This window comes from Bradyrhizobium sp. ORS 285 (assembly GCF_900176205.1).
Classification (GTDB): Bacteria; Pseudomonadota; Alphaproteobacteria; order Rhizobiales; family Xanthobacteraceae; genus Bradyrhizobium.
On sequence record NZ_LT859959.1, the window covers coordinates 5,387,410 to 5,444,682 of the forward strand.

At 66.1% G+C, this 57,273-nt stretch carries 49 protein-coding genes (1 of these 49 only partly in view); 21 read left to right on the plus strand and 28 right to left on the minus strand.

Annotated features, from left to right (window positions below):
• Nucleotides 1–103: 103 nt before the first annotated feature.
• The 6 genes from BRAD285_RS24205 to BRAD285_RS24230 form a co-directional block, all read right to left on the minus strand.
• Nucleotides 104–727 carry a flavin reductase family protein gene (locus BRAD285_RS24205; protein WP_006612517.1) on the minus strand — a complete coding sequence of 208 codons (624 nt, stop codon included), beginning with the start codon at nt 725–727 and terminating at the stop codon, nt 104–106.
• Between the two features lie 40 nt (nt 728–767).
• Nucleotides 768–1,376: a TetR/AcrR family transcriptional regulator gene (locus tag BRAD285_RS24210; RefSeq protein WP_035646793.1), complete on the minus strand. Its 609-nt coding sequence runs from the start codon at nt 1,374–1,376 to the stop codon at nt 768–770.
• A 23-nt stretch (nt 1,377–1,399) separates the two neighbouring features.
• Entirely contained in the window at nt 1,400–4,540 is a 3,141-nt protein-coding gene (locus BRAD285_RS24215; protein ID WP_006612515.1) for an efflux RND transporter permease subunit, read from the minus strand.
• 218 nt (nt 4,541–4,758) lie between these two features.
• Nucleotides 4,759–5,865, minus strand: coding sequence for an efflux RND transporter periplasmic adaptor subunit (locus BRAD285_RS24220; protein ID WP_006612514.1), 1,107 nt, complete (start codon nt 5,863–5,865; stop codon nt 4,759–4,761).
• 243 nt (nt 5,866–6,108) lie between these two features.
• Entirely contained in the window at nt 6,109–10,707 is a 4,599-nt protein-coding gene (locus tag BRAD285_RS24225; protein WP_050886877.1) for an autotransporter domain-containing protein, read from the minus strand.
• Between the two features lie 205 nt (nt 10,708–10,912).
• Nucleotides 10,913–12,244 (minus strand): MFS transporter, encoded by a 1,332-nt coding sequence (locus BRAD285_RS24230; RefSeq protein ID WP_006612512.1) that lies wholly within the window; start codon nt 12,242–12,244, stop codon nt 10,913–10,915.
• A gap of 129 nt (nt 12,245–12,373) precedes the next feature.
• Here BRAD285_RS24230 and BRAD285_RS24235 point away from each other — a divergent pair, with 129 nt between their 5' ends.
• Nucleotides 12,374–12,808 (plus strand): DUF2809 domain-containing protein, encoded by a 435-nt coding sequence (locus tag BRAD285_RS24235; RefSeq protein WP_006612511.1) that lies wholly within the window; start codon nt 12,374–12,376, stop codon nt 12,806–12,808.
• A 281-nt stretch (nt 12,809–13,089) separates the two neighbouring features.
• Here the strand turns inward: BRAD285_RS24235 and BRAD285_RS24240 are convergent, their stop codons facing one another.
• From BRAD285_RS24240 to BRAD285_RS24255, 4 genes are all read right to left on the minus strand, one after another.
• Nucleotides 13,090–14,052 (minus strand): alpha/beta fold hydrolase, encoded by a 963-nt coding sequence (locus BRAD285_RS24240; RefSeq protein WP_006612510.1) that lies wholly within the window; start codon nt 14,050–14,052, stop codon nt 13,090–13,092.
• Nucleotides 14,053–14,102: 50 nt separating this feature from the next.
• Nucleotides 14,103–14,660 carry a TetR/AcrR family transcriptional regulator gene (locus BRAD285_RS24245; protein WP_006612509.1) on the minus strand — a complete coding sequence of 186 codons (558 nt, stop codon included), beginning with the start codon at nt 14,658–14,660 and terminating at the stop codon, nt 14,103–14,105.
• Between the two features lie 125 nt (nt 14,661–14,785).
• Nucleotides 14,786–15,952, minus strand: a complete 1,167-nt coding sequence (locus BRAD285_RS24250) for a winged helix-turn-helix domain-containing protein (protein WP_050886875.1) — start codon at nt 15,950–15,952, stop codon at nt 14,786–14,788.
• 74 nt (nt 15,953–16,026) lie between these two features.
• Complete coding sequence (locus tag BRAD285_RS24255) at nt 16,027–16,257, minus strand: hypothetical protein (RefSeq protein WP_006612507.1); 231 nt, start codon at nt 16,255–16,257, stop codon at nt 16,027–16,029.
• 379 nt (nt 16,258–16,636) lie between these two features.
• Between BRAD285_RS24255 and BRAD285_RS24260 the strand changes: the two genes are divergently transcribed.
• Nucleotides 16,637–17,293: an OmpA family protein gene (locus BRAD285_RS24260; protein ID WP_006612506.1), complete on the plus strand. Its 657-nt coding sequence runs from the start codon at nt 16,637–16,639 to the stop codon at nt 17,291–17,293.
• 3 nt (nt 17,294–17,296) lie between these two features.
• On the opposite strand, the gene BRAD285_RS24265 is transcribed toward BRAD285_RS24260, so the two are convergent.
• On the minus strand, nt 17,297–18,895 hold the full coding sequence (locus tag BRAD285_RS24265; RefSeq protein WP_006612505.1) for a response regulator: 1,599 nt from the start codon (nt 18,893–18,895) through the stop codon (nt 17,297–17,299).
• Between the two features lie 108 nt (nt 18,896–19,003).
• Nucleotides 19,004–20,338: a phospholipid carrier-dependent glycosyltransferase gene (locus tag BRAD285_RS24270; RefSeq protein WP_006612504.1), complete on the minus strand. Its 1,335-nt coding sequence runs from the start codon at nt 20,336–20,338 to the stop codon at nt 19,004–19,006.
• A 332-nt stretch (nt 20,339–20,670) separates the two neighbouring features.
• On the opposite strand from BRAD285_RS24270, the gene BRAD285_RS24275 reads away from it, so the two are divergent.
• The 3 genes from BRAD285_RS24275 to zigA all read left to right on the plus strand — a co-directional run bounded on the left by BRAD285_RS24275 (nt 20,671) and on the right by zigA (nt 25,305).
• Entirely contained in the window at nt 20,671–22,107 is a 1,437-nt protein-coding gene (locus BRAD285_RS24275; protein WP_006612503.1) for an MATE family efflux transporter, read from the plus strand.
• A gap of 250 nt (nt 22,108–22,357) precedes the next feature.
• Entirely contained in the window at nt 22,358–23,584 is a 1,227-nt protein-coding gene (locus BRAD285_RS24280) for a pilus assembly protein TadG-related protein (protein WP_006612502.1), read from the plus strand.
• 515 nt (nt 23,585–24,099) lie between these two features.
• Complete coding sequence (gene zigA / locus BRAD285_RS24285; RefSeq protein ID WP_006614898.1) at nt 24,100–25,305, plus strand: zinc metallochaperone GTPase ZigA; 1,206 nt, start codon at nt 24,100–24,102, stop codon at nt 25,303–25,305.
• A gap of 244 nt (nt 25,306–25,549) precedes the next feature.
• Here the strand turns inward: zigA and BRAD285_RS24290 are convergent, their stop codons facing one another.
• Entirely contained in the window at nt 25,550–26,086 is a 537-nt protein-coding gene (locus BRAD285_RS24290) for a cupin domain-containing protein (RefSeq protein WP_006614897.1), read from the minus strand.
• A 145-nt stretch (nt 26,087–26,231) separates the two neighbouring features.
• On the opposite strand from BRAD285_RS24290, the gene BRAD285_RS24295 reads away from it, so the two are divergent.
• Nucleotides 26,232–26,447 carry a CsbD family protein gene (locus BRAD285_RS24295; protein ID WP_006614896.1) on the plus strand — a complete coding sequence of 72 codons (216 nt, stop codon included), beginning with the start codon at nt 26,232–26,234 and terminating at the stop codon, nt 26,445–26,447.
• Nucleotides 26,448–26,894: 447 nt separating this feature from the next.
• On the opposite strand, the gene BRAD285_RS24300 is transcribed toward BRAD285_RS24295, so the two are convergent.
• Together BRAD285_RS24300 and ggt are read right to left on the minus strand one after the other, a co-directional pair.
• Complete coding sequence (locus tag BRAD285_RS24300) at nt 26,895–27,362, minus strand: FKBP-type peptidyl-prolyl cis-trans isomerase (protein ID WP_244422372.1); 468 nt, start codon at nt 27,360–27,362, stop codon at nt 26,895–26,897.
• Between the two features lie 1,055 nt (nt 27,363–28,417).
• A complete protein-coding gene (gene ggt, locus BRAD285_RS24310; protein WP_035647267.1) occupies nt 28,418–30,004 on the minus strand; it encodes a gamma-glutamyltransferase in 1,587 nt (528 codons plus the stop codon).
• Between the two features lie 132 nt (nt 30,005–30,136).
• Here ggt and BRAD285_RS24315 point away from each other — a divergent pair, with 132 nt between their 5' ends.
• The gene (locus BRAD285_RS24315; protein ID WP_006613186.1) at nt 30,137–30,916 is read left to right on the plus strand and encodes a rhodanese-related sulfurtransferase; all 780 of its coding nucleotides are present in this window, start codon (nt 30,137–30,139) and stop codon (nt 30,914–30,916) included.
• Nucleotides 30,903–31,130 carry a SlyX family protein gene (locus BRAD285_RS24320; RefSeq protein WP_006613187.1) on the plus strand — a complete coding sequence of 76 codons (228 nt, stop codon included), beginning with the start codon at nt 30,903–30,905 and terminating at the stop codon, nt 31,128–31,130. Before BRAD285_RS24315 ends, BRAD285_RS24320 begins: the two co-directional genes overlap by 14 nt.
• Before the next feature lie 13 nt (nt 31,131–31,143).
• On the opposite strand, the gene BRAD285_RS24325 is transcribed toward BRAD285_RS24320, so the two are convergent.
• Together BRAD285_RS24325 and BRAD285_RS24330 are read right to left on the minus strand one after the other, a co-directional pair.
• Nucleotides 31,144–33,054, minus strand: coding sequence for a diguanylate cyclase (locus tag BRAD285_RS24325; RefSeq protein WP_006613188.1), 1,911 nt, complete (start codon nt 33,052–33,054; stop codon nt 31,144–31,146).
• Between the two features lie 170 nt (nt 33,055–33,224).
• Nucleotides 33,225–33,461: a hypothetical protein gene (locus tag BRAD285_RS24330; RefSeq protein ID WP_035647270.1), complete on the minus strand. Its 237-nt coding sequence runs from the start codon at nt 33,459–33,461 to the stop codon at nt 33,225–33,227.
• Between the two features lie 199 nt (nt 33,462–33,660).
• Here BRAD285_RS24330 and hemE point away from each other — a divergent pair, with 199 nt between their 5' ends.
• Nucleotides 33,661–34,692, plus strand: a complete 1,032-nt coding sequence (gene hemE / locus BRAD285_RS24335) for a uroporphyrinogen decarboxylase (RefSeq protein ID WP_035647273.1) — start codon at nt 33,661–33,663, stop codon at nt 34,690–34,692.
• A gap of 4 nt (nt 34,693–34,696) precedes the next feature.
• Here hemE and hemC read toward each other — a convergent pair whose 3' ends face one another.
• From hemC to BRAD285_RS24350, 3 genes are all read right to left on the minus strand, one after another.
• Nucleotides 34,697–35,638, minus strand: coding sequence for a hydroxymethylbilane synthase (gene hemC, locus BRAD285_RS24340; RefSeq protein ID WP_050886918.1), 942 nt, complete (start codon nt 35,636–35,638; stop codon nt 34,697–34,699).
• A 51-nt stretch (nt 35,639–35,689) separates the two neighbouring features.
• The gene (locus BRAD285_RS24345) at nt 35,690–37,315 is read right to left on the minus strand and encodes a GMC family oxidoreductase (protein ID WP_006613191.1); all 1,626 of its coding nucleotides are present in this window, start codon (nt 37,313–37,315) and stop codon (nt 35,690–35,692) included.
• Nucleotides 37,316–37,408: 93 nt separating this feature from the next.
• Nucleotides 37,409–38,602: an acetate/propionate family kinase gene (locus BRAD285_RS24350; RefSeq protein ID WP_006613192.1), complete on the minus strand. Its 1,194-nt coding sequence runs from the start codon at nt 38,600–38,602 to the stop codon at nt 37,409–37,411.
• Between the two features lie 178 nt (nt 38,603–38,780).
• Between BRAD285_RS24350 and BRAD285_RS24355 the strand changes: the two genes are divergently transcribed.
• Nucleotides 38,781–39,815 (plus strand): uroporphyrinogen decarboxylase family protein, encoded by a 1,035-nt coding sequence (locus BRAD285_RS24355; protein ID WP_006613193.1) that lies wholly within the window; start codon nt 38,781–38,783, stop codon nt 39,813–39,815.
• A gap of 138 nt (nt 39,816–39,953) precedes the next feature.
• A complete protein-coding gene (locus tag BRAD285_RS24360) occupies nt 39,954–40,598 on the plus strand; it encodes a hypothetical protein (protein WP_006613194.1) in 645 nt (214 codons plus the stop codon).
• 5 nt (nt 40,599–40,603) lie between these two features.
• On the opposite strand, the gene BRAD285_RS24365 is transcribed toward BRAD285_RS24360, so the two are convergent.
• The 4 genes from BRAD285_RS24365 to BRAD285_RS24380 form a co-directional block, all read right to left on the minus strand.
• Nucleotides 40,604–41,584 carry a PDR/VanB family oxidoreductase gene (locus tag BRAD285_RS24365; protein ID WP_006613195.1) on the minus strand — a complete coding sequence of 327 codons (981 nt, stop codon included), beginning with the start codon at nt 41,582–41,584 and terminating at the stop codon, nt 40,604–40,606.
• An 11-nt stretch (nt 41,585–41,595) separates the two neighbouring features.
• A complete protein-coding gene (locus tag BRAD285_RS24370) occupies nt 41,596–42,351 on the minus strand; it encodes a GntR family transcriptional regulator (protein WP_006613196.1) in 756 nt (251 codons plus the stop codon).
• A 5-nt stretch (nt 42,352–42,356) separates the two neighbouring features.
• Nucleotides 42,357–43,400: an aromatic ring-hydroxylating dioxygenase subunit alpha gene (locus tag BRAD285_RS24375; protein WP_006613197.1), complete on the minus strand. Its 1,044-nt coding sequence runs from the start codon at nt 43,398–43,400 to the stop codon at nt 42,357–42,359.
• A 394-nt stretch (nt 43,401–43,794) separates the two neighbouring features.
• Entirely contained in the window at nt 43,795–44,403 is a 609-nt protein-coding gene (locus tag BRAD285_RS24380; protein WP_006613198.1) for a nuclear transport factor 2 family protein, read from the minus strand.
• A gap of 864 nt (nt 44,404–45,267) precedes the next feature.
• Here BRAD285_RS24380 and BRAD285_RS24390 point away from each other — a divergent pair.
• Nucleotides 45,268–45,675 carry a DUF1992 domain-containing protein gene (locus tag BRAD285_RS24390; protein ID WP_006613199.1) on the plus strand — a complete coding sequence of 136 codons (408 nt, stop codon included), beginning with the start codon at nt 45,268–45,270 and terminating at the stop codon, nt 45,673–45,675.
• Nucleotides 45,676–45,733: 58 nt separating this feature from the next.
• On the opposite strand, the gene BRAD285_RS24395 is transcribed toward BRAD285_RS24390, so the two are convergent.
• Nucleotides 45,734–46,414: a hypothetical protein gene (locus BRAD285_RS24395; protein ID WP_244563560.1), complete on the minus strand. Its 681-nt coding sequence runs from the start codon at nt 46,412–46,414 to the stop codon at nt 45,734–45,736.
• A 304-nt stretch (nt 46,415–46,718) separates the two neighbouring features.
• Between BRAD285_RS24395 and BRAD285_RS24400 the strand changes: the two genes are divergently transcribed.
• Nucleotides 46,719–47,198 carry a VOC family protein gene (locus tag BRAD285_RS24400; RefSeq protein WP_006610835.1) on the plus strand — a complete coding sequence of 160 codons (480 nt, stop codon included), beginning with the start codon at nt 46,719–46,721 and terminating at the stop codon, nt 47,196–47,198.
• A 31-nt stretch (nt 47,199–47,229) separates the two neighbouring features.
• On the opposite strand, the gene BRAD285_RS24405 is transcribed toward BRAD285_RS24400, so the two are convergent.
• A complete protein-coding gene (locus tag BRAD285_RS24405) occupies nt 47,230–47,949 on the minus strand; it encodes a class I SAM-dependent methyltransferase (RefSeq protein ID WP_006610834.1) in 720 nt (239 codons plus the stop codon).
• A gap of 575 nt (nt 47,950–48,524) precedes the next feature.
• On the opposite strand from BRAD285_RS24405, the gene BRAD285_RS24410 reads away from it, so the two are divergent.
• The 7 genes from BRAD285_RS24410 (at nt 48,525) to BRAD285_RS24440 (ending at nt 54,855) form a co-directional block, all read left to right on the plus strand.
• A complete protein-coding gene (locus BRAD285_RS24410; protein WP_006610833.1) occupies nt 48,525–50,273 on the plus strand; it encodes a hypothetical protein in 1,749 nt (582 codons plus the stop codon).
• Between the two features lie 109 nt (nt 50,274–50,382).
• Nucleotides 50,383–51,345 carry a PDR/VanB family oxidoreductase gene (locus BRAD285_RS24415; RefSeq protein ID WP_006610832.1) on the plus strand — a complete coding sequence of 321 codons (963 nt, stop codon included), beginning with the start codon at nt 50,383–50,385 and terminating at the stop codon, nt 51,343–51,345.
• A gap of 5 nt (nt 51,346–51,350) precedes the next feature.
• The gene (locus tag BRAD285_RS24420; RefSeq protein ID WP_006610831.1) at nt 51,351–51,554 is read left to right on the plus strand and encodes a hypothetical protein; all 204 of its coding nucleotides are present in this window, start codon (nt 51,351–51,353) and stop codon (nt 51,552–51,554) included.
• A 267-nt stretch (nt 51,555–51,821) separates the two neighbouring features.
• Nucleotides 51,822–53,462, plus strand: a complete 1,641-nt coding sequence (locus BRAD285_RS24425; RefSeq protein WP_006610830.1) for a nitroreductase family protein — start codon at nt 51,822–51,824, stop codon at nt 53,460–53,462.
• Nucleotides 53,463–53,541: 79 nt separating this feature from the next.
• Complete coding sequence (locus BRAD285_RS24430) at nt 53,542–54,279, plus strand: ankyrin repeat domain-containing protein (RefSeq protein WP_006610829.1); 738 nt, start codon at nt 53,542–53,544, stop codon at nt 54,277–54,279.
• A complete protein-coding gene (locus BRAD285_RS24435; protein ID WP_006610828.1) occupies nt 54,276–54,593 on the plus strand; it encodes a hypothetical protein in 318 nt (105 codons plus the stop codon). The genes BRAD285_RS24430 and BRAD285_RS24435 overlap by 4 nt, the downstream gene beginning before the upstream one ends.
• A gap of 22 nt (nt 54,594–54,615) precedes the next feature.
• The gene (locus tag BRAD285_RS24440) at nt 54,616–54,855 is read left to right on the plus strand and encodes a hypothetical protein (RefSeq protein ID WP_006610827.1); all 240 of its coding nucleotides are present in this window, start codon (nt 54,616–54,618) and stop codon (nt 54,853–54,855) included.
• 212 nt (nt 54,856–55,067) lie between these two features.
• On the opposite strand, the gene BRAD285_RS24445 is transcribed toward BRAD285_RS24440, so the two are convergent.
• Nucleotides 55,068–55,517, minus strand: coding sequence for a Rieske 2Fe-2S domain-containing protein (locus BRAD285_RS24445; protein WP_006610826.1), 450 nt, complete (start codon nt 55,515–55,517; stop codon nt 55,068–55,070).
• 192 nt (nt 55,518–55,709) lie between these two features.
• Here BRAD285_RS24445 and BRAD285_RS24450 point away from each other — a divergent pair, with 192 nt between their 5' ends.
• Nucleotides 55,710–56,351 (plus strand): glutathione S-transferase family protein, encoded by a 642-nt coding sequence (locus BRAD285_RS24450; protein ID WP_035645501.1) that lies wholly within the window; start codon nt 55,710–55,712, stop codon nt 56,349–56,351.
• A 19-nt stretch (nt 56,352–56,370) separates the two neighbouring features.
• Here BRAD285_RS24450 and BRAD285_RS24455 read toward each other — a convergent pair whose 3' ends face one another.
• Nucleotides 56,371–57,273, minus strand: the 3' portion of a protein-coding gene (locus BRAD285_RS24455; protein WP_035645498.1) for an ATP-binding protein. The gene runs 816 nt beyond the window's last position; only the last 903 of its 1,719 coding nucleotides appear in the window; the start codon falls outside the window, past its right edge — the gene reads right to left on this strand; it ends in the stop codon at nt 56,371–56,373.

The window sequence follows — 57,273 nt, forward strand, 5'->3', positions numbered from 1 at the left end:
CGTACGGATGCAGAGATCACCGCGCGGTTCGGTCGGCGGGGCATGGGCGGCAGATTCGGTCACGTCAGTCGGTCTCCAGTTTGCGGCACTCGGCGAGAAGCGATCAGTCCGGCCTGATCATCTCGAACATGTCTTCGGCCTTGATCTCGAAATAGTCGCCGCGGCGGCCGGCGCGCACGATCGGATGCGCCAGCGCGGTCTGGTAGACGCCGTCCTTGATCAGCGTCTTGTCGATATGCACGGCGACGACCTCGCCGAGCGTGAGCCAGGCCTGCGCCTTGGTGCCGTCGGCGCCCTGCAGTTGGATGATCTGCGTCACCTTGCACTCGAACGCCACGGGGCTTTCGCCGACGCGCGGCACGTTGACGTGCTTGCACGGCACCGGCGTGACGCCGGCCAGTGCGAACTCGTCGACCTCGCGCGCAACATGCGCGGCCGAGGCGTTCATGTGTTTAGCCAGATCCCGTGTCACCAGATTCCAGACGAACTCGCCGGTGTCCTGGATGTTGGCGACCGAGTCCTTCCATTGCGTCGAGGAGAAGCCGATGATCGGCGGGGTGTAGTTGAACGCGTTGAAGAAACTATATGGGGCAAGATTGGCGTTGCCCTTGCCGTCCCGCGAGGAGATCCAGCCGATCGGGCGCGGCGCAATGATGGCGTTGAAGGGGTCGTGCTTGAGGCCGTGGCCGTTCTTCGGTTCGTAGAAATGCAGATCCCGTTCGGTCACGCCGTCGTCCCTTCCGTCATTGCTCACAATGACGGAGAACTTAGCTTGCGGCGCCCTTCGAACCAAGCCCCGCCAGGACGAAATCGATCATCTCGTCCACCGTCGGGCCCGGCTTGGTCGCGCATTGCGCGATCATCTGCGGATGGAAGAAGCGCATCATCGCCGTCGTTGCACATTTCGTCGCCAACACGATGTCGCTGACGGCAAATTCGCCGGAGGCAGCGCCCTGCCCGATCACGCGGCCGATGATCTCGGTGACCAGCATAATGTGCGCTTCGCAGACCTCCCAGCTCTCCTCCATCGCGATCGCGACCATCTCGTGCAGCTTGTTGTCGCCAACATAGCGCTCGGTGTTCATGCGATGAATGGTGCCGAGCAGCTCGCGCAGCCGCGGCACGGCGGGGCCCTCTCGTTCGGCGATCGCGATCGCAGCCACCTCGACCTGGCCCATCAAGGTGCGCGCGACGCCCTGATGGATTGCCTTCTTCGAATCGAAGAAGCGATACACATTCGCCGGGCTCATGCGTAGCTCCTTGGCGATGTCGGCGACGGTCGTCTTCTGGTAACCGATCTGTCGAAACAGGCGCTCGGCAACAACCAGGATGCGTTCGCGCGTATCGGGTTCGATGTGTTCGGAAACCAGCGTCATCATGCCTGCGATCTGTTGATCCCCTACTCGGCCGCCTCGGCCAACGGCAGCGCGGGGGCCGCCCCTTCAACGTGCTGCGCTGCAGAATGATCCTGCGCGGCAGCCCCGCGCTCATCAAGGCTCTTGCGGAACCATAAGGCATACAATCCCGGCAAGTACAGCAGCGTCAGGAAGGTTGCAACGAACAAACCGCCCATGATGGTGATCGCCATCGGCCCCCAGAACGCCGATCGCGACAGCGGGATCATGGCCAGGATCGCGGCCAGCGCGGTCAGCACCACGGGGCGGGCGCGGCGCACGGTGGCTTCGATGATGGCCTCGCGCCGGGTCAGGCCCGAGTTGACGTCGTGCTCGATCTGATCGACCAGGATCACGGTGTTGCGCATGATCATGCCGGCGAGCGCGATCAGGCCGAGCAGCGCGACGAAGCCGAACGGCGCATTGGCGACGTTGAGGCCGAGCGAAGCGCCGACGATGCCGAGCGGCGCGGTGAGGAACACCAGCAGCAGCCGCGAGAAGCTCTGCAACTGGATCATCAGCAAGGTCAGCATCACGATCGCCATGACTGGAAACAGCGCGGCCAGCGACGCATTGCCCTTGGCCGATTCCTCGATCGCGCCGCCCATCTCGATGCGATAGGCCGGATCGAGATGGCTGCGGATATCGGCGAGCTTCGGCCAGATCTGGTTGGTCACGTCGGGCGCCTGCACGCCGTCGGCGACGTCGGCGCGCACCGTGATAGCCATGTCGCGGTTGCGCCGCCACAGGATCGGCTCCTCGTGGGAATATTCGATCTTGGCGATCTGCTGCAGCGGCACGGCGACGCCGTTGCGCGACGTGATGGTGAGGTCGCCGACCCCCGCGAGATCGAGCCGCTCGGACGGCACCGCGCGGGCGATGACGCCGACCTTCTCGATGCCGTCGCGGATCGTCGTGACCTGGACGCCGGAGATCAACATGGCCAGCGACTGCGAGACGTCCTGCGGCGTGAGGCCGAGCGCGCGGGCGCGGTCCTGGTCGACGACGAGCTTCAGGTACGGCGACTGCTCGTTCCAGTCGAGCTGCGCATCGCGCGTGTTCGGATTCTGCCGGACGACGTCGCGCACCTGGCGCGCGATGTCGCGCACTTGGGCGGTGTCGGGGCCGATGACGCGGAACTGCACGGGGAAGCCGACGGGTGGGCCGAAATTGAAGCGGTCGACGCGCACGCGCGCCTCGTTGATCTGGCCATCGGCGGCCGCCGACTCGATTCGCGCCTTGATGCGCTCGCGCGCGGCGACATCCTTGGCGACGATGACGATCTCGGCGAACGCTTCGTTCGGCAGCTGCGGCGAGAGGCCGAGCCAGAAGCGCGGCGAGCCCTGGCCGACATAGGAGGTGAAGGTCTCGATATCCTTGTCGCCCTTCAGCAGGTCCTCGGCCTTGCGCGCCGCCTTTTCCGTCACGTTGAAGGCGGTGCCCTCCGGCAGCCGCAACTGCAGGAACAATTCGGGCCGCTCCGACAGCGGGAAGAACTGCTGCTGCACATGGCCGAAGCCGACGACCGAGGCCGCGAACACCGCGACCGTCGCGCCGACGGTGATGATTCGATGATCGACGCACCAGCGCACGATCCGGCGCAGGCCGCGATACATGCGCGTGTCGTAGATCGCGTGCTCGTCATGGCCATGACGCGCCTTCATGTCCGGCAGCAGCTTGACGCCGATATAGGGCGTGAAGATCACCGCGACGAACCATGAGGCGACCAGCGCGATCGCAACGATCCAGAAGATGCTGCCGGCATATTCGCCGGTCGCGGAATTGGCGAAGCCGATCGGCAGGAAGCCCGCGGCCGTGACCAGCGTTCCCGTCAGCATCGGGAATGCCGTCGACTCCCAGGCATAGGACGCCGCGCGCACGCGGTCCCAGCCCTGCTCCATCTTCACCACCATCATCTCGACCGCGATGATGGCGTCGTCCACAAGCAGGCCGAGCGCGATGATCAGCGCACCGAGCGAGATGCGATGCAAATCGAGGCCCATCGCGCTCATCACGATGAACACGATGCCGAGCACCAGCGGCACCGACAGCGCCACCACGATGCCCGTGCGCCATCCCAGCGCCAGGAAAGAGACGAACAGCACGATCGCCAGCGCCTCGACGAAGGAATGCACGAACTCGCCGACCGCGGTCTCGACCACCTTGGGCTGGTCGGCGATCTGCGTCAGCTCGATGCCCTGCGGCACCGCCTTCATGAAGTCGTCAGAGGCGGCATGAACGTCCTTGCCGAGCTCGAGGATGTTGGCGCCCTTGGCCGTGACGACTCCGATGCCGAGCGCCGGCTTGCCCTCCTGGTTGACCTTGAAAGTGGGTGGATCGACGAAGCCATGCGTGACGGTCGCGATGTCGCCGAGCCGGAACACGCGGCCATTGCTCTCGACCGGCGTCTCGGCCACCGCCTTGGCTCCGTCGAGCGCGCCGGTGACGCGCAGCGGCACGCGCTGCGAGGACGTTTCGACCGTGCCGGCCGGCGTCACGTTATTCTGCTTGGCGAGCGAGTCGAACAGCGCCTGCGCTGATATGCCGAGCGTCGCCAGCTTGGCATGGCTGAACTCGACATAGATGCGCTCGTCCTGAGTGCCGTAGAGATTGACCTTGGTGACGCCGTTGACCTTCAACAGCCGCTGACGAAGGCCCTCGGCGACCTTCTTCAACTGCGCATAGTCGGCGCCGTCGCCGGTCATCATGAACAGGATCGAATCGACGTCGGAGAACTCGTCATTGACGAACGGTCCGAGGACGCCCGATGGCAGCGAGCCCTGCGCATCCGCAAGCTTCTTGCGGACGAGATAGAACAGATACGGCACCTCCTTCGGCGGCGTCGAGTCGCGGAAGGTCACCTGCATCGCGCTGAAGGCGGGCTTGGAGTAGGTCTGCACCTTCTCGAAATAGGGCAGCTCCTGCAGCTTCTTCTCGATGGGATCGGCGACCTGGCTCTGCATTTCGGTCGCCGTCGCGCCCGGCCACATCACCGAGATGTTCACGACCTTGACGGTGAAGGACGGATCCTCGGCGCGCCCGAGCCGCTGATAGGAGAGGAAGCCGAACAGGCCGAGGGCTACGATCAGGAACAGCACCAGCGGCGGATGACTGACCGCCCAGGCCGACAGGTTGAACCGCTTCATGGCACGCTCCCCGATGAGGACCTAATCGTTGCAAGCTTCAGTGGCCTCATCCTTCGAGACGCATCGCTTGCGCGATGCTCCTCAGGATGAGGATTTAGCTCCTCATGGTGAGGAGCGCGGCCACGCCGCGCGTCTCGAACCATGACGCCAAGTTGCGGGCCTCGCCCTTCCAGACGCCCGCCTTCGGCGGGCTCCTCGGGGTGAGAGTTGAAAGTTCGTTAGAACGTCAGCGCCGAGACCACGCGCACCTTCTGCGCGGGGTCGATCTTCTGCACGCCGAGCGCGACGACCTTCTCGCCTTCGTCGACGCCGGAGGTGATCAGCACGTCCTTGCTGTCGTAGGCCTTCACCTTGACCGGCTTCGGCGTCACCTCGCCCTTGTCGTTGACGACGTAGAGCGAGGGGTCGCGGCCGTCGTTGAACAGCGCCGACAGCGGCAGCCGGGCCACGCGCGTCGTGGCGGGATCGGACAGCGTGAGCGTTGCGGTCATGCCGAGCGAGACGCTGTCGTTGGCGTCGGGCAAGGAGAACTTTGCGAGATAGGTACGGGTCGCGGGATCGGCGGCGGGCGCGATCTCGCGCAGCCGCGCGGTGTAGGTCTTGCCGCTCTCCGACCACAGCGATACGGTGGCTGTGCCGTTCTTGGCGCGGTCGAGCAAGGTCTCGGGGATCGCGACGACAGCCTCCTTCTCGGCGAAGCGCGCGAGGCGGATCGCGGCCTGGCCGGCGGCCACGACCACGCCCGGCTCGATCATCGACGCGGTGACGACACCGCGCGCATCCGACACCAGCGTCGCGTAGGACAGCGAATTGCGCGTCAGCTCGACCGAGCGCTCGGCGCGATTGAGCCGCGCGCGGGCTTCATCCGCGGACGCCTTGGCCTGGTCCATCTGAGCATCCGTGGTCCAGCCCTTGGCGCGCAACTCCTTGGCGCGGATCTCGGCCGCAGAGGCCTGCGCCAGCACGCCGGTCGCGGCGCGGAATTCGGCCTCGGCCTGCTCGGCCTGCAGCTTCAGATCGACCTCGTCGAGCGTCGCAAGCGGCTGGCCGACCTCGATGGTCTGGCCGACCTCGACCAGGCGCTTGGCGACCTTGCCGGCGACGCGAAAACCGATGTCGGCCTCGATCCGCGGCCGGATGGTGCCCACGAAGCTTCGCTCGGGCGTTTCGGCCTCGTAATGGACGGACGCGACCAGAACCGGCCGGACAGGCTCGGCCTTCTGGGCGACGGTTTCATTGCAGCCGGCCAGTGCGGCGGCCATGGTGGCCAGCGCAATGCCGGTCAACAGCTTGGAATAGCTCGCGAAAATCAGGCGGATCAACATCGGACACCCCTCGCTGCGAATGCGAAGGAGTGTCGAATGTTGAGTGACGATTGTCAATAATCGTCAGCGATCATGACTTCGTGACTGTTAAGACAAGTTGCCGCAGGTGCTCAATAGACGGGCAGTCTTGATCGGCGCGGCGCCTCATCGTCCCCCGCCATCCGCGCGGGCGACCGCTCCCGGACGGCCGGGAGGGTGCAACTGCTCAGCTAACGATCGCGGGGTCGCCGCGGATCGCTCGCGTCACCACGCGTAACGCACGGTGCCCTTGCCCATGTACGACCGCGAGACATTGGAGAACTCGCCGTCGAAGGTCAGCGCGGTGGACCAGCCGTTGAGCCAGCCCATCTCGGCCGAGGCCGTGACGAGGCCTGCGTCCTTCGCCGCGGCCGCGCCGTTGACGACGAAGCTCGCACCGGGCAGCGCCTGGAAGGTGGCGGCCGCGGTGCGGCTCGGGTTGAAGTCGTGGGCCCAGGCGGCGCGGCCGCGCAAGGTCAGCACGCCATCGGCCAGCGCAAACGACTTGTCGGTGCGCAGGCCGAGCTCGCTGCGCGTGTCGGTAACGCTCTGACGCGTGTAGTTCAGCGCGAAGGTGGCGCTGCCGGACAGCACCTGCTCGGCATAGGCGGGCAGATCGATCCGTGTGAGCTGTGCAGCCGCATAGGGCGTGATGCCGACGCCGAGCCACGGCGCGGCGAAGCGATAGCCTCCCTCGATCCGGCCCGACCAGGTGTTGGTGTTGAACTGCGCCCGCAGCCGGTCGACGCCGGCGACGGTGACGATGCGATCGCTGGTGACGTCCTGCCAGCCATAGGCGAGCGCTGCCGACACATAAGCAGGACCGATCGCATGACGCACGAACGCGCCGGCCTGGAACAGATCGGAGCGGCCGCTGCCGAGCGCGCCGACATGGAAGGTTGTGCCGCCGCCCGCCAGCGCAAAGCCCGCGATCGTGTCCGGCCCGATCAGATAATCGAGGCCAACAGCCGTGCCGTAGATGAGGCTCGAGCTGTTGCTCGATCCGGCCGCGACGTTGCCATCGGTCGATTGTCCGCCCCCAAAGCCGGAGGCCCACACCGCCCAGCGCTGCGCGAAGCTCGCGGGGGGTGCCTTGTCGAGCGATGCCATCGCGTCGCGCGCGTCGCCCTTGCGCGAGGGCGCGTCCTCCGCGTAGCCGAGCGCGCCACCTCCAGGCGCTCCGCCGCGGCCTGCCGCGGTCGGGTCCATCAGCATGCCGGCGAACTGCCCCATCGCATCGACCGAGGTCGATTGCGGGCTCGTGCCCTGCTCGCCGGACAATTGCGTCAGGCCGGCCGCCGTCAGGCCGCCGAAGGCGCGCGGAATACGTCCCTCTTTGTTGAAGTAGTTGACGATCGTGTTGCCGACACCCTGCTGGTTGGCGTTGAAGCCCGAGCCCGACGGCGGGACGAACGCCAGGGCGAGATCGAGATAGGCGTGGGTGGCGTCGTAGCTGAGCGAGGTCGCGAAGGTTGCAGGCAGGTTCGTCGTGACCACATCGCGTGCGAACGTGCCGGAGACGCCGCCTGCGGCCGTCACGATCGTATAGCGCTTCTCGATGTAGTTGCCGGCCGCAAACGACGCCGCGACGGTGGCGCCGCCGAGCGTGGCCGTGCCGGTCACGGTCGTCGTCGACGACGTGGTCGGGTCGATCTGCACCAGATACTGCGCGCCCGACTGGAAGGCGAGATTGCCGGCCACAATCATCGATGAGCCGACGCTGCCGCTGCCCGGCGTGAACGTGCCGCCCGATGCGACCAGGAGATTGCCGACCGTGCCGGTGCCGGTCAGCGCGCCGCCGGCGCCGACGATCGTCAGGCCCGAGGAGGCGATAGAACCGTCCACCTGCAGGACGCCGCCATCGATGGTCGTCGCGCCGGTGTAGCTGCTCGTTCCCGACAGCACGACCCGGCCGCTGCCGCTCTTGACGACATTGCCGGTGCCGCCGAGTGCCGCGCTGATCACGCCGCTCTGCAGCGCGAACGTCCCAGCCGATGCCAGCGTGCCGTTCGCGATCGTGCCGGTTGCGAAACTCACCCCGCCATTCTGGGTCTGGGTGGTGCCGCCGAGATCGAGCACGCCGCCCCACATCATCAGCGCGCCGCCGGCGTCACCCAGCGTGCCGCTGCCGCTGATCTGCAACGTTCCGTCCGCAATGGTCGTGCCGCCGGTGTAGCTGTTGGCGCCCGACAGGGTCACCACGCCGCTGCCGTTCTTGCTGAGGCCGGCGGGTCCCGCCAGCGCCGCACTCACCGTGCCGCTCTGCAGGTCGAAGGCGGCGTTCGACGACAGCGTGCCATTGGCGATCGTGCCGCCGGTCAAGGTGACGCCGCCGTTCTGAATCTGCGTCGTGCCGCCGAGATCGAGCGTGCCGCCGGACACCGTCAGCGCGTTGCTCGTGGCGCCGAGCGTGCCGGAGCCGGAGAGTTGCAGCACGCCGTCGAGAACGCTGGTGCCACCCGTGTAGCTGTTGGCCCCTGCCAGCGTCAGCGTGTCGCGCAGGGTCTTTCGCACGCTGCCGGATCCGGTGAGCGCCGCGCCGACGCCGCCCGCCATCAGGGCAAAGGTCCCGCTCGAGGACAGTTCGCCGTTGACGATGTACCCGCCCGACAGGGTCACGCCGCCATTCTGCGTCTGCGTCGTGCCGCCAAGATTGAGCTCGCCGCCGGCCACCGTCAGCGCGTTGCTCGCGGCACCGAGCGTGCCGGCGCCGGTCAGTTGCAGCAGACCGCCGAGAACCGTGGTGCCGCCGCTGTAGCTGTTGGCGCCCGACAAGGTCACCGTGCCGCCGCTCTTGATCAAATTGCCGGTCCCGGCCAGCGCCGCGCTGATCGTGCCGCCCTGCACGTCGAAGGTCCCCGACGACGACAACGTGCCGTTGGCGATGGTGCCGTTCGTGACGCGCACGCCGCCGTTCTGCGTCTGCGTCGTGCCGCCGAGATCGAGCATGCCGCCGGACACCGTCAGCGCGTTGCTGGTGGCGCCGAGCGTGCCGGCGCCGGAGATCTGCAGCACACCGTTGAGCACGCTGGTGCCGCCGGTGTAGCTGTTGGCCCCGGCGAGCGTCATGAAACCGCTGCCGGTCGCTCGCACGCCGCCGGCTCCGGTGAGCGCTACGCCGAAACTGCCGCCGATCAGGGTGAAGGTCCTGCTCGAGGACAGCGTGCCGTTGACGATGTATCCGCCCGACAGGGTCACGCCGCCATCCTGCGTCTGCGTGGTGCCGCCGAGGTTGAGCTCGCCGCCGGCCACCGTGAGCGCGTTGCTCGCGGCACCGAGCGTGCCGGCGCCGGTCAGCTGCAGCAGACCACCGAGAACCGTTGTGCCGCCGCTGTAGCTGTTGGCGCCCGACAAGGTCACCGTACCGCCGCTCTTGACCAGGTTGCCGGTCCCGGCCAGCGCCGCGCTGATCGTGCCGCCCTGCAGGTCAAACGTCCCGGACGATGACAAGCTGCCATTCGCGATGGTGCCGTTCGTGACGCGCACGCCGCCATTCTGCACCTGTGTCGTGCCGCCGAGATCGATCGTGCCGCCTTCGATGGTCAGCGAGCCGCCGGCGGCGCCGAGCACGGCCCCGGTGGCGAGTTGCAGCGTTCCGCTCGACACGAGCCACTTGACCGCCGTGCTGTTGGTGCCGCTCACGGTCCAGGTGCCGGAGCCGGACTTCCCCAGGGTGCCGAAGCCCTGATACTGCGTCCCGAGGCTCGAGAGATCGAAGCTCGCATTGGTCGCGCCGCTCAGGCTTACCGAATCGAGCGTGCTGGCGGCGACGACGTTACCGATGATGGTGCCGCCGGCCAGCAGTTCGATGCTGTTGCGGCCGCCAGTGAAGGTGATGGCGTTGGCGCGCGTCGTGCCGTCGCCCGACAATCCGCCCGAGATCGTGCCGCTGTTGAACACCACGATATCGGAGCCGGTGATGCCGGCGCCGCCCGCGCCTGCGCTGCCGCCACCGCCGCTGCCCGGCGCACCGCCATTGCCGCCGATGATCGTGCCAGTGTTGAAGATGGTCAGGCCGCCCGATGCCGCGATTCCGGCTCCGCCGGCGCCGCCATTCCCTGCGCGTTCGCCATTGTCTCGAGTCTGAACGGCGCCGCCCGCGCCGCCATTGCCGCCGGTGATGGTGCCGCTGTTGGTCAGACCGTTGGAACCGCCGGTGAAGGACACGCCGATGCCGCCGCTGCCGGCATCACCGCCGGCGGCGCCACCACCGCCGCCATTGCCGCCATTGCCGCCCTTGCCGCCGGTGACCGCGCCGCTGCTGGTGACGACCACGCCGATGCCGTTCACGGCGGTGCCATAGCCGCCGGCGCCGCCGCCGCCTCCGCCGCCGATCCAGCCGTTGCCGTTGGCTCCTGGAGGGCCGTTGCCGCCATTGCCGCCATTGCCGCCGGCCGCGCTGGAGAGCGCGCCCGCAGCCGTCACGAGGGCGCCATGCGCGCCGCCGCCACCGCCCCCGCCGGCCATGGCCCCGGTGGTCGAATCGCTGCCATTGCCGCCGCTGGCGCCCGGCGTCGCCCCGCCTGCCCCGCCCGCGGGGTTGGCTGTGCCGAGGTCAAATCCGACGCCGCCTGCGCCGCCGGTGACACCGGCGCCACCACCACCGCCGCCGCTCGCAAACCCATGGTCGCTCACGCCGGCGCTGCCGGTGCCGCCCGCTGCCGTCGCGCTGTCGGCGCCCCCGGCCGCACCCGTGGTCAGGCCGACTCCGGTGCCGCCGTCGGCGAGCGCCGGCACGACGAAGGCGAGCGAGAGAACCAGTCCGGTCGTTCCGAGAAAACCCTGCACGACCCGGCGAGGCCGCCGCACAATCACAGCACGCATCAATCGTCTCACAGCAATCATTGATGGGGCTGAGCGACGATATCGCTCGCGTCCCGATCCACTGCGGACGGGGTAACAATGCGTGCCGAACGCGACAACGAACGGCCCGGTCGAGGACCGGGCCGTTCGTCTCAATCACTTGATCAGCAATCTCAGTGACGTGTGATCATCAGCCGATTGCGGCCGATGCGCCACAGTTTGAGCGTCATTCCGCCGGCGCCTGGCCGGCGAACTCCACCTTGCTCTCATGGCCGCCGAAGAACACCAGCAGGCCTGCAATGAGCGGCAGTGCCGAGAGCGCGAGCAGGCCATGCGTGGTCGAGCCGGTCGTGTCCTTGATCCAGCCGACCAGATAGGGGCCGCCGAAGCCGGCGAGATTGCCGATCGAGTTGATCAGCGCGATCGCGCCTGCCGCGGCCGTGCCGGACAACCATGCGGTCGGCAAGGTCCAGAACACGCCGAACACGCAGAACACACCGATCGCCGCGAAGGTCAGCGCGACCATGGTCAGCGTGGGATCGCCGATCTGGCTCGATGCCGCCAGCGCCACAGCGATCAGGATCATCGGCGCACCGACATGCACGACGCGCTCGCGCGTCGCATCGGAATGCCGCGCCCACAGGATCATCGCGGCGGTGCCGAACGCATAGGGGATCGCGGTGACGAAGCCGGTCTGCGTGTTGGTGAGGCCGAACGCCTTGACGATCTGCGGCAGCCAGAACTGCATGCCGTAAAGCGCGCCGACGAAGCCGAAATAGATCAGGCTGAGCACGATCACCTTCGGCGACGACAGCGCCTCGCCGAGCGTCATGTGGCCGGCCGCCTGCTTGGCCGCGGTCTCGGCCTCGAGCTTGGCAGCGAGCCAGGCCTTCTGCTCCGCCGTCAGCCAGGTGGCATGCTCCGGCCGGTCGGTCAGATAGAACCAGGTGACGACGCCGAGGATGATCGACGGGATGCCCTCGATGATGAACAGCCACTTCCAGCCCTGCAGGCCCAGGAAGCCGTGCATGCCGAGCAGCAGGCCCGACACCGGCGCGCCGATCACGGTCGAGATCGGCACCGCAACCGCGAACGCAGCGAGGAAGCGCGCGCGATACTGCGCCGGGTACCAATAGGTCAGATACAGGATGATGCCGGGAAAGAAGCCCGCCTCGGCGACGCCGAGCAGGAAGCGCAGGATGTAGAAGCTCCAGGGGCCCGAGACCAGCGCCATCAGCGCCGAGATGATGCCCCAGGTCACCATGATGCGCGCGATCCAGCGGCTGGCGCCAAACCTCTCCAGCGCCAGATTGCTCGGCACCTCGAAAATGAAATAACCGATGAAGAAGATGCCGGCGCCCCAGGCGAACACCAGCGGCGAGAACTTCAGCTCGGCGTTCATCGTCAGCGCGGCGAAGCCGAGATTGACGCGGTCGAGATAGGAGAAGAAATAAGCAAGCACGAGGAACGGAATCAGCCGCCAGGAGATGGCGCGGATCGTCGAACTTTCGATGTCGGAGCGGCCAAGCGCGGCCGAGCTGGTGGCGGACGGACTCATCGGTCTCCTCCCGGGAGCATTGCAGAGTTTGATAGTTGATGGCGGGTGTTGAGCATCGGTGATGGCAAGTCAATCGGAAAACCTGACATCCCACAGCCCATCGGCGCATCGCGGGCGCGCGGCGCGCGCATGACGACCTCACCGCCCGATCCTCCGAGCCGCGCTGACAAGCACCGCCGCTCCACGCGGGCGGTCGTGACGGCGGTGGTCGTGATTGGGCTCGGGCTCACACTGCGCTTCTACGGCCTGGGCCTCGGCCTTCCCGCCTTCCTCGTGAAGTACGGCGGTTCCATCCTCTGGGCGACGATGGTCTACATGCTGCTGGCCGCGCTGCTGCCGCTGATATCGTGGCGGCGGATCGGCGGTCTCGCGCTCGCCGTCGCCGTCATCGTCGAGGCGAGCCGGCTGATCCACACGCCCTGGCTGGACAGTTTCCGCCTGACGCTGACCGGCGCGCTGCTGCTCGGCCGCATCTTCTCGATGTGGAACATCGTCGCCTATGCGATCGGCATTGTCATTGGCATGGCGATTGATCGGAGCGCGCTGCGGGCTCCCTCGAAATAGTAGCACGATCGCATATGCCGAAGCGGAGCCATAGCGGCGCGTGATGCTGTCAATTTGTACTCCGTCATGCCCGGGCTTGTCCCGCCTGCGCGGCCGTAGCCGCTTCGGCGCGGCGAAGGCCCGGGCATCCACGTCGTTCCCAGTATGCCGGACGACGTGGATGGCCGGACAAGCCCGGCCATGACGACGTGGAGATAGACGAGCGCAAAACCGCCATCCAAATGCGATAGCCCTGCACAGCACAGGCTACCCTGAGGCGAGACGCGATCTCGGCTGAGACCCTAGTTAGACCCGGCACCCGCACGGCTGAAAAAGCCCATCAGCTCCTCGGCCACAACGGCCGGCTGCTCCTCCGGAATGTAGTGGCCGCACGAGGCGATGGTGAGGCCCTCGACGTGATCGGCGACCTCCCTGAGCGGGGCGGCCATGTCGACGATCGATCCCTGGTCGGCACCGACAGCCAACACCGGCGGCTTCAGCTTGCCCCGAGCCTTCAGCTCGCGGTTCTGACGCGCGGACAACTCGGCAGCCCGGTAGTAAGCGAGCCCGGCGCGCAAGCCGCCGGCCTTGGTCAGCACGCGGGCATATTCGTCGAGGTCGCTGTCCGAGAACACCTCGGGATTGGCGCCCTTGCGGCGCAGGAACCAGGCGAGATAGTCGCGTTCGCGGCCCTGGATCAGCATCTCCGGCAGATCCGCAACGACGTGAAACGCGAAGTGCCAGGTGCGCCACGCGCGGTCCGGCGCGTACGGCAGCGCCTCGGGCAAGGTGACGCCGGGAATGCCGGCATCGAGCAGCGCCAGGCTTTGTACGGCATCTCCGAACAGGGCCGCATAGGGATAGGCCACCCACGCGCCGATGTCGTGACCCACGAGATGATGGCTGGTGACGCCGAGTTGGCGCAGCAGGCGATGCACAAACGTGGCGAGCGTCCGGGTGTCATAGCCATCGGCCGGGCGGTCCGAGTCACCCTGCCCCGGGAAATCGACCGCAATGACGCGATGACGCGCACCCAGCAACGGCATGACCTTGCGCCAGGCAAACCAGCTCTGGGGGAAGCCGGCGAGCAGCACCACGACCTCGCCCTCCGGCCGGCCACCGCTGACATAATGCAGCCTGAGGCCATCGACGGTCTCGAAGCGATGGGTGAAGCCCGGCAACGATGCCTCGACGCGAGCGAACGGCTCCGCGGCGACCACCCGCGACGGGTGTTGGGCCGGGATGGCGTTCATCAATTCCGACATGGATGACTCTCCTATATTATAGAACGACTGTTTCCTATTCTGGCACGACATCACGCGAACAGCGCCGAAGCCTGTTTTGCAACTGTCATCATCTCGCTCTTGGTGCGTCCCGTCTTGCCGACGACCCGCAAGCCTTGGATGACGCAGAAGAGAGCCCCGGCCGCGACCTCCGCATCGAGATCCGGCCGGATCGATCCATCGGCCTGACCGAGCCTGATCAGATCGCGCAGCAGCGTCTCGACGCGGCGGAGCGAGTTGCGGACCTTGGCTGCGGCTTCCGTATCCAAGATGGCGAGCTCGGTCGCGCTGGTGACGACCAGGCAGCCGCGCCGGCCTTCGCTGTCGCTGGCGGATTCGGCGTAGAACTGCAGCAAGGCCTCCAGCTTGTCGCGGCCGCTGTGCTTGGCATCGAGGCGCTCACGCAGCTGCCGGTCACGGCGCGCGATGTAATAGTCCAGCGTCGCCAGAAAGATCGCGTTCTTGTCCGCAAAGGCCTTGTAGAGGCTGCCGGTGGCGAGCTTCATCGCGGCGCGCAGTTCGGCCAGCGAGGCACCGTGGTAGCCGCGCTCGCTGAAGACCACGAGCGCCTTGCTCAGCGCTGTCTCCATATCGAACTCGCGCGGTCGGCCCGGTCCGCGGCGCTCAGCTGACTTCGGTTGCGGCTTGGTCATGCCTCCTTTTAGGAAACATTTGTTTCCAAATCAAGCGGGCTGACCGCCCGCTTGGCCGACGGTCAGTCCCCCAGTTGAAACCGTTGGAACCGGTGCAGCTCGTCCTCGATGGTCCGCTTCAGCGCCTTGCGCTGGTCGCCGCGCGCCGCCTTGCCGTGACCGACCCAGCTCCATTTCTGCATCAGCAGCTTGCCGTTCTGCCGATCGGTCTTCAGGTCGAGCGCGGCGACAATCTCGTCGCCGACCAGCACCGGCAGTGCGAAATAGCCGAACAGCCGCTTGTCCTTCGGGACATAGGCCTCGAAGCGATGGCCGTAGTCCAAGATCGCCTGCGTCCGCTTGCGCTGGATGATCAGCGGATCGAACGGCGACAGGATGTGCACGCGCGCAGGATCGATCGCGATCATTTCCCCCAGCGCGGCCGGCGTCGCCCAGTGTTCCTGCTTGCCTGCGCCCTCGAGCGCGACCGGCACCAGCTCGCCACGCCGCACGCGGGCTTCGATCACCTTGCGGACATCGGCCTTGCGCGGCGCATTGAGATGGCACAGCGAGTCCAAGCTGACGACACCCTGCGAACGCAGGCCGCGGTCGAGTAGATAGGCCGCGATCTCGCGCTCAGTGGCGCCCTTGGGCAGCCGATCCCAGCCGAAATGCCGCGTCGTGAGGTCGTAGGTCTTGAGCATGCCGTCGCGGCCGGCGACCGTCAGCAGCCCCTCATAAAAGCCGAGCTGCAGCGCGCGCTTGGACGGCTTGCGGCTCGCCCAGGCGTGATCCTTCTCGCGCAGCTCGTCATCGTCGATGTCGCGGATCGTGAGCGCGCCGCCTTGGCGGATCAACCGCATCACCTTGCGCGAATCCTCCGGTTTCACCGTCTGCATCCAGCGGTGGCCCTCGCGACGATAGCGGCGCATCGCCGGCACGAAATAGCGGAAGTCCTGCACGGGAACGTAGGACAGCGCATGCGTCCAATATTCGAAGACCGTCTTGTCCGCGCTCTGCGCCTGCCTGAGATCGGATCGGCGATAATCCGGAATGCGGCTGAACAGGATGTGGTGGTGGCAGCGCTCGATGACGTTGATCGTGTCGATCTGCACATAGCCGAGATGGGCAATGGCGGCGGCCACCGCCTCGGGGCCGGCGCCGAACGGCGCCTCCTCGTCGAGGCGCTGGGCACGCAGCCACAGGCGTCGAGCTGCGGTCTTGGACAATGGGGTGGGAACGGCGGGCATGACGGCACGATCGTGCGAGATTCGCCCAGCCTCCCGCAACGGCAATTGCTGGGGTCGCGAGCCCGGCGCGGAACCTATGGCTTCGCCTTCTCCGGGATGCTGCCGGTGGCGATCTCCGACTTGCAGCTGGCGCGGCCGGGATCTGGCGCACGGCACTTGTAGACGCGGCCGGTCAGCCGGTCGATCAGCCACGCGGTGTCCTCCGACGGACTTTCCAGACCGACATAGCGATTGCCGACGGCGCCGATCAACGTTGACAGCAGGATGGACGCCCCGATGATTCCCGCCCCGATCAGGGTCGACATGGAACCGGTGGAGCCCGATGGATCCTGACTGCCCGTCCGGTGAGATGGGTAGTCGCGCCTGGGTGATGAGTTGAACAATGCAGCACTTTTCTGTTGGCGTTTCTTGACTTCAATCGCTTGTTGCCCGCCTCGCTTCCCTCTGGTTTGCGATTTTTTTCTGGCCAGGGATATCCGGTAGAACCGCATCTGGCCGATTTGTTGTTCGCAGACCGGCCAAGCGCCGAGCGCTTTGCGTCGGGCTTGCAGCAGCTCGCCTCTCCCCGCCGGCCGCGCGAAAGCCGCGGGAGCGAGTGACTCCCGTCACATTCGAAAGCTTTGAACCGGTTCTATCGTCGCCGCATCCAATGGCCATGAGCCAGGACGACCGAGGATGACGACGATGACCCCATACTTTGAACGTTTTGCAGTCCGCGCGGCGGCACTGACCGCCATCCTGACGATCAGCACGGGCGCAGCCTTTGCCGGCGAGGCCGTGTCGGCCGATCAGATCCTGAACGCGCTGAAGCCGAAATCGGTCACGCGCGGGCTGTCGGTCGGAACACAGCCGACGCCGCAGGTCGATGCGGCGGCGCAGGCCAGGCAGGCGGCGCTGCTGGACAGCGTGCGCAACCGCAAGACGCGCTCGCTGTCGCTCGGCGAGCGCGAGCAGATCGCCGAGCTCGCCGCGACCAAGCCGAAGATCGATCTCGAGATCCAGTTCGATTACAACTCCGCGGAGATCAGCAAGAGCTCGATGCCGGCGGTGCAGGAACTCGGCAAGGCGCTGTCCGATCCGAACCTGAAGGGTTCGACGTTCGTGGTCGCCGGCCACACCGACGGCATCGGCGGTGACAGCTTCAACCAGGATCTGTCCGAGCGACGCGCCGACACCATCAAGCGCTATCTGGTCGAGAAGTTCGGCCTCACCGGCCAGGACCTCGTCGCCGTCGGCTATGGCAAGACCAAGCTGAAGGATGCCGCCAACCCGGCCGATCCGCTCAACCGGCGCGTCCAGGTCGTCAACATGGACACCAAGACCGCCGCGGCCGCGAAGTAGAAGTCACGGCGCATCCAGCACCTCGCGGATCTTGGTGCTGAGCATGGTCCGGTTGATCGGCTTCTGCAGCAGCGCAACGCCGGGATCCAGCCGTCCCTGATGGACGATGGCGTTGCGCGAATAGCCGGTCATGAACAGCACCTTGAGCGTCGGGCGGGTGACCCGCAGATCATCCGCCAGTTGCCGCCCGTTCATGCCGGGCATGACGATGTCGGTGAGCAGGAGATCGACGTCCAGCGGCTCGCGCGCGAGCAGCGCCAGCGCGGCAGGCCCATCGGCCGCCTCATGCACGACATAGCCGAGTTCGGCCAAGGTCTCGGCGATGTAGCTGCGCACCTCCGGCTCATCCTCGACGACGAGCACGGTCTCGCTGCCGCGGCTGCCGACAACGGCGGCCCGGCTCTCCGGCGCATCGGCCGCCGCGGCATGCGCACGCGGCAGATAGATCTTCACCGTCGTCCCCTCGCCGACCTCGCTATAGATGTTCACGTGGCCGCCGGACTGCTTGACGAAGCCATAGACCTGGCTGAGGCCGAGGCCGGTGCCCTGCCCCGGTTCCTTGGTGGTGAAGAACGGATCGAACGCCTTCTCCACGACCTCGCGCGCCATGCCGACCCCGGTGTCGGTGATCGCGATCAGGACGTATTGGCCGACGTGGACGTCGGCGTGCTGCCGCGCATAGCCCTCGTCGATGAAGCTGTTCGAGGTCTCGATCGTCAGCTTGCCCTGGCCCTGCATTGCGTCCTTGGCGTTGACGACGAGGTTGAGGATCGCAGCCTCCATCTGGCTCGGATCGACCTCGACCTGCCAGAGCCCTGCAGCCTCGACGATCTCGACGCTGATCGTCTCGCCCAGGGTTCTGCGGAAGAAATCGGACATGCCGGCGAGCAGCTTGTTGACGTTGGTCAGCCGGGGATCGAGCGGCTGGCGACGGGCGAAGGCGAGCAACCGCTGCGTCAGGGTCGCGGCGCGCTGCGCGCCATTGGCGGCATGGGAAATGGCTCGCGACAGGCGGTCACGCGCGGCCTCGCCCTGCGCGCGCAGGCTGCGCTCGGCGATCTCGAGATTGCCGCTGATGATGGTCAGCAGATTGTTGAAGTCATGCGCGACGCCGCCGGTGAGCTGGCCGACCGCTTCCATCTTCTGCGCATGACGCAGCATGTCCTCGGCCTCACGCCGCTGCCGGCTTTCGACCACGAGCGCAGCCTCCGCGGCGCGCAACTGCGCCGGCGACGGAATCGCCAGGATCTTCGGCAGCAGCGGCCACAGGATGCCGGCAGTGAGGATCGACGCCACCGCAGTCATCGCCTTGACCAGCCCCTCGATGCCGTAGATCGGAACCCACAGCGTGACGATCGACAGCACATGCGTGACGCCGCAGGCCATGATGAACAGCGCAAACGCCCAGAACAGGAAGCCGAAATCCACGTCCCGCCGCTTGGAGACGAATAAGGTGAGCACGACGGGAATTGAGAAATAGGCCGCCGCGATCACGGCGTCGGAGGCGACATGGAGCCAGATCAGCTCGGGTTCCCACAACAGGCAGATGCCGTGCGGCGACAAGGCTGATGAATCGAGCAGCCGCTGAAACCATCCCAACATCGAATAGCGCCCCTCCCCAACGCTCGTGCAAAGCGTTCGCGAAACTGGCTGCGCGTGATCTGTTCGTCAAGCAACAGACAGGCGGAACCGAAGGGAACTCAGGGGAACTCAGATCCAGCTCTGGAACAGCATCAGTCGCGTGAAGGTGCTCATCGTCGTTCCAATGAACGCCGAGCTGATCGGCAGCATCGCGAGGAATCCTAGCGCGGCAACCGCGACACAGGCCCACAATATTCGGGCTGGCCAGCGCAGCAGCGCATGCACCAGCGCAAGGCTCAGCAGCGTCGCCGACGGCAGGTAGTAATAGAGGAAGCTCAGCGTCCGCGGCAGCATGGCCCAGGGCAGGTAGCAGCCGAGATAGAACGCGAGGATCAGGAACGCCGATGCGCTGCGTGTCGCAACGAAATCCCTGACGCAGAGGACGAGCGCGATCAGCGCCGGCCACAGCACCAGCGGATTGCCGAGCAGCACGATCGCGGCGATGTCGTTGTCGCTGGTCTTGTCGAACAGGAACCAGACCGGGCGGACGAGCAACGGCCAGGTCGGCCACGCGCTCATGTAAGTGTGGCCGGCGATCGCGGTAGTGATGCTGTCGGCAAAGATGCGGCGCTGCGCTTCGAAGATGGCGGTCACCGACAGCCCGTGCAGGGGAATGAAGGTCACGAGGTAAGCCAGCATCGGGATCAGGCCGAGGCAAAGCCCGATATGCAGCCAGCTAAGACCCGGCCATTGCTCCGGCTGATACCAGTCGGTCCGCTCGGCGTCGCCGAACGACGTCTGCCAATGCTGCAGCAGCTTGATCACGCCGACGATCATCAGCGCCGTCAGCAACGGAAACAGCCCGCTCCATTTGCACGCAATAGCCAGGCCGAACAGCGCACCGGCCAGCGCGAACAGCAATTGCGGCCGCCGCTGCCGGTAGGCGAACAGGAACACCGCGATGCCGAGCAGGCTGAAGGCGAGCGCGCCGATGTCGAGCATCGCGGTGCGCGCCTGCACGAACAACATCTGATTGAAGAAGGCGAGCAGCGCCGCAGCGATCGCCGCCCCCTGCGCTGCAAACAGCGCGAGCCCGCACAGATAGATCGCCGCCACAGCCAGCCCGCCGAGCACGGTACCCGGATATCGCCAGGCGAAGGAGTTATCGCCGAACGTCCTGATCGACAGCGCGATCAGCTCCTTGGCGAGCGGTGGATGCATCGGATTGAGCTGCGGGCTCGCCGGCGCCAGCCCGATCATCTGCCGCGCCGCCGGCACGTAATGCACCTCGTCGAAGACGAATTTCGGCGGCGACGCCAGCCCAACCATCAGCAACACATGCGCAATCGCAAAGATCAGCAGGGTCGTCAGCACGCAACGGCGCACCGACAGGGCGCCATCCTGCGCGGCATCGCCGGCGTTGTCGTCGTCGTCCCCGCGCGCCGCAGATAGCTTGGTGGCCATGTGATTGAACTGCTGATGATGTCGCCCCACTAAACATCGTCGACGCATCGAGGCAAGCTCCGATACGGCCGCCTCTAAAATCCCCCCGCTCGCGACCATCGACTGGAAACGGACGCAGCGCGATCTGTTCGTCAACGGCACGCTCGGCACGCAGCCGGTCGGCACCGGCATCCATGGCCGCGTCGGGCTGAGCATCCATCATCAGGCCAAGCCCGCTCAAGAAATCATGATGGCTCTGCGCCGGCGTCGCCTTGACCGGCGCCCGTTCGCGCCTCTATTGAATGATAACCGTCATTCAAAGCGGCGAGATCGCGAGCGCGCGCGGAGGCACAATGGACGTTTCGACCGAGGCTACCCGCGTCGCGCCTGCCGCTCCGCCTGCCCCGCCACCTCCGCCACCGGACCCGTCCCGCGCCAAGGCCGCGGCCACGCGCGCGGCGCTGCTGTCCGGCCCGATCCTGCCCACCCTGGTCCGGCTGGCGCTGCCGACCATGTCGGTGCTGGTGGCGCAGACGGCGGTCAACGTCGCCGAGGCCTATTATGTCGGCCTGCTCGGCACCGATGCGCTGGCCGGCGCCGCGTTGGTGTTCCCGATTTTCATGCTGATGACGATGATGTCGAATGGCGGCATCGGCAGCGGCGTCTCCTCGGCGGTCGCGCGCGCCATCGGCGCCGGTCGCAACGCCGATGCCGACGCGGTGGCCTTCCATGCCATCGTGCTCGCGGTCATCGCAGGCGGCCTGTTCACGCTGGCGACCGCATTGTTCGGCCCGGCGCTGTATCACGCGCTCGGCGGCCGGGCCGGCGCGCTGGAGGCGGGCTTGCGCTATTCCAACTACCTGTTCGCCGGCGCGATTCCGGTCTGGATCGTCAACCTGCAGGCGGCGGCGCTGCGCGGCGCGGGGAACGTGCGGGTGCCCGCGCTGGTCACGCTGATCGGCGCGGTCCTGATGATCCCGGCCTCGCCGCTCCTTATCTTCGGCCTCGGGCCGCTGCCGGGCCTCGGCATCGCCGGCGCCGGCATCGCCTTCGGCCTGTATTATTGCGGCGCCATGCTGGTGCTCGTCCGCTATATGGCCTCGGGCCGCTCCACCCTCCATGTCCGCGTCGCGCCGCTGCAGCTCAGGCTGTTCGCCGATATCCTCAAGGTCGGCCTGCCGACCGCGCTCAATGCCGTCCTGGTCAATCTCACCGTGATCCTGGTGACGGCGCTGGCCGGCCGCTTCGGCACCTCGGAGCTCGCCGCCTACGGCATCGCCTCGCGGCTCGACTACATCATGATCCCGATTCTCTTCGGCCTGTGCACCGCCACCCTGACGATGGTCGGCATCAACATCGGCGCCGGCCAGGGCGCGCGCGCCCGCCGCATCGCCTGGATCAGCGCATCGACGGGCGCCCTGCTGGTCGGGACCATCGGCATGATCGTGGCGCTGCATCCGCCGCTCTGGCTCACTTTGTTCAGCGGGGATGCCGACGTGCTGCGCGAAGGCGCGATCTATCTCCGCACGGTTGCCCCGGCCTATGCCGCGCTCGGCTTCGGCTTCGTCCTTGCCTTTGCCGGCCAGGGCGCCGGCCACGTGCTGTGGCCGTTCATCGGCTCGATCCTGCGCATCCTGATCGCCGCGGGCGGCGGCTATGTTGCCATCGTTGTGCTCGGCGGGGGCATGAGCTCGCTTGCCTCCATGGTTGCAGTGTCGCTGGTTGTGTACGCGCTGGTGTGCAGCCTGGTCCTGCCGGCGAGCCGGATCTGGCGCGCATCGCCGCGGTGAGACCACGCGAACCCCGCGACATCACAACTAACAATCGCCCGGCGACACCTGCCAATAAAGGCAATTTTCCCCGCTACTACCTGTGGGCGGTGCGAACGGCCGGCTCTCGGCGATGCCGGGAACAGACTAATAACCTTGCATGGCCCGGCTCCTCGATCCCGGTTCCTTTGTGGAACCGGATTCAGCCTGCAGTAAGGTCTCGCCGTCACTTCCTGTTGCCGGACCAGCACACATTCAGGAAGCGCCGCACATGACCACCTCGATCTCGTCCGCAGCTCTTCGCCGACTCTTCTTCCGCTTCCGGCGCGCCAGCGACGGCCAGATCAGCATGATCTTCGCCATCGCCATCATCCCGGTCATCATCTCGATCGGCGCTGCCGTCGATTTCGGCAAGACCGGCAATACCAAGGCCAAGTTGCAGAAGGCCGTCGATGCGGCCGTGCTGGCCGGCGTGATCCAGCCGAGCGCGCAGCAGGTCACGACGGCGAACGCGGTGTTCAAGAGCGATTTCTCCGGCCGCTTCGGCACATCGACCTCGGCCACCTTCACCGCGAACCAGGATGGCACGCTCACGGGCACCGCGACGACGACGGTGATGACGTCGTTCCTCAACGTGATGGGCACCTCGTCGCTCGGCGTGACCGCCTCCGCGACGGCCAAGGCCGGCGCCCAGAGCAAGACGCCGGTCTGCATCCTGCTCGTCAGCACGCTGAACTCGCAATCGCTGCTGGTCAATTCCGGCGCCCAGCTCAATGCGCCCGCTTGCGAGGTGCATGTGCTGTCGACGCAGAGTCCGGCGGCGATGTTCAACGCCACGCTGAACGTCAAGCGCATCTGCCTCAAAGGCACCACCGTCACCAAGAACGGCGGCGTCACCCCGCCGGTCGAGACCGGCTGCGCGGCGATCAGCGATCCGTTCGCCGGCAAGCTGCCCGCGGTGACGGTGGGGTCGTGCACGACCAACAACAAGGTCTACGATCCCGGCTCGGTCACGCTGAGCCCGGGCGTCTATTGCGGCTCGACCAATTTCAACGGCTCGGGCACGCTGACGCTCAATCCCGGCCTCTACATCATCAAGGGGACGATGACCTTCAACTCGGGCTGGACGGTCACAGGCAACGGCGTCACCTTCTATCTCGTCGACCAGAACGCCACCTTGACCTTCAACGGCAACGTCAACGCCACGCTGTCCGCGCCGACCACCGGCACCTACGCCAACATCCTGATATACGAGCCGGGCGGCCTGTCGGCGACGAACCTGCCGATCAACGGCACCAGCAGCTCGTCCTACACCGGCCTGATGTATCTGCCGAGCCGCAACGTCACCATCAACTCGGTCTCGACCATGAGCAGCAACAGCGTCACCATGGTGTTCAACACGCTGATCCTGAACCAGACCAATTGGAGCATCGCGCCCGGGGCGCTCGGAATGTCGGTGTCGAACGGCCCGGCGGGCACGGCGTATCTGGCAAAGTAGTTGCCCATCGATACGGGTAGACGATTGGCGTCCTGCGCAATGAGAGCCGAGCTATCACCACGGCGGCGCTGCGCTCCCTCTCCCCGTTCTTCACGGGGAGAGGGCTGGGGTGAGGGGCAGCGGAACGGGTGGTACAGATTCGAGGCACGTCATTCCGCACGTATTATGAGAAGAGGATCTTCGTGATCGTACGCCTCGATGAGCAGAGACTGTTCTAACAACTAAGTCTGCCCGCGCGGCTTGCCCCTCACCCCGACCCTCTCCCCGTAAGAACGGGGAGAGGGAGTGCAGCGGCGCTTCGGATCAACCCCTGTCACCAGAACAGCCGCCGAGGCCCGCCTCGCGCGCCCTTCCACCGCGCTCTCCCCATCCGCCCCACTCACGCCTTCGTCACCCCTGCCTCCCCTTGACACCCCCAGCCATTTCAGCTGATGTTACGTTATAACATCACAAACGAGGCCGCATGGCTGTCCGCCGGCACCGTCCGCTCCCGTTGAAGAGGCTGTTCGATCTCGATGCGCAAACTCCCCGTCACGGTCTTGTCCGGCTTCCTCGGGGCTGGGAAGACCACTTTGCTCAACCACATCCTGAACAACCGCCAGAATCTGAAGGTGGCGGTGATCGTGAACGACATGAGCGAGGTGAACATCGATGCGGATCTGGTTCGCGATGGCGGTGCCAATCTTTCGCGGACGGATGAGCAGCTGATCGAGATGACCAATGGCTGCATCTGCTGCACCTTGCGCGATGATCTTCTGAAGGAGGTCCGTGCCCTCGCCGAGAGCGGCCGCTTCGACTATCTGGTGATCGAGTCCACCGGGATTTCCGAGCCGCTGCCGGTCGCCGCGACCTTCGACTTCCGCGACGAGCACGGCATGAGCCTGTCTGACGTCGCTGAGCTCGACACGATGGTGACCGTCGTCGACGCGGTGAACCTGCTCAAGGACTACGGCTCCTCCGACTTCCTGGCCCAGCGCGGCGAAGCGCTGGACGGCGACGAGCGTGCGCTGGTCGATCTTCTGGTCGAGCAGATCGAATTCGCCGACGTGATCGTGCTGAACAAGATCGACGACGCCAGCGCCGAGCAGCGCGACGTGGCGCGCAAGATCATCCGCTCGCTCAATCCCGACGCCGATGTCGTCGAGGCGAGCCACAGCCGCGTGCCGCTCGAACGCGTGCTCGCGACCGGGCGGTTCGACTTCGCGCGCGCCCAGCAGCACCCGGCGTGGTACAATGAGCTTTACGGCTTCGCCGACCATGCGCCGGAGACCGAGACTTATGGCGTGACCAGCTTCGTCTATCGCGCCCGCCGGCCCTTCATTCCGACGCGCTTCAACCAGTTTCTGCGCGAGCCATGGCCGGGCGTGATCCGCGCCAAGGGTCATTTCTGGCTGGCGACGCGGCCGCAATGGCTCGGCGAGATCAGCCAGGCCGGCGCCATCGTGCGCACCAGCGCGCTCGGCTTCTGGTGGGCCTCCGTGCCGCAGAAGCTATGGCCGGAGGATCCGGCCTGGCGCGCGCGCATGCTGCAGCGCTGGGACGAGGTCTATGGCGACCGCCGCCAGGAGATCGTGTTCATCGGCAGCAACATGGACGAAGGCGGCTTGAGCGCGCGGCTCGACGCCTGCCTGCTGCCCGGCAAGCCCGCGATGGATGTCGCGGCGTGGGCGCGGCTGTCGGACCCGTTTCCGGTGTGGCGGCGCGCCGACGAGGCGGCCTGATCAGCCAAGATCGAGCCGCTCCTGCGAGATGAGCACCAGCGAGACACGCGCGACAGTCGCCCCTGATCCGCGCGTGAGGGAGCGGTACAGCCGCTCCCGATGTGGCGGAGCCATCGCGAGATGGCTCCGCCATTTTCGTTGAGCATGATCCGGAAAAGTGCGCAGCGGTTTTCCGAAAAGATCATGCGCAAACAACAACCTGAAGCGCGAGACGATTCATCTTGATCTCATCGCGCTTGAGTCGTCAGGATTTGGACTCGGCGTGATCGCGGTGCACCGGGTCGACCCACAACACTGTCTCCGGCTTCTCCACCGGCTCGATGTCGATGTTGATCGCCACGGCCTCGCCGTCGCTGCGCACCAGCACGCATTCCAGCACCTCGTCGGGGCTGGCATTGATCTCCTGATGCGGCACATAAGGCGGCACGAAGATGAAGTCGCCGGGACCAGCCTCGGCGGTGAATTGCAACTGATCGCCCCAGCGCATCCGCGCTCTTCCCTTCACCACGTAGATCACGCTTTCGAGATGGCCGTGATGATGCGCCCCGGTCTTGGCGTCCGGCTTGATCGTGACGGTGCCTGCCCACAGCTTCTGCGCACCGACGCGCGCGAAATTGATCGCGGCCTTGCGGTCCATGCCCGGTGTCGACGGCACGTTGCCGTCGAGCTGATTACCGGGGATGACGCGGACGCCGTCGTGCTTCCAGCGCTCGTCGCCGTGATCGTGAGCATGATCATGAGAATGAGAATGGTCGTGCGCGTGGTCGTGAGATCCTGACATTTTTCTTCTTCTCGGATTCGTGATGTTCAATAGGAACCGAAGCATCCTAGTCGAAATGCCGCAGCCGCGCCATTCCGGTTCCCCAGAACCTTTTCGCAGCGCCCGCGTTGATCCCGCGCAGTTCACAGACAGAAGGAGAGAGACAATGGGTTCGACCATGGACAAGATCAAAGGCGCGACCAACGAGGCCGTCGGCAAGGCCAAGCAGGGCATCGGCGAAGCGACCGGCAACGACCGTCTGCAGGGCGAAGGCGCCGTGCAGGAAGTGAAGGGCAAGGGCCAGCAGGCGCTCGGCGATGCCAAGCAGGCCACCAAGGACGCGGTGAACACCGCCGCCGGTGCCGCGAACAAGAACCTCTGAGCGAGGTGAGCCGCCGGCGCGTTGATTGATACAGCGTAGCTGATCGCGGCTATTGAGATCACAAAGCCGGCTCCTCACGGGGCCGGCTTTGTCGCGTTGTTAGTTGATTGTGATTCGTAGGGTGGGCAAAGGCGCGCCCTCACCGCGCATGTCATACTGCGCTCCAGCGCGCGCCGTGCCCACCATTCCCCCCGTCTGCGCCGCGATACCACTCCCTGATACAGCGCCCTCTCCCCTTGTGGGAGAGGGCATGTACGGCCCATCCAAGCACGCGGTTGGGTGAGGGGTTTCTCTCCGCGAGCAACACTCGCTGAAAGAGACCCCTCACCCGACCGAGCTTGCTGCACTTTCCTACATGCCCTCTCCCACAAGGGGAGAGGGCACAGTCATGGGCACCGCGCTATCTGCTCATCATTGGCTAATAAGCACGAGGCGCAAGGCACGCCTTTACTTCACACCCAGCAATTCCACATCGAACATCAACGTCGCGTTCGGCGGGATCACGCCGCCGGCGCCGCGAGCGCCGTAGCCGAGCTCGGGCGGGATGATCAGGGTGCGCTTGCCGCCGACCTTCATGGTGGCGACGCCCTCGTCCCAGCCGGCGATGACGCGCTTCATGCCGATCGGGAATTCGAACGGCTCGTTGCGGTCGACCGAGGAGTCGAATTTCTTGCCCTTCTGGCCGTTCTCATACAGCCAGCCGGTGTAGTGCATGACGCAGGTCTGGCCGCGGGTCGGTGTCGCGCCGGTGCCTTCCTTGGTGTCGATGATCTGCAGTCCGGAGGGAGTGGTCATGGTCTTTCCTGTCGGTTGGGAACTGGTCTGCGCCGAGGCTCGCTGTGAGCCCAGCCAAGCGCCGGCCGCGGCTGACACCGCCGCCATCAGCGCAACTCGTCTCGTCATCGGACGCCGCATCTGTCCAGACTGCCTCTGCTTGGGTTACGGGAGCCGGGGTTTAGCGCAAGGCGCCGCGGCTGACCAGTCCGCGCCGGAGCAAGCCCGGCCTCGCCGACCATTTCGAAAAATAAAATGTTCTTGCGCTTTATCAGAAATCATGGTTGTATGCGCGCATCCCGCCTCAAGCAGAAGGGGCGTTGCGCGCGATCGTCACGACACGCGAGGCGGGGATGCGGTGGCCGCGAGAGATCGCAGCGTCCCTCGGCAACGAGGGCGCGGACGAACGATTGATCGCGGACGTGAAGTCGCAGCGTCCTGACACCCCGAAGCTGGTGTCATCCGCGCAATGCGCGTAAGCGCATTGTCGCGAGCGCGACGAGGCTTCGCCTCGCGCGGAGGTGGCCAACAAGCCGGCGCACCAGGGAGACTGCGTATAAGCGTGAAGACCATCGCGCAGGGAATGCCGGCGTGTTTCGGCTTTGCCTGTGGTACCTGCCGCCTGCATTTTTTTAAGCAGGCGGGCCATGGGTGAGGCTGTCACCCGGCATTCCCTGCGCCCTCTGCACTGTTTGCGAGGGACGAACTAGGCGGAGACCTCGGGCGCGATGCGCCGCGAGAACGCGATGCCACGTCCCCAAACTCGTAGTTGTTTGACCCGTGAATTCGCCACCCAAACAGCCGTCGTCCCGGACAAGCCGTGACGCGCGTCAGCGCGGCATGGCGCCGATCCGGGCCCCATACGCCGCAGCAGAGGTGATGGGCACAAAAGCCAACGACCAGCCTGCCTCAAACCGCTGCATGGGGGTATGGGTCCCGGCTCAAGGCCGGGACGGCAGTGGAGTGTGTCGATGCAAGCCACGCCTCAAGACGACAGCGGCGTGCGAGGCTGCCGTAGGGTGGGCAAAGCGGCCGCCCAAAGGGCGGCAGCGTGCCCACCGTCTTTCAGCGAGCTCGGTGAGGCATGGTGGGCACGGCGCGGGAAAGAACAAGCTACAACTGAGACATCGTGGCGCGCCTTTGCCCACCCTACGGGCTGGCGCGAAACGATGAGAGGGACGGAAAGCCCGGATGCCTCAATACCCCAGCGCGCAGCCGTCCTTGCGCGGGTCGGAGCCGCCGGTGAGCGTGCCCTTGTCCCAGTCGATCCAGATCGCCTGGCCGCCGCCGAGCGGCGACACCACCTTGGTGGTCTTGTGGCCGATCTTCTGCAGACCCTCGACGACGTCGGCCGGCACGCCGTCCTCGAGCTGATAGACGCCCTCGTAATGCAGGCCACGCGCCATATCGATCGCTTCCTGCACGTCGCAGCCATAGTCGAGGATGTTGGTCAGCACGCGGGTCTGGCCGACCGGCTGATACTGGCCGCCCATCACGCCGAACGACATCTGCGCGCGACCGGCCTTGGTGGCGAGCGCCGGGATGATGGTGTGCAGCGGACGCTTGCCCGGGCCGATGCAGTTCGGATGGCCGGGCTGGATACGGAATCCGCCGGCGCGGTTCTGCAGCAGCACGCCGGTCTCGTTGGAGACGATCGCCGAGCCGAACGAATGCGCGATCGAGTTGATGAAGGAGCAGACGTTACGGTCACGGTCGACCACCGTGATGTAGACCGTTTCCGGGTTCATCGGCGGCGCGACGTTCGGCAGATCGAGCAGCTTCTCCAGGCTGATCTGCGAGATGTATTCGTCGGCGAACTCCTTGGCGAGGATGCTCGCGACTTCGGTGGTCATGTGCTCGGGATCGCCGATGTGCTGCTCGCGCATCATGTAGGCGATGCGCGCGGCCTCGGCTTCCAGGTGGAAGCGCTCGACGCTGAGCGGATCGATGCGCGTGAGGTCGAAGCGTGAGAGGATGTTCAGCATCACCAGCATGGTGATGCCCGGCCCGTTCGGCGGGCACTGCCAGACGTCGTAGTCCTTGTAGGTGGTGCCGATCGGCGAGGTCACCTCGGTCTGGTGGTTGGCGAAATCCTCCAGCGTGTGCAGGCCGCCGATGCCGCGCAAGGTCTGCACCATGTCCTCAGCGACGGCGCCGGTGTAGAAGCCCTTCGGCCCTTCCTTGGCGATGACGCGCAGTGTCTGCGCCAGCTCCGGCTGGCGGATCACGTCGCCGGCGACGGCGGCCTTGCCACGCGGCAAAAAGTAGCGCGCGGTGTTGGTGCCGTTCTTGAGCTTCTCGAACTGATTGTTCCAGTCGAAGGCGACGCGCGGCGCCACCACATAGCCGTCCTCGGCGGCGCGGATCGCCGGTTGCAGCAGGCGGTCGAGGCCGAGCCGGCCATGGTCGTGCAGGATGCGGGCCCAGGCGTCGATCGCACCGGGCACCGAGACGGCGTGAGCCGAGGTCAGCGGCACCGAATGGATCTTGCGCTCGAGATACCAGTCGACGGTGGCCGCGGCCGGCGCCCGGCCGGAGCCGTTATAGGCCATGATCCGCCCCTCGCCCTTGGGCTGGACCAGCGCAAAGCAGTCGCCGCCGATGCCGGTCGATTGCGGCTCGATGACGCCGAGCAGCGCGCAGGCTGCCACCGCCGCGTCGGCCGCGGTACCACCGGCGCGCAGCACCTCAATGCCGGCCAGCGCCGCCTGGGGGTGAGAGGTGGCGATCATTCCGTTCTGGGCGTGGACCGTGGACCTGCCGGGGAAATGGAAGCTTCTCATCGTGGCTCGCTGCGTGATCAGGTGGTGGCTGGAATACCAGTGCTGGCAGGCTACATCGCACATTCTTTCCAGCCTCGGCAATGCCCGGGGATACCAGCTTTTCTATGGTCAGCTCTGCTGGTAAACGGCCGCATGACCCTCGCCGTCGCCGCCTTCTATCAGTTCGTTGCCCTGCCCGATTTTCGCGACCTGCGCGCGCCGCTCCAGGCGTTCTGCGCCACCCGCGGGATCAAGGGCAGCATCCTGCTGGCCGAGGAAGGCATCAACGGCACAGTCGCCGGCACGAACGAGGCGATCGACGCACTGGTCACCGAGTTTGGCCAGGGCGAACTGTTCGCAGGACGTCTCGACAATCTGGAGCTGAAATTCTCGACCGCCACAGCAATGCCGTTCCAGCGCCTCAAGGTCCGGCTGAAGCGGGAGATCGTGACGCTCGGCGACCCCGCCGCCGATCCCACGCGACAGGTCGGGACCTATGTCAGTCCCGCCGATTGGAACGCGCTGATCTCAGCGCCCGATACGCTGGTGCTCGATACCCGCAATGCGTTCGAGGTCGCGATGGGCACGTTCGAAGGCGCCGTCGATCCCCGCCTGCACAGCTTTGGCGAGTTCAAGGACTTTGCCGCCCGGGAGCTCGATCCCGCCAGGCACAAGCGGATCGCGATGTTCTGCACCGGCGGCATCCGATGCGAAAAAGCGAGCGCGCTGCTGCTGGCGCGCGGCTTCGCCGAGGTCTACCACCTCAAGGGGGGCATCCTGAAATATCTCGAGGAGATTCCGGAGGCCGAGAGCCGCTGGCGCGGCGGCTGCTTCGTGTTCGACGAACGCGTCGCGCTCGGCCATGGCCTGCGGCAGCAGCCCGGTGCCGTCGAGCCGGGCAATGTGGAGGGCACGCGCGATGAGCAACTCTGAGCCGTCGAATGAAGACGTCGGGGAGCGGATCGACCGGCTCGAGATGCGGCTGACGTTCCAGGACGACACGATCGAGACGCTGAACCAGACCATCACCGCACAGTGGCGCGAGATCGACGCGTTGAAGCGCCAGATTGCGCGGCTCGTCGAACAGCTGGAGGACGCGCAGGGCAACGCCGAGGGGCCGCGCAATGAGCCGCCGCCGCATTATTGATGGCGCGGCGATCTCAGGCCGGAACGGTCGCCGGCGCCTTGCTGGAGGGCAGATCAATCACCTCGCCCGCCATGACCATCCGGTCACGGCCGCCATCTTTCGCCGCGTAGAGCGCGCGGTCCGCGGCTTCGATCAGCGAGGCCGGACCCGCGGACCGTTCGAAGCCGGGCCGGCAGACCGCCGCACCGATGCTCGCCGTGACGAAGCCCGGCGGATTGTGGTCGTGGACGATCCGAGCGCCGTGCAGCGCCCGCCGGATGCGCTCGCCGAGCCGCGCGCATCCCGTGGCATCGGTGTTCGGCAGCAGGATTGCGAACTCCTCGCCGCCATAGCGGGCGACGAGATCGGAGCTGCGCAGCGCCTCGTCGGCGAGAATGCCGGCCACCGTGTGCAGGCATTCGTCGCCGGCCGGATGGCCGTAGGTGTCGTTGAAGGCCTTGAAGTGGTCGATGTCGATCATCAGCAGCGCCAGCGAGGTCTTTTCGCGATATGCCCTGCCCCACTCCTCCAGCAACCGCTCATCGAACCGGCGGCGGTTGGCGAGGCCGGTGAGACCATCCTCGATCGCAAGCGTCTCCAGCCGGCCCTGCAGCGTCTTCTGCTGGGTGACGTCGCGGGTGACCGCGACGAAGCCGTCGAGCGTGCCGTCGGGCTGACGCGTGGCGCGGATGGTCGCCTCGACCCAGATCTCCGATTTGTCGCGCCGGCGCATGCGGTAGGTCGCGCGCGCCTCGTCGACCATGCCCTTCTTGATCTGGTCGAGCATCTCCTGCAGCTGCGGCCGATCCTGCGGATTGACGCCGGAGAGCGCACGCTTGCCGAGGAGCTGCGACGGATGCCAGCCCAGTACGCGCATCGTCGAAGGCGAGACGTAGCCGATGCATTCGTCCAGCTCGATGCGCGTCACGATGTCGCTGGAGCCTTCGGCGAGCAGCCGGAAGTTTTCTTCCTTGGCGGCCAGCGCCGCGGCCAATTGCTGACGTTGCAGCAGCTGCTTCACGAGGAAGATCCCGATGGCGATCACCAGCGCGACGAGACACATCAACACCGAGATTCGGACGATCGCATCGCGTTTCCACGCGGTGAGGACATCCGCCTCCGTGCGCGTGACCAGGATGAGGAACGGATAGCGCTGGGCATGCTGATAGAATCCGATGCGCTCGGATTTCTCGCCGAAGCGGCGGAACGACAGCGCGCCCGATGCGGGGTGATAGGGAATCGCCTCGACAATTGGACCGCCCAGTTTTTTCGGATCCGGCTCGGAGTTGTCGGCGAGCACCACGCCATCCCGGCTCAACAGACTTATCGAGCCGTGCTGCCCCACATCGAACTGGCGATAGAACTGGGCGAAATAAGCGACGTCGACGGTGGCGAGAACGACTCCGCCGAAGCGGCCGTCGGCATGATTCCAGCGACGGGAGAGCGTGATCACCCACTGGCCGCCGGACTTGCTCTGCACCGGGCGTCCGATCAGCAGCGAGCGATCCGCCGATATGCGGTGGTGAGCGAAGTAGTCGCGATCGGAATTGTTGTAGTTGGTGAGCGTGACGTCCTCGGTGGTCGCAAGCCAGTCGCCATTCTCGTCATAGGCGAAGACGCCGCGGATGCGGCCAAGGCTGGCCTTGCGGGACTTCAGGATGGTTTGCAGGCGAGCGATCGCACCGGGCTTGCCGTCATCGGTCTCCAGGGCCGTGACGACGCCGCGCATCAAGGAATCGGCAAGCTCGAAGGTGTCCTCGACATGCTGGGTGAGGGAGCGCGCGAGATTGCCGAGATCGATCTCGGCATTGCGCATCTCCGAGCTTCGCGAGGCCCACTCGGTCCATCCGCTGAAGGCCAGGATGGCGCCGCAGACGAGCGCAAGCCCTGCTGCCGCCCACACGGGCAAGCGGGTTCGATCGACTGTGGTCGCAATAACGTCCATTCCGCGGAACTCTCCGGACGACCGGAGAGTCCCACGGACGTGTTATTTAACTCTGAAATGAGCCGGATCCGAATCGGCCGCACCTACACCGTACGACTACGGAAACGCCCGTACAACTACGGAATTATGCTCTGCAACGTGCGTAGTTCGCTCCAACGAGGCTCGTTAGTTCAACGTGCGAATACCGATCGCACCTTGTCCCACAACGAAGGCTCGTGCTCCTCGCGCGTGTCGCTTCCCTTCACGCGCGTGGTCGACGGCTGCTGCATGCTGACGGGGTCGGACGCTGGGAAGGTGTCCATCAGTCCCTTGTCGAGCTGCGACTTCGCCTCCCGGTCGAGACGAACGGCCTCGCGCGGATCGACCGCGTGCTTGTCGTGCGGAGCGGGGTTGAATTTCTCGGCCATGATCGATCTCCCTGTGCGACGACAACGCGGCGACGAAACGCGTGTTCCCGCGTCGAGAGGGCGTCGCGCTGCCGCAGTTGCATCGGGGGGCGGTAGGCCTTGCGAACGGATAGGAGCTTGGCCGGAACCGCCCGGCCATGTATCACGGACGGTAAACTGTTCCCCAGGGTTGCGGAGCCCCAGCGTGAGTGAGACTGCCGTGAACAAGCCTTTCATCGACGTGCTGGCCGGCCAGCGGCAGAGCGTGCCGCCGATCTGGATGATGCGGCAGGCCGGCCGCTATCTGCCGGAATACCGCGAGGTCCGCGCCAAGGCCGGCGGCTTCCTCGACCTCTGCTTCAACCCGGAGCTCGCCGCTGAAGTGACCCTGCAGCCGATCCGCCGCTTCGGCTTCGATGCCGCGATCATCTTCTCCGACATCCTGGTGATCCCGCACGCGCTCGGACGCAGCGTCCGCTTCGCGGTCGGCGAAGGCCCTCGACTGGATCCGCTCGACACGCGGGAGAAGATCGCAACGCTGTCCGGCGAGGCAGATCTGTCAAAGCTCGAGGCCGTGTTCGAGGCGCTGCGCCGCGTCCGCGCCGAGCTGCCGCAGAGCACCGCGCTGATCGGCTTTTGCGGCGCGCCGTGGACGGTCGCGACCTACATGGTCGCCGGCCAGGGCACGCCCGACCAGGCCCCGGCCCGGCTGCTCGCCTATCGGCATCCCGACGCCTTCCAGACAATCATCGACGCGCTGGTCGACAGCTCCATCGCCTATCTGCTGAGGCAGCTCGATGCGGGCGCCGACGCCTTACAGATTTTCGACACCTGGGCCGGCGTGCTGTCGCCGCGCGAGTTCGCGCGCTGGTCGGTCGCGCCGACGCGGCGCATCGTCGAGGGCGTGCGCAGGGTGCGTCCGGATGCCAAGATCATCGGCTTTCCGCGCGGCGCCGGCGCGCTGCTGCCGGGCTACGTCGCCGAGACCGGCGTCGACGCCGTCAGCATCGACTGGACGGCCGAGCCTGGCCTGGTGCGCGAGCGGGTGCAGAACAAGGTCGCGGTGCAGGGCAATCTCGATCCGCTGGCGCTGATCACCGGCGGCGCGGCGCTCGACCAGGCGGTCGACGACGTGCTGGCGAGCTATGCCGGCGGCCGCCACATCTTCAATCTCGGCCACGGCATCACGCCGGAAACGCCCATCGCCCATGTCGAGCAGATGCTGGCGCGGGTGCGCGCCTACAAGGGATGAGAGACTAACGCGGCCGGCTGCGCTCGATCAGCGCCGCCGCGCCGTTGCCCAGCAGTTCGAGCCCGACCGCACGGCCGAGCTCGCGCGGACGATCAGCGGGACCTACGCGCTGGGCCTCGATGAAGTGGCCGCCATCTTCGTCGAGCACCGACGCCGTCAAGGTCATCTGACCGTTCTCGATGGTCGAAAAGCCCGCGATCGGCGAGTTGCAGTGGCCGTTCAGCACCCACAGCACCTCGCGCTCGGCATCCGCGCAGGCCCGCGCACCGGGGTCATCGATGGCGGCCAGGATGCGCCGCGTCTCGAAGTCGGCCGCTGGGCATTCGACGGCGACGATGCCCTGCCCGGCCGCCGGCAGCATGTCGGCTGCGGGGAATTCGTAGGACGCGCGCTCCGACAAACCCACGCGCTCCAGTCCGGACCGCGCCATGATCAGCGCATCCGCCGGGCCCACCGCGCCGCCATCCGGCAGTCGCTGCAGCTCGCCATTGTCGAGCTTGCGGATGCGGGTGTCGGCCGCGCCGCGGAAATGGATCAGCTCGGCGTTCGGAAACAGTCTGCGCGCATAGGCCGCCCGGCGCACCGCATTGGTGCCGATCTTGAAACCCCGGCCACCGTCCTTGCGAAAGTCGTCCAGCGACAACCCCTGCCGCAGCACCAGCACGTCGCCCGGCGGATCACGCGACAGCAGCGCCGCGATGACGAGGCCCGGCGTCTCCTCATTGCCCGGCATGTCCTTCAGCGAATGCATCGCCGCATGCAGCTTGCCATCCAGCATGGCCCGCCGGATCTCGGCGACGAAGGCGCCGCCCTTGCCGCCATGGGTCAGCAGCTTGCTGGTCTGGTCGGAATCACCCGTCGTCTCGAACTTGACGATCTCGATGTCGAGCGACGGGATGGCCGCCTGCAGCCGGCGGGCGATCTCCTCCGTCTGCGCCAGGGCCATCGTGCTCTTGCGGGTGCCGATCCGGAAACGTGTCACGAACTCATTCCTGCGTCAGCGCGCGTCCTGCAAGATCATGTCGGAGGCCTTCTCCGCGATCATGATGACCGGCGCATTGGTGTTGCCCGAAACCAGGTCCGGCATGATCGAGGCATCGACGACGCGCAGGCCATCGACGCCGCGCACGCGCAGGCGCTGATCGACCACGGCCAGAGCATCCGTCCCCATCCGGCAGGTCGAGGTCGGATGATAGATCGTGCTGCCGGTCTGCCGGCAATAGGCCAGGATGTCGTCGTCGCTCACGACCTTGGGTCCCGGAAAGGCTTCATCCGAGACATACGGCCTCAAGGCCGGCGCCGCCAGGATTTTCCGCAAGATGCGCAGACCGTCGATATTGGCCCGCCGGTCAGTCTCGCTCGCCAGATAATTGATCCGGATCTCGGGCGGCGTTACCGGGTCGGCACTCCTGATCCGCAGCGAGCCCCGGCTTTCCGGCCTGAGCTGGCACACCGAGGCCGTGAAGCCGGAAAAGGTGTGCAGCTTCTCGCCCATCTTGTCGGTCGAGAACGGGATGAAATGGATCTGGATGTCCGGGCTTGCGAGCCGAGGGTCGGTCTTGAAGAAGGCCCCGGCCGTGCCGGCCGCGATCGTCAGCGGTCCCTTGCGGAAGGCGGCATAGCGCGCGCCGGCCAGCACCTTGCGCACGGGATGATTGACGATGTCGTTGAGCGTGATGCGCTGACTGCAGCGCATCACGATGCGCACCTGAAGGTGGTCCTGCAAGTCGCTGCCGACTCCCGGGGCGTCGAGCACCACATCGATGCCGTGCTGCCGCAGCAGTTCACCAGGACCGACCCCGGACAATTGCAGCAGCTGCGGCGAATTGTAGGCGCCACTCGATACGAGGATCTCCTTGCGGGCCCGCGCTGTCCGCAGCCGTCCGCGCTGGCTGAACGTGATCCCGGACGCCCGGCGTCCCTCGAACAGGATACGCTGGGCCAGCGCGTCGGTCTCGACGTGGAGGTTGCTGCGACCGAGAGCCGGTCGCAGATAAGACACCGCACTGCTGGCGCGGCGGCCGCGCCGCGTCGTGGTCTGGAAAAAGCCGACGCCCTCCTGACTCGCGCCATTGAAATCGGCGTTGAACGGCAGGCCGGCCTCGACCGCCGCCTTCACGAAGGCCTCCGAGAGCGGGTCATCGTGGCGCCAGTCGGACACCGGCAACGGCCCGCCGACGCCGTGATAGTCATCGCCGCCGCGCGACTGATTTTCCGCACGCTTGAAATAGGGCAGCACGTCGTCATAGCCCCAGCCGACATTGCCGCGCTGCCGCCAGCGGTCGTAGTCCTCGTGCTGGCCGCGGACATAGAGCAGGCCGTTGATCGAGCTCGAGCCGCCCAGCACCTTGCCGCGCGGCTGGAACACGGAGCGGCCGTCGAGACCGGGCTCGGGCTCGGTCTGATACATCCAGTTGACAGTCTTTTCCTTGAACAGCTTGCCGTAGCCGAGCGGAACGTGGATCCAGATGTTGGTGTCCTTCGGGCCGGCCTCGAGCAGCAGCACCTTGTGCTTACCGTCGCTGCTGAGCCGGTTGGCGAGAACACAGCCGGCCGAGCCGGCACCCACCACCACGTAGTCGAACTCCAGGTCCGCGTCATCAGACGCCACGCTGCCTTCCATCGTTCCCTGCCCGGCTCTCTTGGTCTTTCACCCTGGATGATAGCAGAACGCCGGGACATGCAAGCGCCAAATCAGCAGGTCTGGTGCTCCGTCTCAGTCCTTGCGATGCTCGGCGAGCAGCGCTGCGGTGTGCGATGCGATCATCATCTCCTCGTCGGTGTTGACCACGAACAGCCGCACGGAGGAATCCCCGGACGAGATCACGGGTTCGCCGGCGCGATTCCGGTTCTTGTCGAGCACCATGCCGAGCCACTCGAAGCCTTGGCAGACGCGCTCGCGAATCCGCCAGGCGTGCTCACCGATGCCGCCGCAAAACACGACCGCGTCGAGGCCAGACAGCACGGCGGTCATGGCACCGAGCTCACGCCTGATCCGATCGACGAAATAGTCAATCGCCTGCATCGCCTGCGGCGTTCCCGCCGCCTCCAATGCGCGCATGTCCTGCGACAGCCCCGACAGCCCCTTCAGTCCCGAATGGTGGTAAAGGAGATCACTGATCGCCTCAGCCGTCATCCGCTTCTCCTGCAGCAGATAGAGCACGACGCCCGGATCCAGCTGTCCGCAGCGCGTGCCCATCGGCAGGCCGTCGAGCGCGGTGAAGCCCATCGAGGAGCCGATGCTCTGTCCGTCACGGATCGCGCACATCGACGCGCCATTGCCGAGATGCATGACGACCACGCGGCCCTTCTCATCGTCGGGCGCGATCTCCCTCAATCGCGAGACGACGTACTCGTAGGACAGCCCGTGAAAACCGTAGCGGCGGACGCCCTGCTCATAGAGCTCACGTGGCAACGCGTAGGTGTCGTTGACCCAGGGATGGGAGCGATGGAACGCGGTGTCGAAACATGCGACCTGCAACGCATCGGGGAAGGCGCGATGGGCGGCGCGAACGCCGGAGAGATTATGCGGCTGGTGCAGCGGCGCCAGCGGATTGAGCGCCTCCAGACGCCCGACGACATCATCGGTGATGACGATGGGCTGTGTGAACTCCAGCCCGCCATGAACGATGCGATGGCCGACGGCGTCGACGGCGGAGCGCCCGACGGCGCGTTGCAGGAGGTCGATCACCACGGCCATTGCAGCATCGTGGTCGGCCGCTCTCGCCGCATCGAGAGCTTCATCAGCAAGCGTGCCGCTGCGCTGGCGGGCTTGCAAATGCGGCGTGGCGCTGCCGAGCCCCTCGATCTGGCCCCGGAGGGTTTCGACGGGGGCGGCCTGCTCTTCGAACAAAGCGAACTTGATCGAAGAGGAGCCGGCATTGAGGGTCAGGATGTGCCGTCGTGTCATCTCACCTCGCATGACCTCGGAGGGGTTTCTCGCCAACTCACAAATTGGAGAAAATACCACCCATTTTCATGACGCCCCAAAGACAACCAAAACGATAGGTTGCATTGCCTTGCCAGGCGCCTCGTCTGCTAGCTTGCGACAAATCGAATCGGACTGCGGGAGGATCATTGTGGTGAACATGCCTAGACATCTCCTGCCGACCACCGTGATCGGAAGCTATCCGCAGCCGGACTGGCTGGTCGATCGCGCCATGCTCTCCAAGTCCATTCCACGCATCCGGCTGCAGGGCATGTGGCGCATTCAGCGCCCGCTGCTCGAGGAAGCCCAGGACGACGCCACTGTTGTCGCGATCCACGACATGGAACAGGCGGGCATCGACATCATCTCGGACGGCGAGATCCGCCGCGAGAGCTACTCCAACCGCTTCGCCACCGCACTCGACGGGATCGATGCCGACAATCCCGCGATCATCATCTCCCCGGCCGGCAACAAGACGCCCGTCCCGCGCGTCGTCGGGCCGATCCGGCGCAGATATCCGGTTGAGCTGCGGGACATGGAGTTCCTCCGTCGCAACACGATCAGGGCGGCCAAGATCACGCTGCCCGGCCCGTTCACCCTGAGCCAGCAGGCGCAGGATGATTTCTATCACGACGATGAAGCGGTCGCGATGGCGTTTGCCGAGGTCGCCAACGCCGAGGCCCGCGACCTGCAACGAGCCGGCGCCGACGTCATCCAGCTCGACGAGTCCTGGGTGCGCAGCAATCCGCAGGCCGCGCGGCGCTATGCAGTCAAGGCCATCAACCGCGCGCTCGATCATATCACGGTGCCCACCATCGTTCACGTCTGCTTCGGCTATGCGGCCATCGTGCCAGGCTCCAGCAAGCCGAGCGGATATCCGTTCCTCACCGAACTCGCCGAGTGCTGCGCGACGCAGATCTCGATCGAGGCGGCGCAGCCGCGGCTCGATCTGGGCGTTCTCAAGGATCTCTCTGCCAAGACCATCGTGCTCGGCGTGCTCGATCTCGGCGATCCCGAGATCGAGCCGGTGAGCGTCATTGCCGAGCGCATCCGCAATGGCCTCAAAGTCGTGGCGCCGGAGCGGCTGGTGGTCGCGCCGGACTGCGGCATGAAATATCTGCCGCGCGCCACCGCGTTCGGGAAATTGAAGGCGATGAGCGCGGCGGCTGCGCGGGTGCGCGAGGAACTCGCCTGAAAGTTCAATGTGGCAGACGCGGCGCATATCGGGCGACCGTCTCCACGGCAGCGCCACCCTGCGTCCCCATTCGGGGAATAAGGCAGGCGGTGAACGCCATGGGTCGGCCGGGCCGATCTTGGCGGGATGGAGGCTCTGATGGCCGTCTGCTTCACGTCTAAACACCTGGCCGGCGCGATCGCCCTGTTCGGCTGCGCGTGCAGCGGGACGGCGAGCGCCGATCCGATCGAGGACGTCATGGGCGGCCTGCTGCGCGATGCGCGCAGCTCGTTTGCGCGAATGGTGCCGCTCGATCTCGTACCGACGATGCCGTCGTTGCAGCCTCCCCCAATTCAACAACCCGCCCTGCCGCGCGGGCCGCAGCAGACGCAACCCGCTCCGCAGGCGTCGAGCAAGCAGCCGCCAACTCAAGAGCGGACGGCCAAGACCAAGCCGCCGCCCAGCCCCGCTGCCGCGGCGTTCGCCGCCGCGGATGCCGCGGAGACGGTCGCCGACGCCAATCTCGACGCCGCGCTGGCGGCCAACGAGAAGGCGGTGGCCGAGCGCAACGCCGCTGATGCCCTAGCCAAGGCCAGCCCGACCCCCGCCAACATCGCCGCGGCGAAGGCGGCAGCCGAGGCGGCCCACATCGCCGAGGCCAACCTCACCGACGCGCTGCTCGCCGACAAGGAGACAGATGCGCGCCTCAAGGCCGCGCGCGCCGCCCTTGCGGCGGAGCAGAATGGCCGGAGGTCGCAGGCCAGGCCGCAGACGCCGATGCCGGTCAGCCTGACCGACAAATAGCAGCCTCACACCGCGTCAGCGCGCTCCAGCGTGTCGATGGTGACGACGCCATGGGCGCGCGACACGCAGGCGCAGAGCTTGCGGTTCTCGTGCTTCTGCTCGTCGCTGAAGAACACGTCGCGATGATCGATCTCGCCGTCGACATCGACGACGTCGATGGCGCAAACGCCGCACTCGCCGCGACGGCAGTCGGCCATGACCTCATGGCCGGCCGCATTGAGCACGTCGAGCATCGAGCGATCGCGCGGCACGACGATCTCCTCGCCGCTGTCGCGCAGGCGAACCTTGAACGGTTCGGTCGCCAGACGCCCCGACGATCCGAACGTCTCGTAGCTGAGATCGGACGCCGGACGGCCGCAGGCGGCCCAAGCGCTGCGCGCCGCATCCAGCATCCGCATCGGGCCGCAGAAGAGCACCGCCGTGCCCTGCGGCAGGCTGGCAAACAGAGCCGACAGATCGAGCCGCTGCGCCTGGTCGGCCGCGTAGACCGACAGCCTGTCGCCGAGCAGCGTCGCGAGCTCGTCGGCATAGGCCGCGTCGCCATGCGATCTCACCGCATAATGCAGCGAGACGTTCGGCGTCTTGCGAAGCAGCGCCTGCGCCGCACCGACCAGCGGCGTGATGCCGATGCCGCCGGCCACCAGACAATAATGCTGATACTGCCAGCCGACCTGCAGCAGCGAGGTCGGGCTCGCCACCTCGATACGCGCGCCCGGCTGCAGCGACCAGAGATAGCGCGAGCCGCCGCGTGAATCCTCGGCGAAGCGCACGGCGATCCGATAGCCCCGCGGGTCGGCTTCGCCGACCAGCGAATAGGAACGGACATCCGGCTGCCCGTCGACGAGCACGCTGACCTTGATATGGCTGCCGACCGGATAGGGCGCACAGACATAGCCGTCAGGTCGCAAGAGAAACTCACGAATGCCCGGCGCGAGGTCGCGCGTCGCCACCAGCGTCGCGGGCGACCAATTATCCTGGAAGCGCATGGTCGTCTCCCTTAGTTCGAGCTCATCGTCTTGATCAGAACGGCGGCCGGCACGAGGTCCATCGGGCCGCGCGCCTTGACGGCCAGCCGCAGATTGCGCGCGGCGAGACGGGCATGCTCGCGCATGATGCTCTCGGCGCGCGCGCCCTCGCGGTTCTCGATCGCATCGAGGACGATGCGATGATGCTCCTGCGCGACCACCAGAATGTGCCGCGCCTCGGGCAACGCCGACTGTGCCATCACGAAACCGCTCGGCGAGGCGAACGGCAGCGCGCTGGCGCGATCGACCTGGCGGATCACCGGCGGGCTGCGCGACAGCTCGGCGAGCAGCGCGTGAAAGCGGGCATTGAGCGCGACATAGGCCGAGAACGCATCGAAGGAGATTTCAGCCGGCGCGATCAGCTCGTCGATCTGGGCGAGGCACTCGCGCATCGGCTCGGTGTCGCGCACGGAGACGCCGCGCTCGGCGGCGAGGCGTGCCGCCAACCCTTCCATCGTGCCGCGCACCTCGATGGAATCGAGCACGTCGCGCTCTGAGAACGATTTGACCATGAAGCCGCCGGACGGAATGGCCTCCAGCAGCCCCTCCTCCTCCAGCCGCACCAGCGCCATCCGCACCGGCGTGCGCGAGACACCCGCCGCCTCTACCGCCTGCAGCTCCGATATCCGTTCGCCTGGGCGCAAGCCGCCGGTGAGGATCAGGTCGCGCAGCGTGAGCTGCGCGCGGACGGTCTGCGAAATCGAGCGATCGGCCTCACGCTCAGGCATTCCAACTACTCCGCGGCTTCGCGCAGCGGCGTTTCACGCGCGATCATCCGGTCGATGATACGCCGTGCCCACATCGCCCCTGCATCGATGTTGAGGTTGTAGAAAACACGTCCCGGGTTTTCGTCCATCGCGCGCTGCTGCGCCTCGAGGATGAATTCGTCCTCGCGGAAGATGCCGGACACGCCTTCGCGGATCTCGGTCGTCAGCCGCTGCTCGGAGAGCTGATAGTTGCGGGCGAAGGCCCAGAAATAATGACAGGTCTTGTCGGTCTCGGGCGTGATGGTGTTGAGCACCATGCCGTTGACGCCCTGCGACCGGTCGCCTTCCGGCGCCCCGGTGCCGGTCGGCGCCACGCCGACATCGATCGTCACGGTGCACGGAGCCTCGAAGCGAATGATCTGCCAGCGGTCGACGAGGCCGGGCTTGCCGAGCTGCTTGGCCCAGAACGGCGGCGGCTCGATGCCGCGCATCCAGCGCGTCACTGTCGCGGTGCGCTCGCCATGGGTGACGTCGAACGGCGCCTCGGCCACCGCGTCATTGCCGATCGACGAGCCGTGCACGAAGGTCTCGTGCGTCAGGTCCATCAGATTGTCGACGACGAGGCGATAGTCGCATTTGACCTGGATGGTCTTGCCGTCGCCAGCCCATGCGGGGTCGTGATTCCAGTGCATGTCAGGAATCGTGGCGGGATCGGCCAGCGCCGGCTCGCCCATCCACAGCCAGATGAAACGGTGACGCTCGACGGCGGGATAGGCACGCACGCAGGCGGAGGGATTGATGGTCTCCTGCGACGGCATGAAGGCGCAGCGGCCCTGCGGGCTGAACTTGAGGCCGTGATAGCCGCAGACGACGGTGTCGCCTTCCAGCCGCCCCTTGGACAGCGGTACCAGGCGGTGCCAACAGGCATCCTCGAGCGCGGCAATCGTACCATCCGCCTTGCGGTACATGACGACATGCTTGCCGCAGATGGTGCGGGGCAGCAGAGCCTGCTTGACCTCGGCGTCCCAAGCCGCCGCGTACCAGGCATTCATGGGGAATGAAGCAGCCATCGCGTTTCCTCGTGTCGGTATACTTCCAACTGGGTCACTGTATACAGCAACTGCACCTTACGGCGCAAGTTCCCGGTTTTTTCCGCGATGAGCAGTCGTGATTGTATACACCATCCTCTCCTGCCGGCCTGATGACGACCGGTTCCATGTTCAATGTAGCGTCTAGGTCCTTTCTTATTCAACTATTTGGACGATTGATCCGCTTGCCGGGCCCGAGCGTCCAAACCGATCCCATGCCGCCCCAGCCCCCCCCCGTCGACTTGCTTGGCCCCCTAACGGAATTCCACCTTCGGCGGATCAGACTGCGTCGCCCGATTGCGATGGGGCATATTGACGCTCGCACAGTGTCGGCTGAGCTCCATCCGGCGCGGACGGGCGATGCAGCGTTCAACGATCACAGCGGCTCGCCCCGCAGCCACGCCGCGCCGCGCGCATACAGCGCCTCGACTTCCGGCCCCTTCAATCCCGGCATGTCGCGCTTGACGGTGTAGCCGATGCGGGTCTGCAGATAAGCGAGATGGCGATAGCCGACGGGAAACTGCTCCAGCAGCGCGCGATCGAGCGCGGGCACGGCGCCGGGCGTGATCGGGTCCATGCGGTCCTTCTCATAGATCGGCTGGCGCAGCACGATGCCCCATTTACCCTGGCGCTTTTCGAGGAAGTCGTAGAAGCGCCCGGTGCAGAGCACGTCGCACAGGATGCCTTCGACATCGGCGCGCTGCGAGATCGTCATCTTGGTCTGCGCGATCGCGCGGCTTCCTGCCAGATCGACCGAGATGCCGCCGAGAAAATGCAGGATGTTGACGCCCTTCGCCCAGGCCGCCTTGCTGATCTCGATGAACTCGTCGCCGGTGCCTTGCGTCCAGGTCGCCATCATCCGCCCATCCGGATGCCACACGGTGCGGAAGCGCTCCCAATCGCCGGCATCGCGCCAGATCGCCCAGTTCTGCAGCAGTTCGCGGATCTGGCGGTCGTCCTCGATCTCGGCGGCGGTCTTGGTCATGGGGTGTCCTCCTTGCGTTATCGGAGTTGGATTAAGTGATCGCAGCAGCGGTGCAAAGTCGCGACTGATCATGGCTGCCCCGTATCGCGCGTCATCATCGGTGTCGTCCCGGCCTCGAGCCGGGACCCATAGCCACCGGCGTTCGGGGCTGGGAGCGCTCTATCCACCTGTGTGCCTCAAACATCCCCCTGGGGTTATGGGTCCCGGCTCGAGGCCGGGACGACAGCGGAGAGTGTGGCTCACAGTTTCCATCACATGGCATCCAGATGCGTCATCGTCTTCCCGCGGCACGCGTGCCCGGGTTGTGCATCGGTCATGTCCCTCCTGAAAAACGAGAGGGCGCGGAGAAGGCCGGACCTCGGCTGAGGCCCGTGGCCCGCCTGCGGAAAAGAATGCAGGCGGCAGGTACCACGAGTACAGCCGGACAGACCCGGCCTTCCCCGCGCGAATGGTTTTACGGTGTCCTTCGTGCTCTCCCTGGGGATCGGCGTTCTTGCCCCCATTTGCGACAACGCGCCGTTGGCGCGTTGCGCAGACCTCAGCGTCGAGAGGCCAGGACCACACGACTTCGCCGTCCGTGCCGGCCTGTGCTCGTCTGGCACAGCCGTCACGGCCATCGCAGCCCACCTCCACGATCGTGACGACGCGTTCGTCCCTCTGCTCGAGGCGGGTTGCACAGAGAAGAACATGATTTCGGAAAAATAGCAACAGGAATCTTTCTCGGCCTTCACGGTGACCACATTCGCTGGATCACCGCCGGCTTGCCAGCTTGGCTCCGTCCGGCCGGGCAGCTTCGCTGTTCTGGTGTCCATCGCGGTGAGCTGATAGGCTTGGAAGCGTTGCCACTCCAGAAGGCTGCCGGTCATGACTGAGCGCAAACCGCTGGCGACGAGCTTCGAGTCGTGGGTCGAGGCGCAGATCCGCACGGCGCAGAGCCAGGGCGCTTTCGACAATCTCCCGGGCGCCGGCAAGCCGCTGCCGAATCTCGGCGATGAACACGATCCGCTCTGGTGGGTGAAGCAGCTCATCCGGCGCGAGCAGGTCTCGATGCTGCCACCTTCGTTGGAGCTCTTGCGCAAGGTCGAGAAGCAGCTGGCAGCCATCGGTTCGCTTCCCGATGAGGCCGCCGTGCGCCGCGAGGTCGCAGCCCTCAATGCCGAGATCGCCAGGGTCAACGCGACGGTGCTGGAAGGGCCGCCGACCAGCCTCGGCCTGCTCGACGAGGACCAGATCGTGGCGCGCTGGGCTCATGCGTCCCGGTCCCGGAGATAGCCCGGATCACAGACGGCAGCCGCGATGCGCCGTTGGCGGCGCGATCGTCGTCCCCCCGCTACTGATTGATCCGGATCGACATCACCCGTCCACCCTTGAGCTCGAAGGAGAACGGGTGCGGCGGGTAGGTCCAGAGCTCGACGCCCTTCAATTCGGTCGGCTCGAAATGGCCGGCTTGGCCGAACACCTTGACGAGATCATCGGTCGTAGCGCCGAGCCCGACGCCGCTCAGCTCATAGCCCGGCGCGGTCGTGGTGCCGTCGCCGGTCACCTGCAGCGCGACGATCTTGTCGGCCACGACCGTGACCACGAAATACGGGTAGTGCTCGCGCTGCCCGACGAAATAGATCCAGGCGACCTTGTCCTGCGGCTGCTTCAGCGTCCGATGCGGCTGCCCCAGCGCGGCGGTGGCGGTGGCCGCCGCATCGCCGACCACGAGCGGGCCGAGACGCAGGCAGGCGCGCGCCATGACGGCAAGCAGCAACTCCTGCGACAGTTGGCGCGGCGGGGTCACGACACAGGCGAAGCCGGCGCCGGCGCGCTTCCATTCGCCGCGCAGGTCCTTCAGATCAGCCGGAACGGCCAGCCCCGGCGGCGGCGCCGGGCGTGCGGCGGCCGGCGGCGGTGCGGCCGGGCGCGGCGCCGATTGCGCATGCGCTGACGGCGAGAGCGATCCCGCCAGCATCCCCGCAACTATTCCGACAAGCGCCGTTCGAACCCGGCCTCCAGTCTCCACCATGTCGACGCCTACTTCCCACGCTTGCCCCGGCCGCCAAAGGCGTCGGGATCGCACTTCCTCGGATCCACCGGCTCGTAGCCCGACCATTCCATCTCGGCAATCCCGTCATATTGCTTAAGCACGCCGCATCGGCCTTGACATAGCCCTGCAAAAAAATGCGTGGACGAGCAACCATCATGTCGGATTGCCACGGCGAGCTTCGTCCTCGGATCAGCCGGATCGCGACGAACTGGCGTAAGCATCTCAACGGCTGTTGACCCCTGATGGAACGACGGCCCGCATCCGAGTGGAAGGAAGCCCTGCAATGCCAAAGCACAAGAACATCATCTGCCTGTGGTTCGACAAGGACGCCGAAGCCGCCGCGCGGTTCTATGCCGAGACGTTTCCGGACAGCCGTGTGAGCGCCGTGCACCGCGCGCCGGGCGACTATCCCTCCGGCAAGGCTGGCGACGTGCTGACGGTGGAATTCACCGTGTGCGGCATCCCCTGCCTCGGCCTCAATGGCGGCCCGGCCTTCACCCATAGCGAAGCCTTCTCGTTCCAGATCGCCACCGACGATCAGGCCGAGACCGATCGCTACTGGAATGCGATCGTCGCCAATGGCGGCCAGGAAAGTCACTGCGGCTGGTGCAAGGACAAATGGGGCCTGTCCTGGCAGATCACGCCGCGTGTGCTGACGGATGCGATGGCTGAAGGCGGCGACGTCGCCAAGCGCGTGTTCGCCGCGATGATGCCGATGCACAAGATCGACGTCGCCGCAATCGAGGCGGCACGGCGGGGCTGAAGCGTGCGCCGGAGCGCCCCCGCGCTCCGGTCTACGGGCGCAGGCAACGCAGATGCAGGAACAGCGGCACGCGCAGCCAGCGCCGGCTCGAGTCGCTAGTGACGATCGCTTCCGGCGTCGACGGCTCGCGCAACGATTCGATGAGAAAGCCTGCCTCTTCCAGCGCCGCGACATAGCTCTGCAACGGGCGGTGCGCGCTATGGAAGACCATGCTGAAACCATCGCGCTCGACCGCGTCACTGTAGGTGAAGGAGTCGAGATAGCTGCCCTGGATGACGAATGGCGCATCCGCCGCCAGGCTGGCGAACGTGCCGGCCGAGTTGAGCGGATGGACAATGGCCATGCACAGCCGGCCGCCCGGCTTGAGCACGCGCGCCACCTCGCGGATCGCGGCTTGTATGGCATCGACGTCCTGCAAGGACATGAAGGCAATGGCGAGATCGGCGCAGGCGTCGGTGAGCGGCAGCGCGGCCGCATCGGCCCGCACCACCGCGATCGACGGGTCGGCCGCGCGGGCGGCCGCGATCAGCGTCGGCGAGGCATCGACGCCGATCACCCGGTGCCCTCTGGAGGTGAGATGTCGCGACAGCCGGCCCTCGCCGCAGCCGATATCGAGCGTCAGTGCGCCGGGCGGCGGCAGCAGCGTGTCGAACTGCTCGCGATGGTGCCGCCAGAAGCTGTCATGGCCGGGTGCCCGCGCCCAGGCAAGCCATGGCCCAGCCTGATCTTCCCACTGCTCGCGCATGGTCATGGCAATCCCTTCCCGTCATATATCTGTGTTCGAGAGCCGCGCGTCATAGACCCGCGTGCGCGCCGTGTCATGTGACGTTTTCTTTGCGCCGGCTCGGCATCGCTTGAACAACCATCGTCTTCCGTCAGGCGGCGAAAGTCATGTCTCCGGCAAATTGATGCGGAGCGCCATCGAGCCCACCTCTCAACCCGGCGTCGAAGACGGCGATTAGTTCGCTCGCGCGGTCACGCAACGCACGAACGTCCAACTAATAGGTCACCATACATGCAATTGATTCTCATCGCTGAGCTGTCGATGTTCCGAGAGGAATGTCCTCGACGCTGCCTGCGACAGAACGCCGCAGCGCTCCACGACGACCTTTCATTTCTGCCCGCCATCCAGAAACGAACAGACCAGAACGGTGCCTCTTTGTCCTCGCGACGACGATTTCGTAACGGCGCACGGCCCGAAAGCGCAACTACACGCTCTCCCAGTCACGACCGTCGCGCGCATCTGCTCGATTCCGGCGCTCTCCGGGCCATTGCCCGCACCACGCCGTGCCTGTCGACGGCCGTCAAACCAGAGGAGACAATCGCATGGCCACCAACTTCAACGCGACAGCGCTGGCGAACGGCACGTCCAATCTGCTGACCCGGACGAGCGCGCTCAATCTGTCGACCGATCTGGTCCAGGCCGGCGTCGTCTTCAATGATGCCGTCCGCATCTCCCTCGGACTTTATTCCGGCGCACAAGGCAGCGGAAACTCCAACACATTCCTGTCCAGCTACACGACCGACATCCACGCGGTTCAGAACGACATCGCCGCCATTCTCGCCAACCCCAATGATGTGACGATCGGCGGCCAAACCTTCACGTTGAACTCCACCGACCTCGCGGTTCTCACCAATGTCCAGACGCAGCTCGGAACCTTGCTGAGCGCGGCCGCGCAGACCACCAATGCCACGACGATGTCGGCAGCCTCCCAGACCATTCACGCGCTGCAGACGGAGATCCTGTCGGAGATCAACAACGACGCACATCTCTCTGCCGCTTTGAACAATGTCGCGTTCACCGCCAACACCGGCGCGACGGACGTTGCGTTCCAGAACCTTCCGGCCGGAGCCGACGATCCGACGACGCTCGCGGCCGCCACGGCCGGCACCAGCCTGAAGGCCGTCGGCGAGGTCTTCAACGCCTCAGTCAGCGTGATCTCCGGCGGCATCAATGCGACCAATCTCACCCACGTGACCAACGACCTGACGGCGGTCCAGTCTGGCCTCACCGCGATCCTCAACAACGCCACCATGCTGGCGCAGATCGAGGCGGGAGAGACCGCGAACGCAGCGGCCACAACGACGCTGCATCTGCAGACCGTGCTCAACCAGATCAATCTGCAGCTCACGAAATACGATGCCGCCGCAGCGACCGGCAACACCACCGCGCTGCGCGGCACGACCGACAACCTGCTCGACATCATCGACATCGTCCAGAACGATACGGCGCTGAACACCGCGGCCGGGGGCAACGGCAATCCCGGACACACCGGCGGCTTCGCCGAGGATCCAGGCGGCCTCACGGGCACCGTCACCAGGTTCCAGGACAATCAGGCGCAGACGAATTTCTGGGCGACCTTCGTCGCCGAGGCCAACACCATCAACGCGCAACTGGCGGCGATCGTGAACGGCACCGGCACCGCGAGCCAGGCGCTGATCACGCAGATCCAGAACTACAACAATTTCGGCGCGAGCTTCGACGCCGCCCAGGGCGCAGTGTTCCAGGGCCGCTTCGACAACGAGCTCAACAACGGCACCTTGCAGGCGGACTCCGCCACCGCCATCAAGGGCCTGCAGGGCATCCTGAACGGCGACACCGGCGCGGCGCTCACCTCGGACCTCGCGATGCTGACCGCAGCGGGCCAGGGCTTCGTCGCCGACGCGCAGGACGTCAGCGGCAACAACATCGCGATCGGCGGCGCCAGCTATGTCGGCTCGGCGACGACGGTCTCGAAGGCAACATCCGTCGCCGGCCTCGCCCAGGGGACGACGAAGGTGACGGCCAATCCCAACATCGCCAACGGCACCGGCGGCACGGCGACCGCGGCCGCCACGACATCAGGCACCACGACCTCCAGCGGCGGAACGGCGAAGACGACCGGTACGACCGCGACGACGACCACGGGCAGGAGCACCACGGCGAATACCACCGCGACCACAACCAAGACGACGACGCACAGCTCGCATCATCACCACGCGACCGCCACGACCCACACCTCCGGTACGTCATCCGCGCACGACGCGTCCATGACCGACCATCACCATCACGTCATGCATTCGATCTGGGGTTGACGCCTGCGTCCGTGCCGGCAGGGCAAGCCGCCGGCGCGGACGGCAACCGATCTGGCCTTCTCCTTGCATCGTCCTCGTCGTCAGCCGGGTTGCTAGATGGAGTTGTCAGATGTCCGACAGCCTGCACACCGTTGTCGTGGCCAAAAAGGCCATCGAGGCGCACAACATGGCCTCGTTCGAGCTCATCCCGGCGGATGATCAGCCGCTGCCGGGGTTCACGCCGGGCAGCCACATCGACGTGACGCTACCGAACGGATTGACGCGGCAATATTCGCTGCTGAACAGCGCCGCCGAGCGCAACCGCTACTGCATCGGCGTGTGGAAGGATGCCAACAGCCGCGGCGGCTCCAAGGCGCTGCATCTCGACATCAACGAGGGCGACAAACTGCAGGTCAGCCGCCCGCGCAACCGCTTCAAGATTCCGAAGGACACCAAGCGCGCCCTGCTGGTCGCGCGCGGCATAGGCGTGACGCCGATGCTGTCGATCGCCGACACGCTGAAGGCGAAGGGTATCCCGTTCGAGCTGCACTACCTGTTCGCGCTGATGTCGCCGGACTCCTTCCGCGGCACCATCGAGGCCTCTCCGTTCGCCGAGGATACGAGATACTACAAGGAAGCGACCGAGGACAATCAGCTGCTGAAGGCGGCCGATCTGCTCGCCGACCGCCCGGACGACACCCAGCTGTTCATCTGCGGCGTCGACTGGTGGATGGATCCGATCATCGCCCTCGCCAAGCAGAAGGGCTTTGCCGAGGAGCGCGTTCACGTCGAGCGCTTCACCGCGAAGGCTGCCGCCGCGCTGCTCGACAAGGTGTTCGACGTCACCATCAAGAGCACCGGCGCCACGTTCAAAATTCCCGGCGACAAGACCGTCACCGCGTTCCTCGAGGAGAACGGCGTCAAGATCGCGACCTCCTGCGAACAGGGCATGTGCGGCACCTGCAAGACCCGGGTTGTCGAGGGCGACATCGATCACCGCGACAAGCGGCTGTCCGCCGCACAACGCGCCGAAGGCTATTTCCTGCCCTGCGTGTCGCGCGCCAAGGGCGACCGGCTGGTGCTGGATCTGTAGCAGCCGTGACCACCGAGACCGATCTATGGCAGACCGCGTGGATCATCGCGGAACAGCATGGTCATGAGGGGCCGGCCTTCGCGGCGCGCATGGCTGATAGTTTTAAGCTCGGCCACAAGATGGATGCGCATCGGGCATGGCGCTCGATCGCAGCCAAAGTCGCCGTGCTGATCGAGGCGACCGCATCGCGCCGGGCTCATCAGCATTGATGTCGAGAAGCGAACAGCGCCGGTCGCGCTGTTCGAAATCGGACAACTCTATCCACACTGTCATTCCAGGCGACGCGCATTCGCGAGCCCGGAATCGATCCATCAGCCGTGATTGTGGCTTCAGGGCCTGCGCCCAATGGGCGCATCCCGGGATGGACAAGGAGAGACAGGGGCGCACGTCCCGGAACGGATTTTGCTCCGTCGGACGCGGTCGCCCAGCGACCACCCAGCATGCGCGAACTCATCGCTCGCGCCTCGTGAGGAATCATGTCCGTGCCATCGTCCTCGGCAGCGGAGATGCCGGCTGCCGCCGACGTCGCGCTCGCCTATCACGCCCGCACCAAGCACAGCCTGAAGCGCTATGCGGCCGGGCCGGAGACGCTGGACTGGGATGCGCAGCCGAACCCGTTCCGTGAGTTCGCGGGCTGCAGGCGCACCGATCTGCCGCTGACCTCGGATCGCCTCGCAGCGAGCTTTGCCGAGGCCTATGACGGCACGGCGCCGGTCCAGCCGCTCACCATCGACAATGTCGCGCTGCTGCTGGAATTGTCGTTCGGGCTGTCGGCGTGGAAAGAATATGGCCCCGATCGCTGGGCCCTGCGCTGCAATCCTTCGAGCGGCAATCTGCATCCGACCGAGGCCTATGTCATCGCGGAGAGTGTCAGCGGACTCGGCGACGGGCTGCATCATTATGTCAGCCGCGATCACGTGCTGGAGCAGCGTTGCGCCCGCGGCACGGCATCGCCAGGCGCGCCGAGGCTGTGGCTCGGCCTGTCCTCGATCCATTGGCGCGAGGCGTGGAAATATGGCGAGCGCGCCTTCCGCTACTGCCAGCTCGACCTCGGCCACGCGCTCGGCGCGATCAGCTACGCGGCCGCTGCACTCGGCTGGCGCGCAAATGTCGTCGATGGCCTGGATAGCGCAGCGCTCGGCGCCCTCATGGGTCTCGATCGCAGTGGAGATTTCGCCGCCGCCGAAGCGGAGGACGGCGATGTTCTGGTCGCCATCGCACCGCGCGATGCCGCGCCTGCAAGTCCCGATCTGCCGCCGCCGTATACGATGGACGACAACTGGACCGGCACCGCGAACCGGCTCGACCGTCATCCGCTCTATCGCTGGCCCGTGATCCCCGAGGTCAGTGCGGCCACGGCCGGAGCTGCGCAGGATGCGGCCGCACCGCTCCTGCCTGATACGCCGCGTACGGCGCGATCGACGGCGCGCGCAGCCGATCTCATTCTCGGCCGCCGCAGCGCGCAGCGGTTCGATTCGAGGTACACGATGGATGCAGATGCGTTCCATCGCTTGCTCGACGCGCTGCTGCCGCGTGCCGCACCGCCCTGGGACGCCTGGCCCTACGCAGCACGGCTGCATCCGCTGTTGTTCGTACACAGGGTCGACGGCCTGACGCCCGGCCTGTATGCGCTGCCCCGCAGCCGCGAGGCGGAGGCCAGCCTGCGCCGCGCGCTGCGCCCCGATTTCGACTGGCGGCGGGTCGCGAGCGCGCCGGATCATCTGCCGCTGTTTCATCTGCTGCCGACCGACAGCCGCGGCGTGATCCGCACCGCGAGCTGCCACCAGGCGATCGCCGGCGACAGCTGCTTTGCCGTGGCGATGCTGGCCGAGTTCGCGCCGCTCGTCGGCGACAATCCGTGGCGCTATCGCCAGCTGCATTGGGAAGCCGGCCTGATCGGCCATGTGCTGTATCTCGAAGCGGAGGCGGCCGGCCTGCGCGGCACCGGCATCGGCTGCTATTTCGACGACTCCGTGCACGAGATGCTCGGTGTCGTCGGCGATCAGTTGCAGACGCTCTATCACTTCACCGTCGGCCGTCCGCTGACGGATGACCGGATCACGACGCTGCCGGCGTATCCGGGCCGCACACGCCATGAAGCAGGAGTTCTGCCATGAGACGATTGCCATGAGAGCGCGCATTCCGTTCCAACGCATCGACGTCGGCCACGCGACGGAGCTGTTGCAGCGCGACGATGTGCTGCGCTTCGACGTCCGCGACCAGGCTTCGTTCAATGCCGCTCACATGGCCGGCGCGCAGCATCTCACCCAGCGCAATCTCTCGGAGCTGATCACCGGCACGACCAAACGCACGCCGATCCTGATCTACTGCTATCATGGCAACGCCAGCCAAGAGTACGCCCAGACCTTCTCCGATTTCGGCTTCATGGAGGTCTACAGCCTCGACGGCGGCTATGAGGCGTGGCGGCAGCGCTTTCCCGCGACGAGCGGTGCGGCGGACGTGAGTTCGACATTGGCGGCCTGGCTGGTGGCCCAGGGCTTTCCGGCAGATGCGGTCGACGCCACCATCGCCAACCGGACCACGCCGCTGATGAAAGCCGCGCATCTCGGCAACGTTGCCATCATCCGCGAGCTGCTCGCGGCAGGCGCCGACATCGCGGCCACGAATGCGGACGGCAATAACGCGCTGTGGCTCGCCTGCGTCGGCCGGCATCTCGCGGCGATCGACGCGCTGGTCGAGGCCGGCATCGATCTCGACAACAGCAACGACAACGGCGCGACCGCGCTGATGTATGCGTCCTCGTCCGGCAAGGCCGAGGTGGTCGCGCATCTCCTAGCCAAGGGCGCCGACATCGGCGCCGAGACGCTGGACGGCTTCTCCGCGCTCGACATGGCCGCCTCGCTCGAGTGCCTGACGCTGCTGCGACAGGCCGCGAAGGCGGCAGCGCAGTCCAAGCCCGAGATGCGGCCATGACCGTCATCGAGCATGATTTCGGCATGCAGCAACGCCAGGTCGAGCGCCGCTTCCGCACGCTGCTCAGCCTCGACGCGCTGCACGAGGCCAATGTCCGCGCCAACCCAATTCCCTATCTGGAGCGCGCCAGCGAGCGCATCTATCAGCTCGAGAAGGCACTGTTCGACGCGCTGCAGGCGGCCACGCCAGCAGCGGATGCAGATGGCGAGATGGTCACGATCGGCAGGGCCGAGCTGCAGCGCCTGCAACAATGCCGGGCGATCGTCGAGAGCGCCTATGCCCAGCTGGTCGCAGACCAGCCCGAGGCCGAATGAACCATTTTAAGTGGAGAACGACATGAGCGACGGCTTCTTCGTGGACTGGGACGGCAACCTGCGCAGCGCGGCCGACCCCGGCGGCGGCTACCTCTGCGATATCGACACGGTCGCGCGCTACGTCGCGGTGACGACCAAGACCGGCGCGCTGGTGCATGAGGCGACCTTCTTCAGGACGCAAGCCGATGTCGAGAAGGCCGGCATCAAGGCGCAGCTGGTGCCGGGCAGTCATCCGTGGGGAAAGAAGTCGGACGGGTTTTGAGAGCGGAGTCTGTCATCAGAGACGAGCCGACCTAATTGGTCCCGACTCGTGATCGAACACGGCTTCGACCCCAAGCGACGCTGCACTCCCTCTCCCCGTTCTTACGGGGAGAGGGAGCACACCGCTCAAGCCTTATCAGCTCACATCATTCTTGCACTAGAGTGGCCCAGGAGCGGCAGGTAGGCAACTCCATAAAAGAGGAACACTCCCGCTCAATCCGGGTGGATCATGATCTCCATGGTCTCGTCGAGATCGTCGAACGGATCGGGGAAGCTGACATCCTCGACCAGCGCGACGCCGCAGAGGCAGATGTCGCCGTCGATGACGGCGAGCGCGATCGGCTCGAGGCTCTGGCCCTCGCAGCCGCCTGCATTGCAGAGGCCAGTGTCGATCTCGAAGGTCGCGCCGTGGCGGCCGCAGCGGAGCAGCGTGTGCTCGGCATTGAAGAACTGGCCGCTGCCGATGTTCAGCCATTTGCCGTCATGCGGGCAGGTGTTGACATAGCCGACGAAGCCGCCCGTGGCGGTGTGGATGATCACGATCGGAAACGGCCGCGCCTCGCCATTGTCGCCGATGCGCGACAGGCTGAACGCCTTGGCCTCGCCTTTGGCGATGCTGGCGGTCGGACAGATGACGTAGACTTCCGGCTCACGCTGCGTCATGCGCTGATCTCCCTGATGGCGCGACGGGAGCAGCAGAACTTCAACACGTCTCCTGTCGCAAACCTGACGACAGCGGCCCGATTTGGCGAGCCACGGCGCGTCATTCCCGATCTGCCCCGATCTTTGCATGAAGCATGCCGGTGGACCGGTGACGCCACGCGCGATGTCGGCTTGGAGACAATGATGGCCCCGATGAAGTTCTACATGACGCCGGGCTCGTGCTCGACCGGCATCCACATCATCCTCGAAGAGCTCGAGGAGGTGTTCGAGGCTTACATCGTCAACCTGCCGGCCGGCGATAATTTCAAGCCGGACTACGTCGCGATCAATCCGAAATCGACGATCCCCGCTCTGGTGCGGCCGGATGGCAGCGTGCTGACCGAGGTGCCCGCGATCGCCTATTGGCTCGGCCGCTCGCGGCCGCGCGCCAGGCTGTGGCCGTCCGAACTCGAAACCGAGACGCGGCTGCTGGAGGCAATGACCTACATCGCCGGCACCGTGCACGGCCATGGCTTCGCGCGCATCTTCGCCACGCCGACCTTCAGCCGCAACGAGGCCGACCAGGAGTCGGTGCGCGCGCTCGGCCGCAACATCGTCGTGAAGGGCTTTGCGATCCTGAGCCGGATGCTCGGCGAGCAGCCTTATCTCGGCGGCGACTTCTCGGTCGCCGATCCGATCCTGTTCTATGTCGAATTCTGGGCCGACAAGACCGACATCGCCCTGCCCGCCAATCTGCTGGCGCACTACCGGCGGATGCTGGCCAGCCCGGTCGTGCAGCGGGTGCTGCGCGAGGAAGGGTACAATCCGGCGACGCTGGGGCGGGCGACCGAATAGCCCGAGCCTGCTCCTAAGGCTACTCCGCCGCCTCGACGAGCTGCTCGTGATCGCCGAGGTCGATGCCGCGGAAGATGGCGCAGCGACGGAAGACGGCGATGGTCGGGCGGACGCTCTTGTGGTGGCAATATTTGGCGACCAGCTTGGCCAGGCCCTTGATGTCGCGCCCCGACGCGCCGGGGAAGGTCTCCACCAGCTGCGCGATCACCGCCGTCTCGACCGTCAGCCCGAACTGATCGCACATCACCCGCCAGATCCGGCCCCGCGCCTCGGCGTCCGGCGCCTGGAACTTGATCAGCGCGATGCAGCGCGACACGATTGCTTCATCGATGTCGTCGATGCGGTTGGTGGTGAGGAACAAGAGACCGTTAAAATATTCGAGCACGCGCAGGAACACGCCGACGACGGCGTTCATCGTCATGTCGTCCTCGCGCCGCTTGATATAGACATCGGCCTCGTCGATCAGCATGACCGCGCCCCAGCGCTGCGCGCGCGTCAACGCATCCTTGAGCGCGCCCTCCATCGCCGCAACATTGAGGCCGAGCTGGCCGGAATGCACGCGATAGAGAGGCCGGCCGATGATCTCGGCGTAGACCTCCGCCGTCAGCGTCTTGCCGACACCCGGAGGTCCCGCGCACAGCACCGTGGTGCCCCCCGACTTGCCGGCGACGATGTCGTCCATCAGCAGGTCCATCTCGGCGGTGAGGATGTCGATCAGGTCGGTCTGCTCCTCGGGCAGCACCAGCTTCTGCTTCAGCTCGGGCTGATAGGCGTAAGGCGTCATGTCGTCGGCATGCACCCAGAGATAATGGTGCAGGTCGAGATGGAACATCAGCATGTACGGATGCACGGGAACGCGGCAGAAGACGCCTTTCGGGATCGCCGCCTTGGACTCCTCGACCTCCTGCTCGGCATCGTAGAG

Bases quoted from the DNA above. Each gene is read 5' to 3' on its own strand.
- BRAD285_RS24210 (WP_035646793.1), bottom strand. From the start codon at position 1,376: ATGACGCTGGTTTCCGAACACATCGAACCCGATACGCGCGAACGCATC.
- BRAD285_RS24215 (WP_006612515.1), bottom strand. From the start codon at position 4,540: ATGAAGCGGTTCAACCTGTCGGCCTGGGCGGTCAGTCATCCGCCGCTG.
- BRAD285_RS24220 (WP_006612514.1), bottom strand. From the start codon at position 5,865: ATGTTGATCCGCCTGATTTTCGCGAGCTATTCCAAGCTGTTGACCGGC.
- BRAD285_RS24225 (WP_050886877.1), bottom strand. From the start codon at position 10,707: ATGCGTGCTGTGATTGTGCGGCGGCCTCGCCGGGTCGTGCAGGGTTTT.
- BRAD285_RS24230 (WP_006612512.1), bottom strand. From the start codon at position 12,244: ATGAGTCCGTCCGCCACCAGCTCGGCCGCGCTTGGCCGCTCCGACATC.
- BRAD285_RS24235 (WP_006612511.1), top strand. From the start codon at position 12,374: ATGACGACCTCACCGCCCGATCCTCCGAGCCGCGCTGACAAGCACCGC.
- BRAD285_RS24240 (WP_006612510.1), bottom strand. From the start codon at position 14,052: ATGTCGGAATTGATGAACGCCATCCCGGCCCAACACCCGTCGCGGGTG.
- BRAD285_RS24245 (WP_006612509.1), bottom strand. From the start codon at position 14,660: ATGGAGACAGCGCTGAGCAAGGCGCTCGTGGTCTTCAGCGAGCGCGGC.
- BRAD285_RS24250 (WP_050886875.1), bottom strand. From the start codon at position 15,952: ATGCCCGCCGTTCCCACCCCATTGTCCAAGACCGCAGCTCGACGCCTG.
- BRAD285_RS24255 (WP_006612507.1), bottom strand. From the start codon at position 16,257: ATGTCGACCCTGATCGGGGCGGGAATCATCGGGGCGTCCATCCTGCTG.
- BRAD285_RS24260 (WP_006612506.1), top strand. From the start codon at position 16,637: ATGACCCCATACTTTGAACGTTTTGCAGTCCGCGCGGCGGCACTGACC.
- BRAD285_RS24265 (WP_006612505.1), bottom strand. From the start codon at position 18,895: ATGTTGGGATGGTTTCAGCGGCTGCTCGATTCATCAGCCTTGTCGCCG.
- BRAD285_RS24270 (WP_006612504.1), bottom strand. From the start codon at position 20,338: ATGGCCACCAAGCTATCTGCGGCGCGCGGGGACGACGACGACAACGCC.
- BRAD285_RS24275 (WP_006612503.1), top strand. From the start codon at position 20,671: ATGGACGTTTCGACCGAGGCTACCCGCGTCGCGCCTGCCGCTCCGCCT.
- BRAD285_RS24280 (WP_006612502.1), top strand. From the start codon at position 22,358: ATGACCACCTCGATCTCGTCCGCAGCTCTTCGCCGACTCTTCTTCCGC.
- zigA (WP_006614898.1), top strand. From the start codon at position 24,100: ATGCGCAAACTCCCCGTCACGGTCTTGTCCGGCTTCCTCGGGGCTGGG.
- BRAD285_RS24290 (WP_006614897.1), bottom strand. From the start codon at position 26,086: ATGTCAGGATCTCACGACCACGCGCACGACCATTCTCATTCTCATGAT.
- BRAD285_RS24295 (WP_006614896.1), top strand. From the start codon at position 26,232: ATGGGTTCGACCATGGACAAGATCAAAGGCGCGACCAACGAGGCCGTC.
- BRAD285_RS24300 (WP_244422372.1), bottom strand. From the start codon at position 27,362: ATGCGGCGTCCGATGACGAGACGAGTTGCGCTGATGGCGGCGGTGTCA.
- ggt (WP_035647267.1), bottom strand. From the start codon at position 30,004: ATGAGAAGCTTCCATTTCCCCGGCAGGTCCACGGTCCACGCCCAGAAC.
- BRAD285_RS24315 (WP_006613186.1), top strand. From the start codon at position 30,137: ATGACCCTCGCCGTCGCCGCCTTCTATCAGTTCGTTGCCCTGCCCGAT.
- BRAD285_RS24320 (WP_006613187.1), top strand. From the start codon at position 30,903: ATGAGCAACTCTGAGCCGTCGAATGAAGACGTCGGGGAGCGGATCGAC.
- BRAD285_RS24325 (WP_006613188.1), bottom strand. From the start codon at position 33,054: ATGGACGTTATTGCGACCACAGTCGATCGAACCCGCTTGCCCGTGTGG.
- BRAD285_RS24330 (WP_035647270.1), bottom strand. From the start codon at position 33,461: ATGGCCGAGAAATTCAACCCCGCTCCGCACGACAAGCACGCGGTCGAT.
- hemC (WP_050886918.1), bottom strand. From the start codon at position 35,638: ATGGCCCTGGCGCAGACGGAGGAGATCGCCCGCCGGCTGCAGGCGGCC.
- BRAD285_RS24345 (WP_006613191.1), bottom strand. From the start codon at position 37,315: ATGGAAGGCAGCGTGGCGTCTGATGACGCGGACCTGGAGTTCGACTAC.
- BRAD285_RS24350 (WP_006613192.1), bottom strand. From the start codon at position 38,602: ATGACACGACGGCACATCCTGACCCTCAATGCCGGCTCCTCTTCGATC.
- BRAD285_RS24355 (WP_006613193.1), top strand. From the start codon at position 38,781: ATGCCTAGACATCTCCTGCCGACCACCGTGATCGGAAGCTATCCGCAG.
- BRAD285_RS24360 (WP_006613194.1), top strand. From the start codon at position 39,954: ATGGCCGTCTGCTTCACGTCTAAACACCTGGCCGGCGCGATCGCCCTG.
- BRAD285_RS24365 (WP_006613195.1), bottom strand. From the start codon at position 41,584: ATGCGCTTCCAGGATAATTGGTCGCCCGCGACGCTGGTGGCGACGCGC.
- BRAD285_RS24370 (WP_006613196.1), bottom strand. From the start codon at position 42,351: ATGCCTGAGCGTGAGGCCGATCGCTCGATTTCGCAGACCGTCCGCGCG.
- BRAD285_RS24375 (WP_006613197.1), bottom strand. From the start codon at position 43,400: ATGGCTGCTTCATTCCCCATGAATGCCTGGTACGCGGCGGCTTGGGAC.
- BRAD285_RS24380 (WP_006613198.1), bottom strand. From the start codon at position 44,403: ATGACCAAGACCGCCGCCGAGATCGAGGACGACCGCCAGATCCGCGAA.
- BRAD285_RS24390 (WP_006613199.1), top strand. From the start codon at position 45,268: ATGACTGAGCGCAAACCGCTGGCGACGAGCTTCGAGTCGTGGGTCGAG.
- BRAD285_RS24395 (WP_244563560.1), bottom strand. From the start codon at position 46,414: ATGGTGGAGACTGGAGGCCGGGTTCGAACGGCGCTTGTCGGAATAGTT.
- BRAD285_RS24400 (WP_006610835.1), top strand. From the start codon at position 46,719: ATGCCAAAGCACAAGAACATCATCTGCCTGTGGTTCGACAAGGACGCC.
- BRAD285_RS24405 (WP_006610834.1), bottom strand. From the start codon at position 47,949: ATGACCATGCGCGAGCAGTGGGAAGATCAGGCTGGGCCATGGCTTGCC.
- BRAD285_RS24410 (WP_006610833.1), top strand. From the start codon at position 48,525: ATGGCCACCAACTTCAACGCGACAGCGCTGGCGAACGGCACGTCCAAT.
- BRAD285_RS24415 (WP_006610832.1), top strand. From the start codon at position 50,383: ATGTCCGACAGCCTGCACACCGTTGTCGTGGCCAAAAAGGCCATCGAG.
- BRAD285_RS24425 (WP_006610830.1), top strand. From the start codon at position 51,822: ATGTCCGTGCCATCGTCCTCGGCAGCGGAGATGCCGGCTGCCGCCGAC.
- BRAD285_RS24435 (WP_006610828.1), top strand. From the start codon at position 54,276: ATGACCGTCATCGAGCATGATTTCGGCATGCAGCAACGCCAGGTCGAG.
- BRAD285_RS24440 (WP_006610827.1), top strand. From the start codon at position 54,616: ATGAGCGACGGCTTCTTCGTGGACTGGGACGGCAACCTGCGCAGCGCG.
- BRAD285_RS24445 (WP_006610826.1), bottom strand. From the start codon at position 55,517: ATGACGCAGCGTGAGCCGGAAGTCTACGTCATCTGTCCGACCGCCAGC.
- BRAD285_RS24450 (WP_035645501.1), top strand. From the start codon at position 55,710: ATGAAGTTCTACATGACGCCGGGCTCGTGCTCGACCGGCATCCACATC.